We start from the raw sequence: 56,435 nt of genomic DNA, 5'->3' as shown, positions 1-56,435 counted from the left end.
GGTGGCCGACTTTATGAGCAGAGAGAATTCATCACCAAGGCTATCCAAGATATTCCAGGGCTTTCAGCTGTCAAGCCTAAGGCAGGTCTCTATATCTTCCCGAAAATTGACCGTGAAATGTACCGGATTGATGATGACGAGCAGTTTGTATTGGACTTCCTCAAGCAAGAAAAGGTTCTCTTGGTCCATGGTCGTGGATTTAACTGGAAGGACCCAGACCACTTCCGTATTGTCTACCTTCCACGTGTAGACGAGCTAGCAGAAATCCAAGAAAAAATGACCCGCTTCTTGGCCCAATATCGTAGATAAAAAATAAGCTCAAACCGTTTAGGTGAGAGCTTATTTTTGTGGGATGATGTGAGAGGGATTAGGTAGAATCCTTGCGGCGACTAAAATAAATTTGATTTATACACTACCTGTTTCATTTGTATGTCCAGTATGGAACTGAAAAAATTCTTATTTACCCTCAAAAAATGCTGTGTAAAGTGCCTGTAGGGCCTGCTCTTTTTGTTCCGTTTTGACAACAAACATGACAGAAACTTCGCTGGCACCTTGTGAAATCATGGCCAGGTTGACATTCTGGTTAGATAGGGCAGTCGTTGCCGTGGCTGTTACACCGACATGGCTCTTCATGTTCTCACCAACAATCATGATGGTGGATAGGCCACGCTCGATTTCAGCCTTATCAACCTCCAGCTGCGTTTTGAGCTGGCGAAGGATTTCAGCTTCCTTGATAGGGGTCAATTCGCGGCCACGGAGTACGATGGACAGGTCGTCGATACCAGTCGGCATGTGCTCGAAGCGAATATTCAAGTCTTCTAAAATTTGTAGGACCTTGCGACCAAAACCAACTTCACGGTTCATCAGGTACTTGGAAATGTTGATACTTGTGAAATCATCATCTGCTGCAATTCCGACAACAGGCAGGGTCTGGTCAGTATGCTCCAGGACGATTTGGGTGCCTGGGTGGCTAGGGTTATTCGTGTTTTTGATAACCAAAGGAATGCGTCCACGGTAGGCAGGTAGGAGGGCTTCGTCATGAAGGACGGAGAAGCCTGCATAGGCCAATTCACGCATCTCACGGTAAGTTAATTCCTTGATAGAATGTGGATTTTTGATGATACCAGGATGGGCAGCAAAAATGCCGTCAACATCGGTAAAGTTCTCGTAGAGGTCGGCTTTGACACCGGCCGCTACGATAGAGCCTGTAATGTCCGAACCACCACGGGAGAAGGTACAGATTTGATTGTCGATGGTCACACCGAAAAAGCCAGGGATAATCAAGACCTCATCCGCATCGCGCAATTCTTCAATCTTATCATAGCTAGACGGTAGGATACGGGCATTTCCAGGTTCTGAGCTGACAATGATACCAGCTTTCTTAGGGTGGACATAGCGGGCAGGCAGTCCTTTTTGGGTAAAATATTCTGCAATCAGCTTGGCATTATTGTCCTCGCCGGCCGCTAGGAATGCGTCGTAAAGAAATTCATTATTTTCAATCGGCAGGGTCGCCAGGGCCTTGATGCTGTCAGCAATCTTCGCCATGCTTTTAGCTGTAAAACCAAGCTCGTCAACCATAGCCTGGTAACGATTGATAATCCATTCTTGGCTGGCTGTCACATCCTTGCCACTTGTATATTCCTTGTAGTATTTAATCAGAGCGTCTGTCACTTTCGTATCTTCGGCATTGCGTTTACCTGGTGCTGATACGACAACAAAACGGCGCTCAGGGTCCGATTGAACGATGCTAAATACTTTTTCTAATTGGCTGGCAGACGCGAGCGAGCTACCTCCAAATTTGGTTACTTTCATAAGAATCTCCTCAGATATTTCTTACTATTATAGCAGAAGATGGGGGCTTTGTCAGTATTTTCTGGGAAATTTTCAGAATTTATTGAAAATTACATCCATGAAACTTTCCGGGAATTGTGGTAAACTGGTGGAAAGAGGAGAAAGCATGGCAAAAGCAATTATTTTTGATATGGATGGAGTCCTGTTTGATACAGAGACCTTTTATTTCCAGAGACGCATCGATTTTTTAGCGACCAAGGGACTGTCGGTCGATCACCTGGACCCAAGTATTTTTGTGGGTGGTAGGGCCAGTCAAATGTGGCGTCGGATTTTGGCGAATGACTTTGACAAGTGGGATGTGCCTGCCTTGGAAAAGGAGTACCGTATATATAAGGAAAACCGGCCGACACCCTATGGTCAGCGGCTTTTTCCTGATGTCAAACAAGTCTTGCAGGCTTTGACAGACAAGAGCTTGCCTCTGGTGTTGGCCTCCAATACGGACAGGGAAGAAATCGAACGTGCCTTGGAAGAAGCTGGAATTAGACCTTATTTTAAACAGGTCTTTTCAGCCATGGAATGCGGAGCGCCCAAGCCAGCTCCGGATGTCTACAATCTCGCAGCCCAGGCGACTGGGGTGGACAAATCAGAGATTGTGGTCTTTGAAGACAGCGCAAAAGGCATCGCGGCAGCAAAAGCAGCAGGCTTGACGGTCTGGGCCATCCGAGAACAGCATTATGGCATTGACCAGAGTCAAGCAGATCGCTTGGTGGACAATTTGAGCCAAGGATTGAGAGAATTGGACAAGATGTAAGAGGGTTGGCGAGAGCCAGCCTTTTTCCGATGTCACACTTCTTTTCTGGTAAGGACGTGACAAAATGATTTTCTGTGCTAGAATGGATAACAAGAAAGATGTGGTTTGCTTTTCAAACTATTTCATCTTCAAATGAAGTGGAGCAGGCGATGACCTATCAAACAATTACCTATGATGTTCGGGACGGAATAGCCCTTCTGACCCTCAATCGTCCAGATGTGGCCAATGGCTTTAACATTCCCATGTGTGAGGAAATTTTGGCAGCGATTGACGCAGTTGATCGAGATGCTACTGTGAAAATCCTACAAATTCAGGCTCAGGGCTCTGTTTTCTCGGTCGGTGGCGACTTGGTCGAGATGAAGCGAGCTGTGGATGAGGACGATATTCCTTCTCTTGTGCGCATCGCAGAGCTGGTCAATGACATCTCATTCGCTATCAAGAAATTGCCCAAGATTGTCATCATGGTGACCGATGGAGCTGTCGCTGGTGCGGCGGCCAACATGGCAGTGGCAGCAGATTTCGTGATTGCCTCTACTAAAACAAAATTTATCCAGGCCTTTGTCGGAGTGGGGCTGGCACCTGATGCCGGCGGGCTCTTTCTCCTCAGTCGGGCAATTGGTGCCAATCGGGCTAGCCAATTAGCCATGACAGGAGAAGGATTGACGGCTGAGAAAGCCTTGGAATACGGCATTGTATACAAACTGGTTGAGCCAGAAAAGTTGGAAAAGACTGTACAACAGGTTATCAAAAAACTCATGCGTGGCTCTATCAATTCCTACGTGGCGATCAAACAATTGGTTTGGGAGAGCCAGTTCAAAGATTGGGAATCCTATCGTCGATTGGAGTTGCAAAAACAAGAATATCTGGCCTTCAAAGAAGATTTCAAAGAAGGTGTACGTGCCCATGCAGAGCGGAGAAGACCCGTTTTCACAGGAAAATAATGAGCATTTTCTGAAAAAATGTTTGACAATCAAATTATTCTGGAGTATACTTTGATTATCAAAGTAAAGGAGGCTAGTTTTGGAAGATCCAAAAATCAATGAATATCTAACGGCAATTTTTAACAATGTCCTGGTCATTCAGGAAAACAGCCTCCGCAAAAGTCGTTTCAACGACATTTCCATTAAGGAAATGCACACCATTGATGTGATAGGAAGTAAACCGGATGCGACACCCACAGATGTCTCTCGCGCTTTGATGGTGACCTTGGGAACTGTCACAACCAGTCTGAATAATCTGGAGCGAAAGGGCTACGTGGAGCGTGTGCGTTCGACCAGAGACAGGCGGGTCATTCATCTCTACTTGACCAAAAAAGGACGCTTGGTCTATCGGCTGCATCAGCGTTTCCACAATGAAATGGTCAAGCAGATTACGGATGGCATGGATGAGACGGAATACCAGGTCATGAAGAAAGGGCTCATGAAACTCTATCACTTTTTGGAGGATTTGAAATGAGAACCCATGCTAAAATAAGTCAGGTGGCCCACTATCTTCCAAAAAAGATTGTGACCAATGACGATTTGGCTCAGATAATGGATACCACTGACGACTGGGTCCGCAGTCGGACAGGAATTGGTCAACGACATGTTGTCACAGACCAGACGACAAGTGATTTGGCCACTGCCGTGGCGCAGGACTTGCTGGAGAAGGCGCAGATTGGTGCGGAGGAGATTGATTTTATCATCCTGGCCACCATGACACCCGATTCGGTGATGCCATCCACAGCGGCTTTGGTTCAAGCTAAAATCGGAGCGACCAAGGCTTTTGCCTACGACTTGGTGGCGGCCTGTTCCGGCTTTGTCTATGCCTTGTCGACAGCAGAAAAGTTGATTGCATCAGGCCGTTACCAGAAAGGGATGGTCATCGGTGCGGAGACCTTGTCGCGCGTGGTCGATTGGTCGGACCGCTCGACAGCAGTGCTCTTTGGAGACGGTGCCGGCGGCGTCTTACTTGAAGCTTGCGTTCAGCCTAGCTTTCTGGGGGAAATTCTCCGGACTGATGGCAGTCGTGGGGCGAGTTTGACTGCAGGTATTGATCAGAAATGCACCCCATTTTCTGATGCTACTTGCTTCCAACCCTACATCCAGATGGAGGGGCGCGCGATTTTTGAATTTGCGACTCGGGATGTGACGGGAACCATAGCAGAGCTGCTCAGTCAGCAAGGTCTGCTAGCAGACCGGATTGATTTCTACCTGCTTCACCAAGCCAATAGTCGAATCTTGGATAAGATGGCTAGAAAGCTGGGTGTGGCATCGGAAAAATTCCCAGCCAATATGGACAAATATGGCAATACCAGTGCAGCCAGCCTGCCCATTCTCCTATCAGAATGCGTGGCGGACGGCCGGATAAAGCTGGACGGTAGCCAGACAGTCTTGATGGCCGGATTTGGCGGAGGTCTCACTTGGGGAGCCCTTCTACTTAAAATTTAGTTAATCCCTTGCCTTTGGCAAGATTAAAAAAATATTTATTTAAATAAAGGAGACACATATCATGGCAGTATTTGAAAAAGTACAAGAAATTATCGTTGAGGAATTGGGTAAGGATGCTGAAGAAGTAACCCTTACAACAACTTTTGAAGATTTGGACGCAGATTCGTTGGATCTTTTCCAAGTCATCTCTGAAATCGAAGATGCATTCGATATTCAAATCGATACTGAAGAAGGATTGACAACAGTAGCTGATTTGGTTGCCTACGTTGAAGAAAAAACAAAATAAATGTTGTTAGAAAGATGCGATAAGCATTTTTCTTAGAGTCAATACTTTGATATTCAAAACATTGAAGATTCAAATTAAATTTCAAGTGAGGGATTGCCCCTCGCTTGTTTAGCTAATTGTTTGATGTTCAAATGATTAGCTAAGCAAAAAAAGATTGAGGGAACTATGAAAACAAAGATTACAGAATTATTAAACATTGATTATCCGATTTTCCAAGGTGGTATGGCTTGGGTGGCTGATGGTGACTTGGCTGGTGCGGTTTCAAATGCTGGTGGTTTAGGTATTATCGGCGGAGGCAATGCTCCAAAAGAAGTCGTTAAGGCAAACATTGATAAAGTCAAGTCCATCACAGACAAACCTTTCGGTGTTAATATCATGCTTTTGTCGCCTTTTGCGGATGACATTGTTGACTTGGTCATTGAAGAAGGTGTCAAGGTGGTGACAACGGGAGCTGGGAACCCTGGAAAATACATGGAACGCTTGCACGCAGCTGGTATCATTGTGATTCCAGTAGTACCGAGTGTGGCTCTTGCTAAACGCATGGAAAAATTGGGAGTTGATGCCGTCATCGCAGAAGGGATGGAAGCAGGTGGCCATATCGGTAAATTGACAACTATGACCCTGGTTCGTCAGGTTGTGGATGCCGTATCTATTCCTGTGATTGCTGCAGGTGGTATTGCAGATGGTGCAGGTGCTGCAGCTGCCTTCATGTTGGGAGCAGAAGCAATTCAGGTGGGAACACGTTTTGTTGTTGCCAAGGAGTCAAATGCTCATCCAGCCTACAAGGAAAAGGTTCTCAAGGCTAAGGATATTGACACAACAGTATCGGCATCCGTTGTAGGTCACTCGGTGCGTGCGATTAAGAACAAGCTTTCGACAGCCTATGCGGCTGCGGAAAAAGACTTCCTTGCTGGGAAAATTTCTGCAGAATCCATTGAGGAACTGGGTGCAGGTGCCCTTCGCAATGCCGTTGTAGATGGTGATGTGGTCAATGGTTCGGTCATGGCAGGTCAGATTGCTGGCTTGGTGACTAAGGAAGAAACCTGTGAAGAAATTTTGAAAGATTTATATTTTGGAGCTGCCAAGGTGATTCGTGAAGAGGCGAATCGCTGGGCTTCCGTTGGAGAATAAGATGACGAAAACAGCCTTTCTATTTGCAGGTCAAGGAGCTCAGACACTTGGTATGGCCCGTGACCTCTATGACACCTATCCCATTGTTAAGGAAACTTACGACCAGGCTAGTCAGATACTAGGTTATGATGTGCGAGATTTGATTGATCATCAGGAAGACAAGCTCAACCAGACCCGCTTTACCCAACCTGCGATTTTGACAACCTCCCTTGCCATTTATCGTTTATTGGCAGAAAAGGGGATTAAACCCGACATGGTGGCTGGTTTGTCCTTGGGAGAATACGCTGCCTTGGTTGCCTCAGGTGCTCTGGCCTTTGAAGATGCCATTTCCTTGATTGCCAAACGGGGTGAGTTTATGGAGACTGCTGCACCAGCAGGAACTGGTAAGATGGTCGCTGTCCTCAATGCAGATGTCAGCTTGATTGAAGAGGTCTGTTCATCAGTTACCTCTGGGATTGTTTCCCCAGCCAACTACAACACACCGGCCCAAATCGTTATCGGTGGTGAGGTGGCTGCTGTGGATGAGGCAGTGGAAGCCTTGAAAGCGGCGGGTGTCAAACGCATGATTCCCCTCAATGTGTCGGGGCCTTTCCATACGGCTCTTTTGCGTCCAGCTTCGGAGCAATTGGCTCAGGCTCTGGAAGAGGTGGAGTTTGCAGACTTCCAAGTAGAGTTAGTTGGCAATACCGAAGCCAAGGTCATGAAACTAGAGGACATCAAGTCCCTCTTGACCCGTCAGGTTATGGAGCCTGTCCGTTTTTACGAGTCCATTGCAACCATGCAGGCGGCTGGTGTGACCAAGTTTATCGAAATTGGTCCAGGTAAGGTCTTAGCAGGCTTTATCAAGAAAATTGATAAGACAGCCGAGGTGGTGACAGTAGAAGATGTGGCAAGTCTAGAAGGCTTGTTGACTAGCCAATAAGGAGAAAACATGGAACTTACCAATAAAAATGTGTTTGTGACAGGTTCAAGTCGTGGAATCGGCTTGGCCATTGCCCATAAGTTTGCTAGCCTTGGTGCCAATGTGGTGCTGAATGGTCGTGGTCAGCTGGGGCAGGACTTGCTAGATAGTTTTTCAAGCTATGGTGTCAAAGTAGTGGCGATCTCAGGCGATATTTCCAGCTCGGTAGATGCCAAACGGATGGTGGCTGAGGCAGTTGAGGCACTCGGTAGCGTCGATATCTTGGTCAACAATGCAGGAATTACCAAAGACGGTATGGCCTTGCGAATGACGGAAGAGGATTTCGAGAGCGTTTTGAGTATCAATCTAACAGGGACCTTTAACATGACCCAGGCTGTTTTGAAACCGATGACCAAGGCACGTGAAGGGGCTATTATCAACCTTTCCAGTGTGGTCGGTTTGACAGGGAATGCTGGTCAGGCCAACTATGCCGCTTCTAAGGCAGGTGTTATCGGCTTTACAAAATCCATTGCTCGTGAAGTCGCTAGTCGCAATGTTCGTGTCAATGCTATCGCACCAGGCTTTATCCAGTCCGATATGACAGATGTTCTGTCTGATAAAATCAAGGATGCCATGTTGGGACAAATTCCTATGAAACGCTTCGGTTTGACGGAAGAAGTAGCCGATGTTGCTGTATTCCTTGCCAAGCAAGAATATCTGACAGGTCAGGTGATTGCGGTTGACGGCGGCTTGACCATGCAGTAAGAGAGGTTTGAAAATGACAAAATTAAATCGTGTAGTAGTAACAGGCTATGGTCTGACATCGCCAATTGGTAATACGCCAGAGGAATTCTGGGATAGCCTGGTCAATGGTAAGATTGGGATCGGAAAGATTACCAAGTTTGATACCAGTGAATACTCAGTCCATAATGCTGCGGAAATCAAGGATTTTCCATTTGACAAATACTTCGTTAAGAAAGATACCAACCGCTATGATAACTACTCCCTCTATGCTCTCTATGCAGCTCGTGAGGCAGTAGCCAATGCTAATCTTGATACAGAAGCCGTTGACAGTGACCGTTTCGGTGTTATCTTGTCAACGGGTATCGGTGGAATTTTGGAAATCGAGGAGCAGGTTGCTCGCATGAACGAAAAAGGACCAAAACGCATTCGTCCTATGGCCCTTCCAAAAGCCTTGCCAAACATGGCGGCTGGAAATATTGCCATGCAGGTCGGTGCTAATGGTGTCTGCAAGTGTGTCATCACAGCCTGTGCTTCGTCAAATGATGCCTTGGGTGAAGCCTTCCGTGAAATCAAGTTTGGCTTCCAAGATGTCATGTTGGCAGGTGGAGCAGAAGCAGCCATTACTCCATTTGCAATCGGTGGTTTCCAAGCTTTGACAGCTATGTCGACTACTGAGGATCCAGAACGTGCGTCTATTCCATTTGACAAGGACCGCAATGGTTTTGTCATGGGAGAGGGTTCCGCGGTTTTAGTATTGGAAAGTTTGGAACACGCAGAGGCGCGTGGAGCGACGATTTTGGCTGAAATCGTTGGTTATGGGAATACCTGTGATGCCCACCACATGACTTCTCCACATCCAGAAGGTCAGGGTGCTATTAAGGCCATGAAGTTGGCCATTTCAGAAGCAGGTTTAGAGCCAGCTGATATTGACTACATCAATGCCCATGGTACTTCGACACCGGCTAATGAAAAAGGGGAAAGCCAAGCTATTGTATCCGTTTTCGGCAAGAACACGCCAGTTTCTTCCACCAAGTCCTTTACAGGGCACTTGTTGGGGGCAGCGGGTGCAGTTGAGGCGGCAGCAGTCATTGAGGCTATGCGTCATTCTTACGCACCAAAGACAGCTGGTACGACAGAATTATCTGAAGATATTGAAGCAGATGTCATTTATGGACAGGGGCGTGATATGGAAATCCGCCATGCCATTTCAAATACATTTGGCTTTGGAGGTCACAACTCGGTAATTGCTTTCAAACGTTGGGAGGCTTAAGTGAATATTACAGAAATAAAGGACTTGATGAGTCAGTTTGACCAGTCAAGTTTGCGAGAATTTTCATATAGCAATGCTGGGGAAACCTTGCATTTCAGTAAAAATCAGCAGGCGACAGCGGTTCCGAGTCCAGCGGTCGAAGCTCCGCTTGTTCCAGTAGCTCCTGCAAGCCCATCCCCTGTGCCAGCAGTTGAAACCAGTGAGCCAGCTCCAGTAGAAGCAGGTGCAAGCTCTGTGGCAGAAGGTACGGTAGTGGAAAGTCCCTTGGTCGGCGTGGCTTATTTGTCACCAGCCCCTGACAAGCCAGCCTTTGTAGCAGTTGGCGATACGGTCAAAAAAGGGCAGACTCTCATGATTATCGAAGCCATGAAGGTCATGAACGAAGTGCCTGCTGACCGTGACGGTGTGGTCACAGAGATTTTGGTGGCTAACCAGGACGTTGTAGAATTTGGACAAGGATTGATACGCATCAAATGATCGATATTTTGAAAATTAAAGAGGCGCTTCCTCATCGCTACCCTATGCTCTTGGTCGATCGTGTCCTTGAAGTATCGGAAGATGAGATTGTCGCCCTCAAAAATGTGACCATTAACGAGCCCTTCTTCAACGGGCATTTCCCAGATTATCCTGTTATGCCAGGTGTTCTCATCATGGAGGCTTTGGCACAAACCGCAGGTGTCTTGGAGTTGTCCAAGGAAGAAAATAAGGGCAAGCTGGTCTTTTATGCCGGCATGGATAAGGTTAAATTTAAGAAGCAAGTTGTACCTGGTGACCAGTTGATCATGACTGCTAAATTTGTCAAACGCCGTGGAACCATTGCAGTCGTTGAGGCAAAGGCAGAGGTGGACGGAAAACTGGCTGCGTCGGGGGTGTTGACTTTTGCTATTGGAAACTAAATCAGTTCTCCATTTTATCTTTTATTGCGTCGACGAACGAGGAAACTTCGTTTCCTTATTTCCAACTTCAAATAATTTCATCATTATTTGAACTCGTTTTGCCGTACCCAAGTACTGTCTACAACAATTGATACGAATTTTATTCGTCTCATTTTCAATCTCCAAAGGTTTCCCAAACCTTTGGAGCAAGCACAAAAAGTAAAATGAAGAACTGCTGTTGATAACCATTATTTAATATTCTCACCTTGAGATTGTTATAACAATTATTCTATGTTAAAAAGGAGATAGGATTCATCATGTTTGAGAAGATTTTGATTGCCAATCGTGGTGAGATTGCGGTGCGGATTATTCGTGCGGCCAGGGAGTTGGGGATTGCGACGGTGGCTGTCTATTCAGAAGCGGACAAGGAAGCTCTCCACACCATGTTGGCAGATGAGGCTGTCTGTATCGGCCCAGCCCGTTCGACAGACTCCTATCTCAATATGCAGGCAGTCATCTCGGCGGCTGTTGTGACAGGTGCCCAGGCCATTCATCCTGGCTTTGGATTTTTGAGTGAAAACTCTAAGTTCGCCACCCTTTGTGAAGAGGTTGGTATCAAATTTATCGGGCCTTCTGGGACGGTCATGGATACCATGGGCGATAAAATCAATGCACGTGCAGAGATGATTAAGGCTCAAGTGCCTGTCATTCCAGGATCAGACGGTGAAGTTTTGACCAGCCAAGAAGCCCTTGAAATCGCTGAAAAGATTGGTTATCCAGTCATGCTCAAAGCATCGGCAGGAGGTGGCGGTAAGGGGATTCGGAAGGTTGAAAAAGCCGAAGACCTAGTACCAGCCTTCGAGTCAGCTTCTAGCGAAGCCAAGGCAGCCTTTGGCAACGGAGCCATGTATATGGAGCGTGTCGTCTATCCAGCCCGCCACATCGAAGTACAGATTTTGGCGGATCAACACGGACATGTCATCCATCTGGGAGAACGGGATTGTTCCCTTCAGCGTAACAATCAAAAGGTCTTGGAAGAAGCTCCATCCATCGCCATTGGTCAGACCATGCGGGACCGTATCGGTCAAGCAGCGGTGCGGGCAGCCCAGTCAGTCGGCTATGAAAATGCAGGAACCATTGAGTTTCTCTTGGACGAAGCCAAGGGCGAATTTTACTTCATGGAAATGAACACACGGGTGCAGGTGGAACATCCTGTTACCGAATTTGTCACCGGTGTGGATATTGTCAAGGAGCAAATCAAGATCGCGGCTGGTCAGGAACTCAGCGTCCGTCAAGAAGATGTGAAGATTACAGGTCATGCTATTGAATGCCGGATCAATGCTGAAAATCCAGCCTTCAACTTCGCCCCAAGTCCAGGTAAGATTTCCAATCTCTACCTGCCAAGTGGTGGCGTTGGTTTGCGTGTGGATTCGGCAGTTTATCCAGGCTACACCATTCCACCTTATTACGATTCCATGATTGCCAAGGTTATCGTGCATGGGGAAAATCGCTTTGAAGCCCTGATGAAGATGCAGCGAGCCCTCTACGAATTGGAAATTGACGGAGTGGTGACCAATACCGACTTTCAGCTGGACTTGATTTCCGACAAGCGAGTGGTGGCTGGTGATTACGACACCGCCTACCTCATGGAAGAATTTTTACCCCGCTATCAGGAAGAATTAAAAAAGTAAACTAGGAGAATGCTATGGCTTTGTTTCGCAAAAAGGACAAATATATCCGCATCAACCCCAATCGTTCGCGGATAGAGTCAGCACCTCAAGCAAAGCCAGAGGTGCCAGACGAACTCTTTTCCAAATGTCCAGCTTGTAAGGAAATCCTTTATAAGAAAGACCTGGGACCAGAGAAAACCTGTCAACACTGCTCCTATAATTTTCGAATTACAGCCCAGGAACGCTTGGCATTGACAGTCGATAAAGGCTCGTTCGAGGAATTGTTTACAGGGATTGAAACCAAAAATCCCTTGGACTTCCCTAATTATCTCGAAAAACTGGCAGCCACCCGTCAAAAGACAGGCTTGGACGAGGCTGTTTTGACAGGAAAGGCGACAATCGGTGGACAACCAGTTGCTTTGGGAATCATGGATTCGCACTTTATCATGGCTTCAATGGGAACGGTGGTCGGTGAGAAAATCACCCGCCTCTTTGAACTGGCTACTGAAGAGCAACTGCCAGTCGTCCTTTTTACCGCATCTGGCGGTGCTCGGATGCAGGAAGGCATTATGAGCCTGATGCAAATGGCTAAGATTTCGGCAGCTGTGAAACGCCATTCCAATGCTGGCCTCTTTTACCTGACGGTCTTGACAGACCCGACAACAGGAGGTGTGACGGCTAGTTTTGCTATGGAAGGCGATATTATCCTGGCTGAGCCACAGACTTTGGTTGGCTTTGCAGGCCGACGGGTTATTGAATCAACTGTACGTGAAAATCTGCCAGACGATTTCCAGAAGGCTGAATTTTTACAAGAACACGGCTTTGTCGATGCCATTGTCAAACGCCAGGACTTGCCAACGACCATTAGTCGCTTGTTGAGAATGCATGGAGGTGTCAGATGACCAGTGATGTAGCACGTATGATCCGTTTGGCACGTGACCAGGCTCGCCTGACGACCTTGGACTATGCCACACAGATTTTTGATGACTTTATCGAATTGCACGGCGATCGGAATTTCCGCGATGACGGAGCAGTTGTGGGTGGTATCGGCTTTCTAGCAGGTCAGCCAGTGACAGTTATCGGTATCCAAAAAGGGAAGAATCTTCAGGACAACCTTAAACGCAACTTTGGTCAGCCTCACCCAGAAGGCTACCGCAAGGCCCTTCGCCTCATGAAGCAGGCGGAGAAGTTTGGTCGCCCAGTTGTCACATTTATTAATACTGCAGGAGCTTATCCAGGCGTCGGTGCAGAGGAGCGTGGACAGGGCGAGGCCATTGCCCGCAACCTCATGGAGATGAGCGACCTCAAGGTGCCTATTATCGCCATTATCATCGGCGAGGGAGGTTCTGGTGGAGCCCTTGCCCTAGCAGTCGCAGATCAGGTCTGGATGCTGGAAAACTCCATGTACGCCGTCCTCAGCCCTGAAGGTTTCGCCTCTATCCTCTGGAAAGACGGCAGTCGGGCCATGGAAGCGGCAGAACTCATGAAGATCACTTCTTACGAGTTGGAGAAGCTCCAAGTGGTCGATCGGGTTGTTTTGGAAAATGGCAGAGCGACTAAGGAAGTCTTGGCTGACCTCAAGGAAAACCTGGTCAGCCAGTTGGCTCAATTACAAGCCTTGCCACTTGATGAGTTACTCGAAAACCGCTATCAACGCTTTAGAAAATACTAGGAAGACCTAGTACTTTTTTTAGGTTCTTATTGACAAGAGAATTGTATTGTTGTAAAATTGTTTTATTAGAATAATACATAGATGTTCTATACAATCCATGATAGGTTGGATGTATTCGATGGTCTGGAGTAGAAAAGGAGATTGATATGGAAACATTCAGTAAAGGTTTGAAATGGCTTGGTCAAAAATTTTGGATTTTGCTGAGAGTGTTTGGTTTCATGGTGCTAGCTGTTCTTCCAGATGCGATATTAGACCTATCTACTTCACAATGGGCTCAGTGGGGAGCAGCCTTGTTGTCCGTTGGCATCCTTGTCCTTATGTACTGGAGAGCTGAGAAGAATGGTATCAAGATTTGGGATAGCAATGTTTTAACTTGGAAAGGTCTTGGTTTAGTTGTCTTAACATTCGCGGTAGCTCAGCTGTTTAAACACCTTGGTTATTACATTATGGAACTTCAGGGGATTGAAGAAACCAGCAATGAGCTTGAATTGACAAAGTTATTAGAAAACATTCCATTTTGGTTAGCCTTTGTAAGAATAGCCTGTCAGGCAGCCATTACCGAGGAGATCATTGTCAGAGGTTATCTGTTCAAAAAGCTATTTGAAAAGCACAAGATTCTGGGAATTGTAGTATCTGGTTTGATTTTTGCTTTCCTGCATGGACCAACAGATTTGGGTTCATGGATTATTTATGCTAGCCCAGGTTTTTTGCTGGCTTACCTCTACTATAAAACGGATTATCTGATTTATCCTATCGCAGTGCATTTTATCAATAATGCCTGGGCGGTGGTGGCGTTCTATTATTTATAGTTACTGAATAGGATAGAAAGTAGAACGGAGGAAAAAGAGAAAAGTATGGAGCAATTCAGTCAAAAGTTAGAATGGCTTTGTCGGAAAATCTGGATTTTACTGCTGGCCTTTCTATTGTTGCTACTCGATCATATTCCAATTTCCATATTGGAACAATCAACCTCGCCAGTCGCTCAATGGACTGCAGGCCTATTTTCTATTGGAATTATGGTCTTTATGTGTTGGTTGGCAGAAAGGAAAGGACTCACCATTTGGGATAGAAAAATCTTAACTTGGAAGGGTCTGAGTATTGTTCTTTTAACCTATATTGTGGCCCAGTTATTCAAGTATCTCGGACAGTTTATCATGGACCTTCAAGGGATTGAAGAAACCAGTAATGATCTTGAATTGACAAAGTTATTAGAAAACATTCCATTTTGGTTAGCCTTTGTAAGAATAGCCTGTCAGGCAGCCATTACCGAGGAGATCATTGTCAGAGGCTATCTTTTCAAAAAGTTTTTTGAAAAGCATAAGATGTTAGGAATTTTGGTCTCTGGGTTGATTTTTGCTTTCTTACATGGACCGACAGATTTGGGTTCATGGATTATTTATGCTAGCCCAGGTTTCTTGCTGGCTTACCTCTACTATAAAACGGATTATCTGATTTATCCTATCGCTGTTCATTTTATCAATAATGCTTGGTCAGTAGTGGCATTCTATTATTTAAAATAAGGGAAGATAGAGACAAGAATCAGGGAGCAAAAGGAGAATAGTATGGAAAAATTAAGTCAAGGTTTAGAGTGGATTGGTCGGAAGATATGGATTTTATTGAGAGTTTTTGGTTTTTTAATGATTTTCGTCATCCCGGATTTGATTTTAGAAGAGTCCAAGTCGCAACCTGTTCTGCTGATAACGGGGCTTGTGACAGTGGGAATTGTGGGGTTCTTCTGGTGGCGAGCTGAGAAAAATAGCTTACCCGTTTGGGATTCCAAGATTCTTTCTTGGGATGGAATGGCTCTCGTCATTCTGAGTTTTGCCATCATGCAGTTGACGGATATGGCTGGCTCGTTTCTACTAGAGTTACAAGGAGCAGAAACAACTGTCAATGAGACCCTGATTATGGAATCCTTGAAAGGAGTTCCGTTTTGGTTGGCAATTTTAACAACGGCATTTTTACCAGCCGTTGGAGAGGAAGTTATGCTACGCGGCTACTTTTTCAAAAAATTATTTGGTCATCATGCCATTTTAGGAATCATTGCCTCAAGCCTCCTTTTTGGATTGCTTCATGGACCAACGGACATCGGTTCATGGTTGATTTATGCGGGGAGTGGTATCATTTTGTCAACTCTCTATCATAAAACAGGCTATTTGATTTACCCGATTGCAGTGCACTTGGTAAACAATCTGATTGCCACTATTTTCTATTATCTATAAAAAAGCGACTCCTAGAAGGAGTCGTCTTTTGCTATGCTTTAGTTGAGTTCAGACTTGTCTGGTAAAAGTATGGCCAGAATGATATAGGCAGTTAGAAAGGGGAGGTTGGTGACAATAGCCAAGATAATGACTACCAATCGAACGTTCTCTAATTTCCAACCGTAGTTCTCATATAGGTCAAAGTAGTCATAAAGACCTGCGATGACGCCAGCCAGTTCACCACGACTTTTGTCCTTATACCATTTCTTACTCATCTTCCTTACTCCTAAGGTTTAATCACTTCTACCCCACCCATGTATGGACGGAGAACTTCTGGAATAGTGACAGAACCGTCTTCATTTTGATAGTTTTCAAGGATGGCAGCCACTGTACGACCAACAGCTAGACCTGAACCGTTAAGGGTGTGGAGCAATTTAACCTTGCCGTCAGCAGCATCGCGGTAGCGGATTTGGGCACGGCGGGCTTGGAAATCCTCGGTATTTGAACAGCTAGAGATTTCACGGTAGGCATTTTGGGCAGGAATCCAGACTTCCAAGTCATAGGTCTTAGCAGCTGAGAAGCCCATATCTCCTGTACAGAGGGCCAAAACGCGGTAAGGCAAGCCTAGTTTTTGGAGAATATTCTCTGCGTTTGCTGTCATTTTTTCCAATTCATCATAAGATTGCTCTGGTGTGGCAAATTTGACCATTTCAACCTTGTGGAATTGGTGAAGGCGGATCAGACCACGGGTGTCACGACCAGCAGAACCAGCTTCAGAACGGAAAGAAGGACTCATAGCAGTGAAGTAAATAGGTAGATCTTTTTCTTCCAAAATCTCGTTGCGGTAGTAGTTGGTCAATGGCACTTCCGCAGTTGGAATAAGGACGAAGTTGGTATCCGCCAACTCGAAAGTATCTTCCTTGAATTTTGGATACTGACCAGTACCAAACATAGAGTCGTGGTTGACCATGTAAGGCGTGATGATTTCCTGGTAGCCTTCTGCGATATGCTCGTCCAACATGAAGTTGTAGAGGGCACGTTCTAAGCGGGCACCCAAGTTCTTGTAGAAGAGGAAGCGGGCACCGGTTACTTTTGCCCCACGTTCCCAGTCCAAAATATCCAGGTCTTCGCCCAAATCCCAGTGAGCTTTTGGCTCGAAAGTGAATTCACGAGGTGTTCCCCAACGGCGAACTTCCACGTTTTCTTCTTCGTCTGCACCAACAGGGACAGAATCGTGCGGCGTATTTGGGAGAACGGTGAGAATAGCGTTCAATTCTTCATCGATTTCCAAAAGCTGAGCGTCTAAGTTTTTCACGTCCGCAGACAGTTTCTGCATGGCAGCAATCTTGTCATCGGCGTTCTCTTTGTTGCGTTTTGCTTGAGCAATTTCGGCAGAAACAGTGTTCCGTTCTGCTTTTAATTCCTCTACAGTGACCAAGATTTCACGGCGTTTTGCATCCAATTCCTTGATGTTTGCCAAGGTTTCAGCAGCCACACCACGAGTAGCAAGTTTAGCAGCCACTCCCTCAAAATCTGTACGAATACGTTTGATATCTAGCATAGATGTCTCCTTTAGAATAAAAAAACACAGAATGAGAGATGCTGGAGCGATATTTACCGCGGTTCCATCCAGCTTCACATTCTGTGCACTTTAAGTATGTCATTTTTAGCCAACGGTAGAATTTCATATCCCTTGTTTATCTGCTCACAGCGACCGCAGACTTTCTGAAAAACGCCCGATATTACTTATCCGTTTGGTTTATTATACTTGATTTTTTATTTTTTGGCAAATAAATTTGAAAATTTTTGACCAATTGTCTGTAGAAGAGTTGGTAATTTCACAACTTTTTCGTTGCCAATATGGTCACGAGCAATTTTTAAAATCTTTCCAGAATCCTTAGAGGCGAAAAGAAATTTGCCACTGTCTGTATAAATTTCAAAATGACGGCTGATTTTCTTGCCGGATACGTTAGCTCCAATGGTTTCAATGTTTTTCCAAGGAATTTGAATATAATCTTCAACGTTTCTATCGGAATAAAATTCAATCGCCTGATCACCGAGGAGAAATTTTCCCACTGTTCCACCGGCAATGTTCAAATAGGAAACGCCTGTTGTCGAAAATTCGACTGATTTGTTTAAGGATTGTGCCATAGCTACCTCGCTTTCCTACCTATTATATCAAAAACCCCGCGATTGCGGGGTTACATTTCATTACATGATACCAGCCAAACGAGCTAGGATACCAACAGCGAAGAGTGCCACGATGATGGTGATTGGAGAAACTTTTTTCTTGAGCAACCACATGCAGAGGAAGGTCAAGAGCAAGCCAGCCAAGCCAGGAATGAGTGAGTTCAACTGAGCTTGAAGGGTGTTGGTTTTTTCAGCAGTTAAGCTCAGTCCACCTAAGGCTTGTCCCAAGATGCCTTGCAATTCAGGGCCTGCTACATTGCCTTCAGGGAATACAATGTAAGCACCTTCTGACAATTTTGTCGATGGCAAGTCGATGGTGAAGTTGATGGATACCCAACGTTGAACCAAGACAGCCAAGATGAACATACCAAGGATAGAAGCACCTTTTGTGATGTCTTGAAGGATACCGCCTGATAAGTCTTTAGTAATTTCTTTACCAGATTTGTAACCAAATTCTTGTGTGTACCAGAGGAAGCTCATACGGATAGCATTCCACAATACGAAGAAGAGGAATGGGCCCGTTATGTCACCGGATTGGGCAAGTGATGCACCAAGGGCACCAAGGATAGGGCGCACTGTAAACCAGAAAACGGGGTCACCGATACCGGCAAGAGGTCCCATCATACCGATTTTCACACCTTGGATAGCAGTGTTGTCGATTTCAGTACCGTTTGCTTTTTCTTCTTCAAGGGCAAGGGTTACACCGATGATTGGAGCAGCAACGTATGGGTGTGTGTTGAAGAATTCCATGTGGCGCTCAAGAGCAGCGGCACGGTCTTCTTTTGTTGTGTAGAGTTTTTTCAAAGCTGGGATAAGTGAGTATGCCCAACCCATGTTTTGCATCCGTTCGTAGTTCCAAGAACCTTGAAGGAAGGTTGAACGCCACCAAACTTTTTGACGGTCAGATTTTGTTAATTTTAATTGTTCAGTCATTTGTCCTACCCCTCTCTAATAGTCTTCTAAAATATCACCGATTGGGTCACCTGATGCAGCCACAGTGCCACCATTTCCACCTTTTTTAGAAAGGTTGAGGTAGATAAAGGCGATAGCTACACCAATAACCCCCATGGCAATAAGTGTTAGTTCAGAAATAGCAGCCAGAGCAAAACCGAGGGCAAAGAATGGCCATACTTCACGAGTTGCCATCATGTTGATAACCATTGCGTAACCTACAGCAACGACCATCGCACCACCGACTTGCATACCACCGCTGAGCCATTCAGGCATTTTTTCAAGTATACCTTGAACAGCTTCAGATGGGATAGCAAGAAGGAGACCAGCAGGAATAGCAATACGCAAACCTTGCATGGCAAGGGCAATCAAGTGGTAACGTTCTATTGCAGCGAAATCACCTTCTTTAGCTGCTTTGTCACCAGCGTGAACAAGGGCAGTTGACAAGGTGCGTACAATCATTGTCAAGAAGAGACCAGCCACCGCAAGTGGAATAGCTGATGAGTAAGCGAAGGTGATCCCTTTCATCGTGAAATCGCCACCTTTAACCATGATGATGGCAGCCGCAACAGAGGCCAAGGCTGCGTCTGGAGCTACGGCAGCACCGATGTTTGCCCAACCAAGAGCCAACATTTGAAGAGTACCACCAAGGATAATACCTGCTTCAAGATGGCCAGTTACAAGACCGATGAGGGTACAAGCCATCAGTGGTTGGTGGAATTGGAATTGGTCAAGGATACCTTCAAGACCAGCAAGGAAGGCAACGAAAACGACCAAAATCATAGAAATCAATGAAATATCCATAATTAATCATAATCCTTTCATGTTAGATCCCTGTTACCCTGTGGGGACAGAGACAGTTCGTATCAATTGATGCTTATTTGACGTTGGCTTTCTTAATCAACTCAAACAAGTCTTTCTTAGAATCATTTGGAACTTTACGTACGTCGAATGCAACACCCAAGTCACGCAAACGTTCGAATGTTGCAACATCGTCCTTGTCCATTGACAATACGTTATTGACCATGGTTTTCCCAGTTGAGTGAGCCATAGAACCGACGTTGAGTTCCTTGATTTCCACACCACCTTCGATAGCTTCAAGAGCTTCTTGTGGTGTTTCAAAGAGAATCAAGGCATGTGTGTTACCGAAGCGAGGATCTTTTGCAGCCTCAATCAATTTCTTGATTGGCACAACGTTGGCCTTGACATTACCTGGTGCAGCTTGCTTGATCAATTGTTTGCGAAGGTCATCTTGTGCAACAGTGTCAGACGCAACGATAATACGGTCTGCTTTGGAAGCAGGTGTCCATGCAGTAGCAACTTGTCCATGCAAGAGACGGGTATCGATACGGGCCAGGTTGATTTTCAACTTGCCGTCACCGATAACTGTACCTGGTGGGATAGCACCTTGAGGAGCAGCAGGAGCGGGAGCGGTAAGAGGTGCAACTTCAGCAGGTTGCAATTCCTCAGGGAGGACTTTCACGCCATCCTTGGCTTCCTTGATGATATTTGCGGCAACTTCTTCAACACCTGCACCAGCGTTAATCAAACGCTCTGTGTAGGCTTGAATCAGCATTGGCAAATTGAGACCGGTGATGATGGCTACTTTGCGCTCTGGATGTTCCCCAGCTAAGCGGCTCGCTTGGTTAAAAGGCGAACCACTCCAAAGGTCAGCCAGCACCAAGACTTCATCATCTGCGTCAAACGCGTCAAGGGCGTTATTGAGCTTGGCATAGAGATCATCTGGACCTTCACTTGGCATAAAAGTAACAACTTGTACTTTTTCTTGTTCGCCAAAGATCATGGAGCCAGACTGATGAATGCCAGCGGCAAATTCGCCATGACTTGCAATAATGATTCCAATACTCATTATTGTACCCCCTAAAATTTTTCTTGTTCTATGGTAGCGATTGGAAAGGGCTTTCATAGAACCAACTTACTTATTATAAATCGCTTTCATTACTTTGTCAACCAATTTTGTGACAATTTTTGCAATCTTTCTGAAAAGTTACACATTATTTCTTGCATATTATAATGATATAAAATTGATAAAACTTGCTTCATACAAGGAATAAAAGAAAAAGGATTAGAAATATAGACTTTCCAAACCTTTTTATCCTTATAAAAATAATTTTTCCAATTCTCTGGCAACACCGTCTTCAAAATTAGCGAATTCGGTCAATCGATCGGCATGGGGGCATAGTGAGTCGCTGGCATTTTTCATGGCGTAGGCTGTTCCGGCTAACTCCAGCATCTCTATGTCATTGTGTTCATCACCAAAGGCAACCAAATCTTTTGGACTGGCCTGCATCTGGTCGAGCAGATAGGTTAGGGCAGTGGCCTTGTTTACTCCCTTGGCACAGGTTTCTAGGATATTGAGCGGACCGCCCCAGGTATTGATTTCTAGTTCGTTATTGAAATGGGCTTTCATTTCCTTGGCTAGTTGATACTTGTCAGCTGCTCTGGTCTGCATGAGGATAGAGTGGGGGTCGCTGGTAATCAATTCTGGCCTAATCAGGGTTTCAGGGGTGATTTGCTCAACTCCCATTAAAGCTGGGTCAATCTTGTCCAGATGATCCTGGGTAATAAAGAATTTATTCTTGTATTCGCCTGCGATGAAGTCCGCCTCAAAGGTAGACTCTTCCTTTAAAAATTCCAATAGGTATTTTTTATCAATCAGAATATTCTTTTCCCAAGCCCATTTTTTCTCCGGAATATGGATGAGGGAACCATTGAAGTTAATCATGGGTGTATCCAGCTTGAGCTGATGGTAAAATTGGTCAGCCATACGGTAAGGGCGACCTGTTGCGATGATGACGGTATGGCCAGCTTGGCGTACTTTTTGGATGGTCGCAATGGTGTAGTCAGATAGCTGACTTTCCTTGTTTAAGAGCGTTCCATCCAAGTCCAGAGCGATGATTTTTTTGGTCATACCGGTCACTTCCTTCTAGCATAAAATAAGTACTGTTCAGTATAACAGAATCAGGAACTATTTGCAAAAATACTTATCTTTTTGACGAGACAGGCTTATATCGCTTAGAATGTTCGTTATTTACGAATGAATAACTGTGATTTTACAAAAAATAACGCTTTCAACATTAAAATTCTTGAATTGTGAATATTTTTTGTTTATAATTCAAGTATCGTTCGTAAATTAAAAGGAGAGAAACGAAAAAATGGATAAATTTTTCAAACTTAAAGATCATGGGACGACTGTTTCAACCGAAATCATGGCAGGTCTTACGACATTCTTCGCTATGTCTTATATCTTATTTGTGAACCCTAGCATCCTCAGTGTTGCAGGTATGCCTTCTCAGGCAGTTTTCTTGGCAACCATTATCGCTAGTGCGGTGTCAACTTTGGTTATGGGTCTCTTTGCCAATGTACCTTATGCCTTGGCGCCAGGTATGGGTCTCAACGCCTTCTTTACTTATACTGTTGTTATTGGACTTGGTTTCACCTGGCAGGAAGCTTTGGCAATGGTATTCCTTTGCGGTCTCTTCAACGTCTTTATCACAGTGACCAAGGTTCGTAAGAGCATCATCAAGGCTATTCCAGTTAGCTTGCAGCATGCTATCGGTGGTGGTATCGGGGTTTTCGTAGCCTACCTTGGCTTCAAAAATTCAAACCTAATTACCTTCCTGACGTCAGCTTCGGATATCATCACAGTTAATGGCGTTGCTCCTGCTGATGCGACAGCTGAAACCTTCTCAAACGGTGTCTTCTCCGTGTTTGCAGGTGGTGGCGTTGTTCCAGCCATCTCAACCTTTACAGATCCAAGCGTTCTCTTGACTGTTTTTGGTCTTCTCTTGACTGCTGTCTTGGTCATTAAAAATGTTCGTGGTGCGATTTTGATTGGTATCATTGCTACGACTCTTGCGGGGATTCCAGCTGGTGTGGTTGATATTTCTGCTATTGATTTTGCCAACAATAATATTGGTTCTGCCTTTGCTGAGCTTGGTACAACCTTCCTAGCAGCCTTTGATGGCATGGCTTCACTCTTTGCGGACTCTAGCCGTTTGCCACTAGTATTGATGACCATTTTTGCCTTTAGCTTGTCAGATACTTTTGATACCTTGGGAACCTTCATCGGTACTGGCCGTAAGACAGGCATCTTCTCTGAGGAAGATGAGAAGGCGCTTGAAAATAGTACAGGCTTTAACTCTAAAATGGACCGTGCTCTCTTTGCAGATGCTATCGGTACGTCAATTGGTGCGATTTTTGGTACGTCAAATACGACAACTTACGTGGAGTCTGCGGCTGGTATTTCTGCAGGCGGACGTACTGGTTTGACAGCTGTGACAACTGCAGTTCTCTTCCTATTATCTATCCTCATTTTGCCATTCGTTGGTATCGTGCCAGCAGCGGCAACTTCACCAGCTTTGATTATCGTCGGTGTGATGATGGTATCCAGCTTCCTTGATGTGGATTGGCAAAACTTTGAAGATGCGCTTCCTGCTTTCTTCGCTGCCTTCTTCATGGCCCTTTGCTTCTCTATCTCTTACGGTATTGCGGCAGCCTTTATCTTCTATTGCTTGGTAAAAGTTTCGACTGGTAAGGCAAATGAGATTCACCCAATCCTCTGGGGTTCAACAGCACTCTTTATCTTGAACTTCATTATCTTAGCGATTATCTAAAGCAACTTTGAAACTGGGGAGACCCAGTTTTTTTGTTGGGTAGGACCATGACAAACTAGGGGAAGCTATGCTATAATGCTAGATATGTATAGTCAAAATGAACAAGAATTACAAGCTATTGGAAGAAAACTAGGAGAATTGCTTAGGGCAGGGGATGTCCTTGTTTTATCAGGTCAGCTAGGTGCTGGGAAAACGACCTTGACCAAGGGAATTGCCCTAGGACTGAATATTGAGCAAATGATAAAAAGCCCAACCTATACCATTGTAAGAGAGTATGAGGGTCGTCTGCCACTCTATCATTTAGATGTCTATCGGATTGGTGATGATCCGGATTCCATTGACCTAGATGATTTTTTGTATGGCGATGGGGTGACCGTGATTGAATGGGGAGAGTTGTTAGATGCCGACCTCTTGGACGATGTCTTGACAGTTCGTATTGCCATCGAAAAGGACGGTCGGAGGTTGGAGTTTAATGCGTCAGGACCGCGTAGTGCCCAATTGAAAGAGTTGTTAGATGATTGTTGAGAAGGAAATTTATTTTCAGGAAGCAGAACCAGCTGATGCCCAATCCTTTATTGACTTTATGAACCAGGTCGCAGGTGAAACCGATTTTCTTGTCATGGATGAGACGGGGTTTAGGCTTGGTGTCCAAGATATCGAAGATATTTTTACGGCTTGCATAGAAAATCCTCGGGAGCTGCAGTTGCTGGCCAAGTTAGACGATGAAGTCATCGGAGTAGTGTCGGTCAAGTCCTCCAGTCAGTTTCGTATTAGCCATATCGGAACTATTTTTATTGCGGTTAAAAAAGCCTACTGGGGACAGGGACTGGGTTCCATCTTGCTGGAGGAAGTGATTCATTGGGCTGAGGAAATGGATTTGCTCAAGCGTTTAGAATTGACGGTTCAGGTCCGCAACCAAAGAGCAGTGGCTTTGTATGAAAAATTGGGCTTCAAGATTGAAGGGACTCTGGCAAGGGGAGCTAGAACAGATGAGGGAGATTGGCTAGATTTGTATTCTATGGCCAAGTTAATAGGTGAATAATGAAAATAGGAACTAAAATTTTATTGATGTTCTTGTCCATCCTAGCGTTGACAATCGGGGCAGGAGCAATCTATACCGCGACTTTTTTGAATTACTCGACCGGGGAGATTGCAAAGACTTTTCGCTCTATCGGTAACCGAGAAGATGAAGGGATTATCGAGGCTACTGAGCCCTTGACCATTCTTTTGATGGGGGTGGATACCGACCAGGCAACTCGGGGTCTGGACTGGGAAGAAGGGCGGAGTGACTCCATGATTTTGGTGACGGTCAATCCTCTAACTAAGAAAACGACCATGATGAGCTTGACGCGTGACATCATGGTAGAGATAGCCAATAAGAATGGTCGTTCTAGTGATAAGATTGAGAAGTTGAATCACTCCTATGCCTATGGTCAAGCGGCCATGTCCATTGCGACCATTGAGAAGATGATGGATATTACCATCAATCGCTATGTCGAAATCAATATGGATGGCCTGGTGGAGCTGGTTGATGCCATTGGTGGTATCAAGGTCAACAATACCTTGGGCTTCCCGATTACTATCGATGAGTATGAACCTGCCTACACAGCTGTCGTTCCACCTGGGGAGCAATTGGTCAATGGAGACCAGGCCTTGGTCTATGCCCGGATGCGTTACGATGATCCGGAGGGAGATATTGGTCGGCAGAAGCGGCAGCGCGAGGTTATCCAGGCCCTGGTGACCAAGCTCTTGCAATTGGATGGATTTACGCAGTATAAAAAGATTTTGAAAGCTGTCGCTAAGCACATGCGGACAGATATTGTGATTTCAAATTCAACCATTCCTAGTCTTCTGGGCTATAAGGATGCTCTGAACCAGGTTGAATCCTACCAATTGGGTGGTGAAGGTCACACAATTGACGAGTTGTCTTACCAGATACCGACGGCGGCCCATGTTTTGGAAATGCAAAATGTCCTCAAGGAATCCTTGGGCTTACCAAAAGTTTCTAAAATCAAGACCAACATCAAGGTTTTGGAATATCTCTTTGGACAATCCAGTCCAATCGAGGTCATCAATGCCTATACTAATGATATCGAAGTTGAAGCCAACGGTGAAACCTACGAACCGGAAACAGCGCCAACCTACGATATTGACTATAGCCAAACAGAGACCTCTAAGTCAAGAGATTCGGAGTCCAGTCAGGTCGAAACCTCTTCTAGCTCAGCAGAAGGTGGCCAGTGATAGACAATCTCGAGTTTGTACATAGAAAGAAGCCTAGGCAAAAATGTACTGACCCCAAAAAGTTGGACAAATAATTATTGAAAGGATTTAGTTCTGTATTGGACAGGACTAAGTCCTTTTAATTTTGCTTTGATTCGTTTGTTGTTGTAGTAATAAATATAATCAGTGATAGCTTTCTCCAGTTGATCCAGAGACTTGAAACTCTTTTCAAATCCGTAAAACATTTCTGTTTTCAAGACGCCAAAGAAAGACTCCATCATCCCATTATCTGGGCTATTCCCTTTTCGGGACATGGACGGACGAATGCCTTTGGTTTCCAAAAAGTAATGGTAAGACTGGTGCTGGTATTGCCAACCTTGATCGCTGTGGAGAATAGTCCCACTGTATAAATCTGCTGGAAAAGCCTTCGCAAGCATGGTTTGAACCTGTTTCAAGTCAGGTGACCGAGACAGGGTAAAATCAATAATCTCACTATTATAGCCGTCAAGAACAGGCGATAAGTAGAGTTTCCCTTCAGGCAAAGCAAACTCCGTCAGGTTCTGTTGCAAAGTTTTCTGATAAGTCTATTTTAGTGTAAAATGAATAAAAATGACAGCGAGGATATATCAATGAACTATTTTAAAGGTAAACAATTTCAAAAAGATGTGATTATTGTCGCTGTTGGTTATTATCTACGTTACAATCTAAGCTATCGTGAAATTCAAGAACTCCTTTATGATCGTGGGATTAACGTTTGTCACACAACTATTTATCGTTGGGTACAAGAATACAGTAAAGTCCTCTATCATCTCTGGAAAAAGAAAAATAGACAGTCCTTCTATTCGTGGAAAATGGATGAAACTTATATCAAAATCAAAGGTCGTTGGCATTATCTCTATCGTGCAATTGATGCGGATGGATTGACTTTAGACATCTGGCTACGCAAGAAACGGAATACTCAAGCTGCTTATGCGTTCTTGAAACGACTCCATAAACAGTTTGGTCAACCAAGAGTAATTGTCACGGATAAAGCGCCCTCTATTGGTTCTGCATTTAGAAAGTTACAGAGTAACGGTTTATATACTAAGACAGAGCATCGAACCGTGAAGTATCTCAATAACCTCATTGAGCAAGACCATCGACCAATCAAACGACGCAATAAATTTTATCGAAGTCTACGAACTGCCTCAACCACGATTAAGGGCATGGAAACAATTCGAGGAATATACAAAAAGAACCGAAGAAATGGAACGCTCTTCGGATTTTCGGTATCTACTGAGATTAAGGTCTTAATGGGAATATTAGCTTAAGAACAAGAAGGATTATAAACCTTGTATTTGATTTTTAAACTTTGCAACAGAACCTCATAAGGCTTAGATCCCTCAAACTGACGTTTAATCAGATTATCAGCCTTCTTACCCACCTCACCTTTGTAAGAAGCATACTTGCGCTTACGACGAATACGAGCCGCTAAGCCCATTACTGTCATCAAGCGCTGCACCTTTTTGTGGTTGATGAAGAAACCTCGATTTCTGAGTTCTAAATAAATCCGACGATAGCCGTAATTACCTTTATGGTCATCATAAATGGCTTGAATTTCAGCCTTAATTGCTTTGTTCTTTTCGGGTTTATCCAGTTGCTTGACTTGATAATAATAAGTTGAGCGAGGCATTTTAGCTGTCGCAAGTAGGAGGTCTAGTCGGAATCCTCCTTGGACCATATCTCTAATTGTTTCTGCTGTTCGCGCACTAGTGCTTCGTCCCTCAAGCGAAGTTCTCTCAACTTTTTTAGGAAGGCCACCTCAGTTCGAAGACGTTCATTTTCCTCTTGAAGGCGCTCTAATTCCGTCATCTCTTCCCAGGTTTTCTTGCGTTTACGTCCCATCTTGCTCGGTCTCCTTCTTGGTTTTTCAAGAATAGTATACCCGTTTTTCTTGTATTGTGCTATCCAATTGGGAAGCATTCCTCGATTTGGCAAGGCATGATCAAGGGAAACCGAGAGTTGAGAACACCCATGAATCAAGACCTTATCCATTATTTCTTGCTTTAATTCAGGTGAATAGTACCTATTTTTACCTTTTTCAACGATTTCCACGCCATATCGATCCATGAGTTTTATCATGTATGTGAGATTGGCAATAGTGACTTTGTATATCTGGCTAAGGTTGACCCACGACACGCCACTCTTTCTAAGCTCATATATTTCTAGTTTATCTTCATAACTTAATTTCATAAGAAAAACACCCCAATCGTTAGATTTTGTGTCTAACTTTTGGGGTGCAGTTCAAAAGTCTAGGCTTCTTTCTTTAGTTCGTGTCAACATATCAGCGCAGTGGTTGATTGGCCTCCAACAGTCTCACCCCAGACTATTTTTTGATACGAACAGAGTTCGCTCAATTTCCAACCTTCAAAGGTTCCCCGAACCTTTGAAGCTATGCGGGGTGGAGTTAAAGGTTCCTGTGGAGGTTTTAAGCCCGAGCCAAGAAATAGGAATGCGAGGCGGTCTGGGGATAGACCGTTTTAGGTCAACAACAAGAAATAGAGACTTGTTGACGAACTCTTCTTAGCTTTGACGAGTTCATTCCCGCTCCCAATGTTGAGAATCTTCTGTTTTGTATTTATTTGTATTTATCAGTAAATTTTTGGATTTCAGTCAGGTTGCCTGCGATACTCTGCTGGTAAACCTTTAGTTGGTACTGTAAATCCTTGCTGAGCTCCTGGACAGGCGCCTTGAATGAATTGAGCAGGGCTAACTGGTCTGTTATTTTCTGCTTATCTGCCTGGATACGTTGGACCAGTTCTTTGGTTTCTTTAGCCTCTGCAGCGATTTCCTTGCGGTGTTTTACAGCCTGGTAGGCCAAATGAGCAGCTCCGACGGCTAGCAGTAGGTGGCGAAGTTTCATGATTATTCTCCTATGTAGAGGTCTTGGGCTAGTTGGGCTAGGGCTGGGAAATCAGGTTCATTTGTTGCAAATCGGATATCCAGGCCATCTTGTCCCTCAAATCGAGGCAGTAGGTGGATATGGGTATGAAAGACCGTTTGACCAGCAACTTCCTCATTATTATTGATAATATTGAGTCCGCTTGCTCCCAGTTTGTCTTTCAAGTGGCTAGCGATAGCTGGAATGGCTGAAAATAGTTGGCTGGCTGTTTCCTGGTCCAAGTCTAAGACATTACGAAAATGTTTTTTAGGGATGACCAAGGTATGGCCTTTAGTTACCTGGGTAATGTCCAAAAAGGCAAGAATATGTTGGTCTTCATAGACCTTGGAAGAAGGGATTTCTCCTGAGACAATTTTACAAAAAATACAATCTGACATAATACAACCTCTTTCTAGGATTTTTGGTATAATAATTATATCAAATAATAGGACGAAATGTATGTTAGAAGTAAAAAATATAACAGGTGGCTATGCCAATATTCCTGTTTTACATGATGTAGATTTTAAGGTGAAGGATGGGGAGCTAGTCGGCTTGATTGGCTTGAATGGTGCCGGGAAATCGACTACTATTAAAGAAATCATCGGTCTCCTAAGCCCATACAAGGGAGAAATTCTAATTGATGGGCAGGGGATCAATGAAGACATGGCTACCTATCGAAAAAAAATTGGTTTTATACCTGAAACGCCTAGTCTCTATGAGGAACTGACCCTGAAAGAGCATATCGAGTTAGTGATGATGGCCTATGATTTGGAAGCTGAATCCGCCTGGGCGCGTGTTCAAGAACTATTGGCTATTTTTAGGCTGGAAGACCGTTTGGACTGGTTCCCTGTGAATTTTTCAAAAGGCATGAAACAAAAGGTCATGATTATTTGCGCCCTCATGGTTGAGCCGAGTTTGCTGATTGTCGATGAACCTTTCTTGGGTCTGGATCCGATTGCGATTGCGGATTTAATTAACTTGCTCAATCAAGCAAAGGCTCAGGGAAGCTCCATTTTGATGTCCACCCATGTTCTCGATTCCGCTGAAAAAATGTGTGATCGGTTCGTTATCCTACATAAGGGTCGGGTCAAGGCTACGGGCAATCTGACTGACCTACGCCAGGAATTTGCCATGCAGGATGCTAGCCTTAACGAGATTTATCTTAGTTTGACCCAAGAAGGAGGGCAGGGATGAAGACGCTCTTTGGTCAACGAAAAAATCTATTTTTAAGGCAGTGTGCAAGCTATCTTCGTTATGTACTGAATGACCACTTTGTTTTGGTTGTTTTGGTACTTTTTGGCTTTCTGGCGTTACAGTATCGGCAGTTGCTAGAAAACCTGCCCAGTCAGCCCTGGTTGCTGTACGTTATTTTGGCCCTGGTCAGCTTGCTGCTATTCTTGGCAGGCAATGTTGCCACCTATGTAGAGGAGGCTGATAAGATATTCCTGCTATCAAAAGAAGCTGAAATGCCTGAAATCTTCTTTGCTGCCAATCGCAGGGCCTTTTTGGTATGGGCTAGCCTCCAACTTGTTGGTCAATTGATTCTACTCCCGCTCTACCTCAAATTAAAACTTCCTATTCTACTTTTTATTCCATTGATTTTCATGCTAACCATTGCCAAATATTTCTATTTTCGATGGAAACTCCTGACCTTTATGGAAGAAGAAAGGGTGGACTGGGTCCGGGCTCTTCAATATGAGAGCAAGAGAAAAACGTCGATATTGAAATTTTTCTCCCTCTTTACCAATGTTAAGGGGCTGACTAGCTTTGTCAAACGTCGTTCCTATTTGGATGGGCTACTGGGTCATATCAAAAAAGAAACTGGCTTTACCTGGGACTATCTCTTCATGAGGGCCTTTTTGCGCAGTGGGGACTACCTTTCACTGGCTCTTAGACTGGTAATCTTATCCATTGTATTTTTTGTTACGGTGAGGGAATCCTGGCTCTCAGTAGGATTAGCCAGTTTATTTCATTATTTGCTCTTGTTCCAATTGCTCCCGCTCTATCACGCCTATGATTATCAACTGATGGCCGAGCTTTTGCCAGTCGGTCCAGACAAACGACTGATTAGCTTTAAACGAGTCCTGCGACAGATTTTGTATCTTTCCTTGATTTTGCAGTCTGTGCTAGGCCTATTGCTGCTGGAGGAAAAGCAATATTTGCTGGTCTTTATTGGAATCGGAATTCTTTTAAATCAGTTCTACCTGGATAGTAAAGCGAAAAAATTGATTGACTAAATGGCCTAAAACTAGTAAAATAGTAAGGAATTTTTAAAGGAGGAATGGCATGCAGATTGATACCAGCGGGCTACAGTTGCAGTCTATTGCAGGAAACAGCGGAAAAGCATACAAAGGCTTGCGACCAGATGGTACGCCTGTTTTTGTCAAGTATGAAATGCCACCGATTGTCAATGCTCTGGCTCGGGAACAAATCACTCCGCCCATCTTAAGTAGCGATAGGGATTTGGGTGTGGGAGACCGAGCTGTTCAGGAATGGTTGAATGGTCGGACTCTTAATCGTCACGATATGTCTGGGAAACAGGTTCAGCAAATTTTGGTCAGAATGCACTTTTCACGCATTCTGCTCAATCAGGCTCTCCAACTAAGTTATACCTATTTGGAGCCAGCGGAGTTGGTGAAGAAGTGGCAAAAAGAAGCGCCCAAGCAATTAGCTGGTAATTCCTACCTGCAATCTATCTGCAGAGAATTGTTGCAGACCACACCGCGTTTCAGACAGGATTTGGCAACCTTTGTCCATGGGGATCTCCACCATAAAAACTGGGTGGAGACGACAAGTGGACTGATTTATTTGACGGACTGGGAAACAGCCTGTGTGACCGATCGGATGTTAGATGTCGCCTTTATATTGACCCATTACATTCCTAGACAGGAATGGGAAGAGTGGCTCAAGGGCTATGGCTACAAGTACAACAGTACGGTTATCAGTAAGATTTATTGGTATGGCCAACTAGGCTTCCTTAACCAAATTTCTAAACAACTTGAAAGTAACAATACCGAGGCGGCGAATCTAGAAATCTATGCCCTGCGGTTATTTAGACAGAATTTTTATAAGTATCAATGAGAGTAAGAAATCGTAAAGGTGCTAGTGAGCTCCTAGCCAATAATCCCCAGTATGTTATCTCCAATCCGGAAGAGTGCAAGGGGAAGTGGGCTAAAATTTTTGGAAACAGCAACCCTATCCACATTGAGGTTGGTTCAGGGAAAGGGCGTTTCGTAACAGGCATGGCCGCTCAAAATCCGGATATCAACTATATTGGGATTGACATTCAGATGACGGTCTTGAGCTACGCCTTGGACCGTGTTATTGAGGCTGGTTTGCCCAATATTAAATTACTCCAGGTAGATGGATCTAGTTTGACTAACTATTTTGCACCAGCAGAAATTGACCAATTGTATCTGAATTTCTCAGATCCATGGCCTAAAAAACGTCATGAAAAACGTCGCTTGACCTACAAGTCCTTCTTAGATACCTATAAGGAAATACTGCCTGAAGAGGGAGAGATTCATTTTAAAACGGACAACCGTGGTTTATTTGAATATAGCTTGGCCAGTTTTTCTCAATATGGCATGACACTCAAACAGGTCTGGTTGGACCTCCATGCGGATGGTTTAGAAGGCAATGTCATGACCGAGTATGAAGAGAAATTCTCGAACAAAGGACAAGTTATCTACCGCGTAGAAGCACAGTTTTAAACAATCAAAGAGGAGGCAGTTCGTACAGGCTGCCTTTTCGCATCGTTTTTCTTGCTATTTTCTCTGGCATGTGCTAGAATGATAGGAGTAAATAAGAAGTAAAGGGGGTTGGCGCAAGTCAACCCTTTACCTGTACCTTAATATAACGAAGGAGGTGTCTATGTCATCGGTTGTTGATTTAGTCACAGAGGCGATTGCTCCTTCCATCCAGCCCCCTTATGAGCTGGTGGATGTGGAATATGGCAAGATGGGTGGAGAGTATGTCCTGTCCATTTTTGTGGATAAGGAGGGTGGCATTTCCCTGCAAGATACGGCAGACTTATCAGAGGTCATCAGCCCGCTCCTGGATGGGATTAATCCAGACCCATTTCCAGACCAATACATGTTGGAAGTGACTAGTCCTGGTTTGGAGCGTCCTTTGAAAACGGCGGCAGCTGTTGAGCAGGCGGTTGGAAAATACATCAATGTCAAGCTCTATCAGGCTATTGACAAGGTAAAAGTTTTTGAGGGGACCCTCTTGTCTTTTGATGGGACTGATTTGGTTCTAGAATACATGGACAAGACCCGTAAAAAAGAAGTAACCATTCCTTATCAGACTGTTGCCAAAGCCCGTTTGGCTGTTAAGATTTAATAGATTGATTTTTTAAGAAAGGACCTTTTGAAGTCAAAAGGAAAACAAGATGAGTAAAGAAATGCTAGAAGCCTTCCGAATTTTAGAGGAAGACATGGGGATTAACAAGGTTGATATTATCGAAGCAGTGACAGAGTCGCTTCGCTCAGCCTACAAGCGTCGCTATGGCCAATCAGAGTCAGCTGTTATTGAGTTTGACGAGAAGAAGGGCGATTTCCACGTATTTACGGTTCGTGAAGTCGTAGATGAAGTCTTTGATAGCCGTTTGGAAATCAGCCTCAAGGATGCCTTGGCGATTTCATCTGCCTACGAAATGGGCGATAAAATCAAATTCCCAGAAGATCCTGCTGAATTCGGTCGTGTGGCGGCCCAGTCAGCCAAACAGACCATCATGGAAAAAATGCGCAAGCAAAAGCGTGCTATTACCTACAATACCTACAAGGAACATGAAAATGAAATCATGTCTGGTACGGTTGAACGGTTCGACAACCGCTTCATCTATGTCAACTTGGGAACTATTGAGGCACAATTGTCCAAGCAGGACCAGATTCCTGGTGAGGTTTTCCAATCCCACGACCGCATTGAAGTTTATGTTTATAAGGTCGAGGACAATGGTCGCGGTGTCAACGTTTTTGTAAGCCGTAGTCATCCAGAAATGATCAAACGCCTGATGGAGCAGGAGATTCCTGAAGTCTACGATGGTACCGTTGAAATCATGAGCGTGTCTCGTGAGGCAGGTGACCGGACCAAGGTTGCTGTTCGTAGCCACAATCCAAACGTGGACGCTATCGGTACAATCGTTGGTCGTGGTGGTTCAAATATCAAGAAAATTACGAGCAAGTTCCACCCAGCTCGCTACGATGCTAAGAACGACCGTATGGTGCCTGTTGAGGAAAACATCGACGTTATCGAGTGGGTGCCAGATGAGGCAGAATTTATCTACAATGCTCTCGCACCAGCTGAAGTAGACCAAGTTCTCTTTGACACAGAAGATGGTAAGCACGCGACAGTCGTTGTACCAGATGATAAATTGTCACTTGCAATCGGTCGTCGTGGTCAAAACGTCCGCCTGGCGGCTCACCTGACTGGTTTCCGTATTGATATCAAGTCAGCTTCAGAGTATGAAGCTATTGAAGCAGCCCAATATGCAGCGGCAGAATTTGAAACAGAAATTGTCGAAGAAACGTCCGAAGAAGTAGAATAAGATTCAAGGAGCAACCATGGCAAAAGCTAGAAAAATACCCTTACGCAAGTCTGTGGTGTCCGGTGAAATCATCGACAAACGGGATTTGCTCCGCATTGTAAAAAATAAAGAGGGCCAGGTTTTCATTGACCCGACTGGTAAGGCAAATGGCCGTGGTGCCTACATCAAGCTGGATAATGATGAGGCGGCCCAGGCTAAGAAACGTCAGGTTTTCAACCGTTCCTTCAGCATGGAAGTGTCAGAAGAATTTTATGATGAATTGATTGCCTATGTCGACCACAAGGTCAAGAGGAGAGAGCTTGGACTCGAATAAGAAGCAAAAAATCTTAAATTTACTGGGCTTGGCCCAACGGGCAGGTCGCCTGATTTCAGGGGAAGAATTGGTCGTTGATGCCATTCGCAAGCAGCAGGCAAAATTGGTCTTTTTAGCCAATGATGCTGCCGGAAATTTAAGCAAAAAAATAACAGATAAAAGTCATACCTATCAAGTAGAAGTTGTAACCGCGTTTTCAACGCTGGAATTGAGTGCAGCTGTCGGCAAGGCTAGAAAGGTGCTTGCAGTGACAGACGCTGGATTTACAAAGAAGATGAGGTCTATTATGGAATAGAACAGGAGGACAAGGCATTGTCTAAGAAGAGATTGAATGAAATCGCCCGAGAATTGGGTGTAAGCAGTAAGGAAGTAGTGTCCAAGGCTCAAGAATTGGGTTTTGATGTCAAAAGCCATGCTTCGAGTGTTGATGAAGCAGGAGCTAAGCGAATTGCAGATAGTTTTTCAGCTAAAAAGCCGGAGGCGCCCAAACCAGCTCCCGTACAGGCTGAGAAAGTTGTAGAAAAGCCAAAGGTGGCAGAACAAAAGGTGGAGACACCGAAAGCTGAAAAACCAGTTGAAGCAAAACCTGTCAGCCAAGAGGTTAGCAAGCCAGCTCCACCGGTTCATCGTCCACAGAGCCGTAACTTCAAGGCAGAACGTGAGGCGCGTGCCAAGGAGCAAGCGGCCAAACGTGCCCAAGGTGGACAAGGGAAAGGCCGTCGTGACAACCGTCAAAGTGGCCAAGCTGGTCAAGGCAACAACCGCAACGACCGCCGTGATTTCCGTGGCAACCAAGGGGGCAATGACCGTAAGGAAAACCGCTTTGGAGACCGTCGCGACAATCGTGACAACCGCCGCCAAGACAATCGCGGAGGAAATGGTAGCTTTAATCGCAGCGACCGTCGTCAGGAGGAAGTGGTTCGTCCAGCTGCTCCTAAGATTGATTTCAAGGCCCGTGCAGCAGCTTTGAAAGCTGAGCAGAACGCAGAATACGCTAAGACAAGCGAGGAGCGTTTCTTGCAGGCTAAGGCAGCTAAAGATCAGCCTAAGAAGCCCAAGGAAATCAAATTTGAAGAGCCGGTTGTGGAAACAAAACCAATCGCTGAAACCAAACCTGCTTCAGTCCCAACTGCGGTAGCGGAAAGTACAGTCGATACGCGTCGTAAAAAACAAGCTCGACCAGATAAGAAGCGTGACTTTAATAGTGACGATGAAGATGGTCCACGTAAACAACAAAGAAATCGAAATAGTCAAAATCAAGTGAGAAATCAAAGAACAAGTAACTGGAATAACAACAAGAAAAATAAAAAAGGTAAGAACAATCAGACTGCCAAACCTGTCACAGAGCGTAAATTCCATGAATTGCCAACAGAGTTTGAGTATACAGCTGGTATGACCGTAGCAGAAATTGCGAAACGGATCAAGCGCGAGCCTGCTGAGATTGTTAAAAAGCTCTTCCTTATGGGGGTTATGGCAACTCAAAACCAATCTCTTGACGGAGATACCATCGAACTCCTCATGGTGGATTATGGTATTGAAGCCAAGGAAAAGGTTGAAGTGGACAATGCAGACATCGAGCGTTTCTTTGTAGAAGAGGGCTACCTAAATGAAGAGGAAATGGTTGAACGTCCGCCTGTTGTTACCATCATGGGTCACGTTGACCACGGTAAAACAACGCTTTTGGATACCTTGCGTAATTCTCGTGTGGCGACAGGCGAGGCTGGTGGTATCACCCAGCATATCGGTGCCTACCAGATTGAGGATGCTGGCAAGAAAATTACCTTCTTGGATACGCCAGGACACGCGGCCTTTACCTCTATGCGTGCCCGTGGTGCTTCTGTTACCGACTTGACCATCCTTGTAGTAGCGGCGGACGACGGTGTTATGCCACAGACCATCGAGGCAATCAACCACTCTAAGGCTGCCAATGTCCCAATTATTGTTGCTATCAACAAGATTGATAAACCAGGTGCCAATCCAGAGCGTGTTATCGGTGAATTGGCAGAGCATGGTGTTATCTCAACAGCTTGGGGCGGCGAGTCTGAATTTGTTGAAATCTCAGCCAAGTTCAACCAAAACATCGACGAACTCTTGGAAACGGTGCTTCTTGTAGCGGAAATCCAAGAGCTCAAGGCTGATCCCACTGTTCGTGCCATCGGTACGGTTATCGAGGCGCATTTGGATAAAGGAAAAGGTGCGGTTGCGACCCTCTTGGTTCAACAAGGTACTCTTAATGTCCAAGATCCGATCGTTGTCGGCAATACCTTCGGTCGTGTTCGTGCTATGACCAACGACCTCGGTCGTCGTGTCAAAGTTGCGGGACCATCCACACCTGTTTCGATTACTGGTCTTAATGAGGCGCCAATGGCGGGTGACCATTTCGCGGTCTATGAAGATGAAAAATCTGCGCGTGCAGCAGGTGAAGAACGTGCCAAACGTGCCCTTCTCAAACAGCGTCAAGCTACGCAACGTGTCAGTCTTGAAAACCTCTTTGATACTCTTAAAGCCGGTGAAGTCAAGTCTGTTAACGTGATTATCAAAGCAGACGTGCAAGGTTCGGTTGAGGCCTTGGCATCATCTCTTCAGAAAATCGAAGTTGAAGGTGTCCGTGTCAATATCGTTCACTCTGCAGTCGGTGCCATCAATGAGTCAGACGTGACTCTTGCAGCAGCGTCGAATGCTTTGATTGTCGGTTTCAACGTTCGTCCAACGGCAGAAGCGCGCCAGCAGGCAGAAACTGATGATGTTGAAGTGCGTCTCCACAGCATTATCTACAAGGTTATCGAGGAAATGGAAGATGCCATGAAGGGTATGCTGGATCCTGAGTACGAAGAAAAAATCATTGGTGAAGCAGTTATCCGTGAGACCTTCAAGGTATCCAAAGTTGGTACCATCGGTGGATTTATGGTTATCCGTGGTAAGGTTACCCGTGATTCAAGCGTCCGCGTTATCCGTGACGGTGTCGTTGTCTTCGACGGTAAATTGTCTAGCTTGAAACATTACAAGGACGATGTCAAGGAAGTTGGAAATGCCCAAGAGGGTGGTCTCATGATCGAAAACTTCAATGACATCAAGGTAGATGATACCATCGAAGCTTACATTATGGAAGAAATTAAGAAATAATAAGCAAGTAAGAGGTTGGAAAGGCAACCTCTTCGCTTTATAAGGAAATAGAAAGGAGTTCCTATGGCAAATCATTTTCGTACAGATCGCGTAGGGATGGAAATCAAGCGCGAAGTCAATGAGATTTTGCAAAAGAAAGTCCGTGATCCACGTGTGCAGGGCGTGACCATTACAGATGTACAGATGGTCGGTGACTTGTCCATGGCCAAGGTTTACTACACCATTATGAGTAATCTGGCTTCGGACAATCAAAAGGCTCAAACTGGTCTGCAAAAAGCGACAGGAACCATCAAACGGGAATTGGGACGTAAGTTGACCCTCTACAAGATTCCTGATTTGGTCTTCGAAAAGGACCAATCCATTGAATACGGCAACAAGATTGATGAGATGTTGCGAGCTTTGGATAAGAAAGATTAAGCTAATCCCCTGTATTCACAGTTTGGCACCTGAGCGAAGGCTAGTTTTTCTCGAAATACAGTCAGTATTCCATCTCAACCGACCTTGAGTAGGAAAAAACTATTTCTTGTCTAAAGGGACCTTACTTGTGAATACAGCTTCAAGAATCGGGTAGAAATACCTGATTTTTTCTTTTAAATGGCTATAAAAACCCAAAAAAATATATACTTTTTTAAAAATAGTAAATTTTCTGATAATTGTTGAAATTTGGCAAACAATTCGGTATAATAAATATAATTACAGTGTAAAGAGGAATTTATGGCAACATTATTAGAAAAAACACGGAATATTACGTCGATTTTAAAGCGTTCCGAAGAACAATTGGCAGAAGAACTGCCTTATAACGCGATTGCAGACCACCTGTCTGCAATTATCGACTGTAATACCTGTATTATCAATGCGGAAGGAGAAATCCTTGGCTACCACATGAACTACAAGACCAATAATGATCGTGTGGAAGAATTTTATGTCAATAAGCAATATCCGGAAGAGTATGTTAAGGCCATTGCGCAAGTTTATGACACGCAGGTCAACTTGCCGGTGGAGAGTGAATTGACAGCTATTCCGGTTGAGTCTCGTTCGACCTATCCAAATGGTTTGACGACCATTGCACCAATTCACGTGACGGGTATTCGTTTTGGTTCGTTGATTATTTGGCGCAATGATGAGCAGTTCCACGATGATGATTTGATTTTGGTGGAGATTGCGGCGACGGTGGTTGGTATCCAGTTGCTCAACTTCCAGCGGGAAGAGGATGAGAAGAATATTCGTCGTCGGGCAGCGGTCAATATGGCGGTCAATACGCTTTCTTACTCAGAAATGAAGGCTGTAGCTGCGATTTTGGGTGAGTTGGATGGCAATGAAGGTCAGTTGACGGCCTCTGTCATTGCAGACCGTATCGGTATTACTCGTTCGGTGATTGTCAATGCTCTTCGTAAGCTGGAGAGTGCTGGTATTATTGAAAGCCGTTCTTTGGGTATGAAGGGGACTTATTTGAAAGTTCTGATTCCTGCTATTTTTGATGAGATTAAAAAACGTGACTACTAAGATGACAAAAGCGCTGATTTCGATTGATTATACGGTTGATTTTGTAGCGGACGATGGCAAATTGACAGCTGGTAAGCCTGCTCAAGCTATTGCAGACCGAATTGCGCAAGTGACCCAAGAAGCCTTTGATCGTGGGGACTATATTGTCTTTGCCATTGATGGGCATGAGGTGGACGACGATTTGCATCCAGAAAGCAAGCTCTTCCCACCGCATAATATCATGGGCACCAGTGGTCGTGATTTGTATGGTCCCCTGGCGGATTTTTATGCTGAATATCAGAACCATGCGCGTGTGCGTTGGATGGACAAACGCCATTATTCAGCCTTTTCTGGAACGGATTTGGATGTTCGTTTGCGGGAAAGAAGGATTGATACGGTGGTTTTGACGGGTGTTTTATCCGATATTTGTGTGCTCCATACTGCCATTGATGCTTATAACAAAGGTTATAAGATTGAAGTCATTTCTTCAGCAATTGCGGCTTTGACGGAGGAAAAACATCAATTCGCCCTCAACCATCTGCAGCATGTGCTCGGTGCGACCATTATTGACTAGTGATTCTGACCAGCCAATCAGGCTGGTTTTTCCATGCCTAAAAGCTGACAAATGAGGTTATTTGGTTCTTTGTCCTCTTTCTAAAGTATGGTATAATGAGAAGATGAATTTCCAATAGGAGGAAGGTAAGTATGAAGATTTCTGAGACTGAGGTGCGTCACGTTGCCAAGCTGTCTAAGCTGGAATTTACAGACCAGGAAACGGCGGAATTTGCGACGACCTTGAGCAAGATTGTTGATATGGTTGAGTTGTTAAATGAGGTGGATACGACAGGTGTGCCAGTGACGACTACCATGGCAGACCGGAAAAATGTCTTGCGTGCCGATGTGGCAGAGCAGGGTGAAAGTCGTGAGGATTTGTTCAAAAATGTACCTGAAAGTAAAGATTTCTACATCAAGGTACCAGCTATTTTAGACGGGGGAGGAGATGCCTAATGACATGGAATAATAAAACAGTTGATGAATTGCACGACCTCCTGGTCAAAAAAGAGATTTCTGCGGTCGAGTTGACCAAGGCGACGATTGAAGATATTCAGAGCCGAGAAGCTGCTGTGGATGCGTTTTTGAGTATCAATGAAGACAAGGCTTTGGCACAGGCAGCTGCCCTTGATGGAAAGGGAATCGATGCGGACAATGTCATGGCCGGTATTCCTTTGGCGGTTAAGGATAATATTTCGACCAAGGGGATTTTGACAACGGCTGCGTCAAAAATGCTCTACAATTATGAGCCGATTTTTGATGCGACGGCTGTTGATCTGGCCTATGCCAAGGATATGATTGTCATCGGTAAGACCAACATGGATGAATTTGCTATGGGTGGTTCCAATGAAAATTCTGCCTTCAAGCCGACGAAAAATGCTTGGGACCAGACAAAAGTGCCGGGTGGTTCATCAGGTGGTTCTGCGGCAGCTGTTGCGGCTGGTCAAGTTCGCCTGTCCTTGGGTTCAGATACAGGTGGTTCCATTCGCCAGCCTGCAGCCTTTAATGGTATCGTTGGTATGAAACCGACCTATGGAACGGTTTCTCGTTTTGGTTTGATTGCCTTCGGTAGCTCCCTGGATCAGATTGGTCCTTTCTCTCAGACGGTCAAGGAAAATGCCCAGTTGCTCAACGTCATTGCTGGCCATGATAAGCGTGATGCGACCTCGACAGCTCATGAGATTGCTGACTTTACCAGCAAGATTGGTCAGGACATCAAGGGCATGAAAATCGCTCTTCCAAAAGAATACATGGGCGAAGGTATTGACCCGCAGGTCAAGGAAGTTATTCTTAAGGCGGCCAAGCATTTGGAAAGCTTGGGAGCTATTATCGAGGAAGTCAGTCTGCCTCACTCTAAGTATGGGGTTGCGGTTTATTACATTATCGCGTCGTCTGAGGCATCTTCAAACTTGCAACGTTTTGACGGAATCCGTTATGGTTTCCGGGCAGAAGATGCGACAAACTTGGATGAGATTTATGTGAAAACCCGTAGCCAAGGTTTTGGTGAGGAAGTTAAACGTCGTATTATGTTAGGTACATTTAGCTTGTCATCAGGTTACTATGATGCCTACTTCAAGAAGGCTGGCCAGGTGCGGACCTTGATTATTCAGGATTTTGAGAAAGTTTTTGCGGACTATGACTTGATTTTGGGGCCAACGGCACCGACGGTGGCTTATGGTCTGGGAACCCAGAGCCATGATCCGGTGGCCATGTATTTGGCGGATCTTTTGACTATTCCTGTCAACTTGGCTGGTCTGCCGGGGATTTCGATTCCTGCTGGATTTGTGGAAGGATTACCAGTTGGTTTGCAGTTGATTGGTCCAAAATATAGTGAAGAGACCGTTTATCAAGTGGCAGCGGCCTTTGAGGCGACGACGGATTACCACAAGCAACAACCAGTGATTTTTGGAGGTGACAAGTAATGAACTTTGAAACGATTATTGGTCTGGAAGTCCATGTGGAGCTCAATACCAATTCTAAAATTTTCTCACCTTCCAATGCTCATTTTGGTGAGGACGCCAATGCCAACACCAACATTATTGACTGGTCATTTCCGGGTGTTCTTCCGGTATTGAATAAGGGCGTTGTTGATGCGGGGATTAAGGCGGCCTTGGCGCTGAATATGGATATTCACAAGGATATGCACTTTGACCGCAAGAATTATTTCTATCCTGATAATCCCAAGGCCTACCAGATTTCTCAGTTTGACGAGCCAATCGGTTACAATGGTTGGATTGAGATTGAGCTAGAAGATGGTTCGACCAAGAAAATCCGGATTGAGCGGGCGCATTTAGAAGAGGATGCGGGGAAAAATACCCACGGCACCGATGGTTATTCTTATGTTGACCTCAATCGTCAGGGTGTGCCTTTGATTGAGATTGTATCTGAGGCGGATATGCGTTCGCCAGAGGAGGCTTATGCCTATCTGACAGCGCTCAAGGAAATTATCCAGTACACCGGCATTTCAGATGTGAAGATGGAAGAAGGCTCCATGCGGGTTGATGCCAATATCTCTCTTCGTCCCTATGGTCAGGAGCAGTTTGGTACCAAGACTGAGTTGAAAAACCTCAACTCCTTCAACTATGTGCGCAAGGGCTTGCAACATGAAGTAGAACGTCAGGCCAAAATATTACGTTCAGGTGGTCAAATCCAGCAGGAAACACGTCGTTATGATGAATCTACTGGGGAAACCATTCTCATGCGTGTAAAAGAAGGATCAGCTGACTACCGTTACTTCCCAGAGCCAGACCTACCGCTCTATGAGATTGATGATAGTTGGATTGAGGAAGTGCGTGCAGAATTGCCAGTCTTTCCAAAGGCTCGCCGTGCTCAGTATGTGGAGAACTTGGGCTTGACCGCCTACGATGCTGGTCAGTTGACGTCAACAAAGGCCTTGTCTGACTTCTTTGAAGCAGCAGTGGCAGCAGGTGGCGATGCTAAACAAGTTTCTAACTGGTTGCAGGGTGAAGTGGCTCAGTTCCTCAATGCTGAAGGTAAGACTGTTGAGCAAATCGCCTTAACACCTGAAAACTTGGTGGAGATGATTGCCTTGATTGCGGATGGCACTATTTCATCTAAGATTGCCAAGAAAGTCTTTGTTCACTTGGCTAAGGAAGGTGGTTCTGCTAAGGCTTACGTTGAGAAGGCTGGCTTGGTACAGATTTCAGATCCAGCTGTCCTCATTCCGATTATCCACCAAGTCTTTGCGGATAACGAAGCGGCTGTAGCTGACTTCAAGTCCGGTAAACGCAATGCGGACAAGGCCTTTACAGGTTTCCTTATGAAGGCAACAAAAGGTCAGGCCAATCCACAAGTTGCTCAACAATTACTAGCCCAAGAATTGCAGAAGTTATTGGATTAAATGAAACAATGAAGAGACTGAAACGGATGTTTTGGTCTCTTTTAATGGCGATAGATATGAAGCTTTGAATTTTTCGATGCCCATCCGTCCTTTTTGCTTGTCATTCTAATAAATGGTATAATGAAAGGAATCAGAAAAAGAGGACATTATGAAATTTACAGATATGAAACTTAAGCCGTCCATCCAGGAGGCTTTGAAAGAGATTAACTTTGTCACGCCGACAGAGGTTCAGGAAAAATTGATTCCTGTGGTGCTATCTGGTCGTGACTTGATTGGAGAATCCAAGACTGGTTCGGGCAAGACCCATACCTTTTTAATTCCGATTTTCCAAAAATTGGACGAAGAGCTGGACCAGGTACAGGCTGTTATCACAGCTCCGTCGCGTGAATTGGCGACCCAGATTTATCAAGCAGCTAAGCAGATGGCAGGGCATTTTCAACCTGAAGTCCGTGTGTCTAACTATGTCGGTGGGACGGATAAAAATCGCCAGATTGACAAATTGCAGGCTGGTCAGCCCCATATCGTTGTCGGAACGCCGGGTCGGATTTACGACTTGGTTCAATCGGGTGATTTAGCTATTCACAAGGCCAAGACCTTTGTCGTTGATGAGGCGGATATGACCTTGGACATGGGCTTTTTGGATACGGTGGATAAGATTGCTGGGAGCCTGCCGAAAGATTTGCAATTCATGGTCTTTTCCGCGACCATTCCGCAAAAGCTCCAGCCTTTCTTGAAAAAATACCTGTCCAATCCTGTCATGGAGCAAATCAAGACCCAGACAGTCATTTCGGATACCATTGAAAACTGGTTGATTTCGACAAAAGGGCGCGACCGCAATGCTCAAATTTTGGAAGCAACCAGGCTCATGCAGCCCTATTTAGCCATGATTTTTGTCAATACCAAGACTCGGGCGGATGAATTGCACAGCTACTTGCTTTCAAATGGATTGCGCGTGGCTAAAATTCACGGAGATATTCCACCTCGTGAACGCAAGCGTATCATGAACCAAGTTAAGAATTTGGATTATCAGTATATCGTAGCAACAGACTTGGCGGCTCGTGGGATTGATATTGAAGGAGTCAGCCATGTCATCAACGATGCCATTCCGCAGGACTTGTCCTTCTTTGTTCACCGGGTCGGTCGGACAGGACGCAATGGTTTGTCAGGTATTGCCATTACCCTTTATCAACCGAGCGACGATGCCGATATTCGTGAGTTGGAAAAACTCAATATCAAGTTCTTACCCAAAGAAATGAAGGACGGCGAATTTGTCGATACCTATGACCGTGATCGTCGTGTTCAACGTGAAAAGACACGTGAGAAATTGGACATCGAGATGATTGGTCTGGTCAAGAAGAAGAAAAAGAAAATCAAGCCGGGCTATAAGAAGAAAATCCAGTGGGCGGTGGACGAAAAACGTCGTAAGACCAAGCGAGTGGAAGCGCGTGCTAAGGGGCGTGCAGAACGCAAAGCTAAGCGTCAAACCTTTTAAGAGTTAGCAGAGGGAGACCGATGTTACAATCAATATTAAGTAACTATTTGCAAGGACTACTCATTGCCACAATTATTGTGGTATTGCTGAGCTTGATTTGGTTTCTAATTCGAGCTTTAAAAAATCGAGATAAGACCTATCAAGAACGCCAAGAATTTTTATATGATTTATTGCTCATTAACATTATGACCATCCCTATTTTAGCTTTTGGAATCGTGGCCATTTTGTTAATGCTGAAGGCATAGAAGGAAGAAAGAATGTACGATACAATTGTCATTGGTGCAGGTCCTGCAGGCATGACCGCCGCACTTTATGCAGGACGGAGCAATCTCAAGGTTGCCCTCCTAGAACGCGGTATTTATGGCGGCCAGATGAACAACACCGCTGAGATTGAAAACTATCCAGGCTACGGCCATATTTCTGGACCAGCCTTGGCTGAAAAAATGTTTGAGCCCCTGGAAAAATTCGGTGTGGACCATATTTTCGGGACCCTCATCCGCATTGAAGAAGATGGACCAGTTAAAAAAGTGATTACCGAAGATGGCGTTTTGGAGACCAAGACGGTTGTTCTAGCCATGGGTGCCAAACACCGTCTGCTGGGAGTTCCAGGTGAAGATACCTACAACAGCCGCGGGGTTTCCTACTGCGCGGTCTGTGACGGAGCCTTCTTCCGTCAGCAAAAACTTTTGGTTGTCGGAGGGGGAGATTCTGCCGTGGAAGAGGCGCTTTTCCTGACCCAATTTGCAGAGTCTGTGACCATCGTTCACCGCAGAGATCAGCTACGTGCCCAAAAAGTTATCCAAGACCGAGCTTTTGCCAATGAAAAAATCAACTTCATCTGGGATAGTGTCGTTGAGGAAATCAAAGGAGATGACCTGCGCGTGCAAAGCGTGGTTATCAAGAATGTCAAGACTGAAGAATTGTCAGAGCTTGAATTTGGCGGAGTCTTTGTCTATGTAGGGCTGGATCCGATGACTGAAAGCGTTGCGGATTTGGGTATTACCGATGAGGCTGGCTGGGTTGTGACCAATGAAAAAATGGAAACCAGCAAGTATGGCATCTATGCCATCGGCGACATTCGCCAAAATCAGCTCCGTCAGATTGCGACGGCTGTTGGAAATGGTGCAGTAGCTGGACAGGAAGTCTACAACTACATTACAGAACACGCTGAATAGGAGGGCTTATGTTTCACATTTACGATATTCAGAAAAATCCAGACGGTATTTCTTTTGAGAAAACACTGGATTTGACCCAGGAAGTTCAGGGGCGTTCCAGCGAGGTTTTGGACCTATCGCCTGTCCAGGTGTCTGGTCGTGTCCATTTTGAGGCGGGGATCTTTTTCCTAGATTACCAGATGACCTACGACATTACCCTGGCTTCTAGCCGTTCGCTCCAGCCAGTGGTCTTACGTCGTGAGGAGCAGGTCAACGAACTCTTTGTGGCCAATGAAGCTGCTCTCAAGGACCAGGATTTGATTGACGAAGATATGGTTTTTGTGGTGGAAGAGGACTGCATTGTCCTAGAAGAAAGTGTCGCAGACAACATTATTCTCAACATTCCTATCAAGGTTTTGACGCCAGAAGAAGAGGCTGGGCAGGATTTGCCGTCGGGCCAATCTTGGACCCTGATGACCGAGGATGATTTCCAACAGGAAGCCCAGGAAAAGAAAGAGGCTAATAGTCCATTTGCTCAATTGCAGGGCTTGTTCGATGAGTGAAAAAGCTAGTGAAAGATTCAGAAAAATGTCGGAAGGTTAAATTATCAGAAAATTCTTGCCACTAGACTCTTTTCGGTGTATAATAGAAGATAGTAATTATAGGAGTTAGTATACATGACAAAAGCAAACTTTGGTGTAGTAGGGATGGCCGTTATGGGTCGTAACCTTGCTCTTAACGTTGAATCACGTGGTTACACAGTAGCCATTTACAACCGCTCTGCTGATAAGACAGAAGATGTGGTAGCTAGCAACCCAGGCAAAAACTTGGTACCAAGCTATGATGTGGAAAGTTTTGTCGCATCTATCGAAAAACCACGCCGTATCATGCTCATGGTTCAAGCAGGGCCTGGTACAGATGCAACTATTCAATCTCTCTTGCCACACTTGGATGAAGGAGACATTTTGATTGATGGCGGAAATACCTTCTACGAAGATACCATTCGCCGTTCAAAAGAATTGGCAAATTCAGGCATCAATTTCATCGGTACAGGTGTGTCCGGTGGTGAAAAAGGTGCCCTTGAAGGTCCGTCTATCATGCCTGGTGGTCAAAAAGAAGCCTACGAATTGGTAGCGGATGTCTTGGAAGAAATTTCTGCAAAAGCTCCAGAGGACGGCGCTCCATGTGTGACTTATATCGGCCCAGATGGCGCTGGTCACTATGTAAAAATGGTCCACAACGGTATCGAGTATGGCGACATGCAGTTGATTGCTGAGTCTTATGACCTCATGCAACACTTGTTGGGCTTGTCAGTTGACGAAATGGCTGACATCTTTACTGAGTGGAACAAGGGTGAATTGGATAGCTACTTGATTGAAATCACAGCTGACATTTTGAAACGCAAGGATGACCAAGGTCAAGATGGTCCAGTTGTTGACTACATCATGGACGCAGCCGGTAACAAGGGGACTGGTAAATGGACTAGCCAGTCATCACTTGACTTGGGCGTACCATTGTCCTTGATTACAGAATCTGTATTTGCCCGTTATATCTCAACCTACAAGGATGAGCGTGTGGCAGCTAGCAAGGTCCTTCCAAAACCAGCACCATTTGCCTATGACGGCGATAAGGCTGAATTGGTGGAGAAAATCCGTCAAGCCCTTTACTTCTCAAAAATCATGTCTTATGCACAAGGTTTTGCGCAATTGCGCGTAGCGTCTAAAGAAAATAACTGGAACTTGCCATTTGGCGAAATCGCTAAAATCTGGCGTGCAGGTTGTATCATCCGTGCTCGTTTCTTGCAAAAGATTACCGATGCTTATGGACGTGATGAAGATTTGGCAAACTTGCTCTTGGATGAATACTTCCTTGACGTAACAGCTAAGTACCAACAAGCTGTCCGTGACGTTGTTGCCTTGGCAGTTCAAGCAGGTGTTCCTGTCCCAACCTTCTCAGCAGCCATTACTTACTTTGACAGCTACCGCGCTGAGAACTTGCCAGCAAACTTGATCCAAGCACAACGCGACTATTTTGGTGCCCACACTTACAACCGTAAGGACAAAGAGGGTGTCTACCACTATGACTGGTATAGCGAAAAATAAATAATAGAAGTAGGGCGTGCAAGCGCCCTTCTTTCTGACTGAAATGGTCTTGAAACTTTCGATTAGATAAGGATATTATGGCTAAGAAAATTTTGATTGCAGGTCGTGAGCGCAATCTCTCGCATTTTGTTTCCATGGAACTGCAGAAGAAGGACTATTTGGTGGACTATGCTTCTACTGGCCAGGAGGCTTTGTCCTTGGCGCATGAGACGGATTTTGATTTGATTCTCATGAGTTTTCAGCTGTCAGATATGTCCAGTAAGGAATTGTCCACGCAGTTATTAGCTATCAAACCTGCATCCGTCCTGATTGTGGCTATTGATTCGGCAGATGTGGATGAGCACGGTGAGGAAGTCTTGTCCTATGCGGTTTCCTATGTGGTCAAGCCCTTTGTCATCAGCGAATTGGTCGAGCAGATTTCAGCTATTTTCCGTGGTCGGGATTTTATTGACAATCATTGTACTCAGGTTCCCTTGCAGGCTGCTTATCGAGATTTGAAAATCGATTTTCAAAATCGCACGGTATCCCGTGGAGATGAGCTGATTAACCTGACTCGTCGAGAGTACGATCTCCTGGCGACCCTAATGAATAGTCCTGAGCCTGTCACTCGCGAACAATTGTTAGAGCGGGTTTGGAAATACGAGGCGACATCATCGGAAACCAATGTGGTAGATGTCTATATCCGCTATCTGCGTGGGAAATTGGATGTAGCTGGAAAACCGTCCTATATCAAGACAGTTCGCGGTGTTGGATATGCCATGCGTGACTAAGTAAGAAAGGCTTGTCCTTTCTTTTTTGCTGGGCTTGTGTTAGTATTGTTAGTAAGAAATCTAAGGAGTAATTATGAATTCGTCATTTAAAGAAAAGGCCTTGCTAATTTTATTGGCGGGTGCAATCCTCTTAGCTGTCCTTAATTGGTCGGCCTTGTACGCTATTATTAAGCTTGTCCTAGCAAGTATGAACTCTCTCTTCATTGGAGCAATCATTGCTTTCATCTTGAATGTACCTATGAAAAAGCTGGAAGAACAGCTTGAAAAGGTCGCTTTTTTGAAAAAGTCCAGCCGTAGTTTGGCCATTGTAGGGGTCCTCATTGCCTTTGTGATGATTGTGACAGGTTTGGTTCTGATTGTCTTGCCAACCCTGACCAAGACAGTTTCAGAGCTAGTAACCGTCAGCAGGACGGCTATTCCAAAATCGGTCACAGCCCTTACGGATTTTCTGGAGTCCAATGGTTTCTTGTCTGGCCAGATTGGTGACCAGATTGCAGGTTTTATTGAACAATTTAGGAATCTAGACTTTATTTCTAGTATTGTCACTCCGGTTCTGTCTCATCTGGTATCCAATGTTACAGGCATTTTTTCCAACACAATGACCCTGGTTATGGCCTTTTTCTTCACTTTGGCTATCCTGGGAAGCAAGGAACATCTGCAGTCCATGACGGGGAAACTCTTGCAGGCTACTCTGCCACAGAAAGCAGTTCGTCTGATCAACTACGTCGGGGAAGTTGTGATAGATACCTATGATAAATTCTTGATGAGCCAAATTGTAGAGGCCGTTATTATTGGGGTCTTGGTCTTTGTCAGCTATGGACTTTCTGGTATCCCCTATGCTAGCATGGCCGGTATTTTGGCAGGGGTCCTATCCTTCGTTCCCTATATCGGTCCATTTACAGCCTGCCTGATTAGTGCCCTCTTTGTGGCGGTACAAAATCCTTTGTTGGCTCTGTGGTCTATTGTTCTCTTCCAAATCATTCAATTGATTGAGGGGAATATCATCTATCCGCGCGTAGTTGGACAGTCGGTTGGTCTGCCAACCCTCTTCACCCTGGCTGCAGCCCTGATTGGTGGAAATTTGTTTGGCCTTCTAGGAATGGTCTTCTTCACACCAATTTTTGCGGTCATTTACCGTCTGGTCAGGGAATGGGTTCACCATCGCTTGGATGACCAGATTGAAAGTGCTTAGGAAAGCGTGCTTATCGCTTTCTTTTATTTTTGATTATTTTATGCTATACTGAAGTGATAAAAGCAAAGTAGGAGAAAGAGTATGCGTTGTCCAAAGTGTCAGAGTTTGAAGTCAAGTGTTGTTGATAGTCGCCAGGCAGAAGATGGGAATACCATCCGTCGTCGCCGTTCCTGTGACCAATGTGGTCAGCGTTTTACCACCTATGAGCGAATTGAGGAAAAAACACTAGTAGTCGTTAAAAAAGACGGCACCCGTGAGCAATTTTCGAGAGAGAAAATCTTTAATGGCATTATTCGTTCGGCTCAGAAACGTCCAGTATCAACCGGTGATATTGATCAGGTGGTCAATCGAATAGAACAAAAGGTTCGAGCCCAAAATGATAGCGAAGTAGAAAGTGACTTTATCGGCAATTTGGTCATGGAAGAATTGGTTGAACTAGATGAAATCACTTATGTACGCTTTGCCTCTGTCTATCGCTCTTTCAAAGATGTTGGTGAGTTAGAAAACTTGCTCAAGCAGATGATTTCTAAGGGATCAAAAGTGAAACCAGGTGCCAAAGATGAAACCAAATGATCCCTTTACCTATCTGAAAGCTGGGAATTTTGCACCTGATGTAATCAGTCTGAGCAAATGTTACCAGCCCATCATCGGTTTGGATGCGCTAGCGCTGTATTACTATTTATATAGTTTTGGTGACTCGGGGCAGGGGCGTTACCAATGGACTAGCATTCTAAATCACATGAATGTTGGCTTTCATCGCTTGCAGCAGGCGCTGGATATTCTGTCAGCAGTGGGTCTGTTGAAGATTTATCAGCTTGACGAGACTAGGGGCCTAGAGCTAATGCCTCCTTTAAGCGTCGGAGAATTTTTAGGCAAGCCCTTGTATAGGCATCTTCTTGAGCAAAGAATTGGCGAGGTTTCTGTGGAGAATCTCATACCCGCCAGCCCTAGCCAGGATAAGAATGTTTCCAAATCTTTCTCAGACGTTTTCGATGTGGAAGGACAGATTTCTCCTGTAGTTAAGAGTAAGAGGGACTTTGACTGGTCAGCCTTCAAGGCTATGATGGCCAAGGACCAGCTACGATTTCAGGATGAGACGGACGATGTGATTGCTCTTAGTCACATAGCAGAGCGGTCCGGCTGGACCTGGTTGGAAACCTATCGCAAGGCCAAGGAAACGGCTATCGGCCAGGTTATTTCGACCAAACGACTGTCACAGTCAGACCAAGCCTCCGCTAAACAAACGAGTGGGCTCATAGACCAGGAAAAAATCATCGTTCGTGAGGCCAAGTCCAAGTCTAGTCTGGAATTTTTGGTCTTCATTAAGGAACAAAGAAAGGCAGCAGTGAACCAGTCGGAGCGCAAGTGCCTGACAGATTTGGCTCAAATTGGTCTCTTGGATGAAGTTATCAATGTCCTTGTTCTTTATACTTTTAATAAGGTGGATTCGGCCAATCTGAATGAAAAATACGCCCTCAAGTTGGGCAATGATTTTTCCTATAAGGGGATTGGAAATGCAGAGGCAGCTGTCCTTTATCTGAGGGAATTGAAAGCAGGAAACAACAAGAAGGCAAGTGTCCTGAACAAGCAAGTGTCAGCAACTAATGTGCCGGACTGGAGCAAGGAAGAAGTTAAGCAAGAGCAAACGAGAGAAGGACAGGCCCAACTAGCCGCCCTCTATCGCGAATTGGAAGAAATGGAAACACAAGGAGGTGGCTGATGAAATCAGTGCAAGACAGGCTGTCACAAACAGCCAACTCTAGTCGCAAGTCCTATCAAGAACTCTACCAGGAGATTGTAGCGGATGCAGATGTGGCTGACTTTATAAAAGAACAAGGTTTGACACAGCAGGAAATTACCTTGTCTATTTCCAAATTTTTGGAATATATCAGCCAGCGCGACCAGTTTCTCAAGCAAGACGAAGGTTATATGGCTAAGGGCTACCAGCCTGTTCTCATCATGAATGAGGGCTATGCGGACGTGTCCTATTTGGAAACGGTAGAATTGGTCGAGTATCGTCGTCTGGAAGCTATCAAAAATCGCATTCAGCTCATCAATATGCCAGCCAGTCTGAAAAATGTGACGGTGGCGGACATTGATAAGAACGATGAAAATCGGGTGGAAGTCATGTTGGCCATTGCTGATTTTGTCAGACGCTTTGATGAAAAGCCCAAAGGACTCTATATCTACGGTCATTTTGGCATTGGCAAGTCCTATCTCATGGCTTATTTGGCTAATCTCTTGTCTAAAACGCATTTGCAGTCGACCACCATGCTCCATTATCCGACTTTTGTGGTGGATATAAAAAATGCCATCAAAGACGGTTCGGTGAAGGATAAGATTGACGAGATTAAGACCGCTCAAGTTTTGGTCTTGGATGATATTGGGGCTGAGCAACACAGTTCCTGGGTGCGAGATGACGTCTTGCAGGTTATTCTCCAGTATCGGATGCAGGAAAATCTGCCGACCTTCTTTACCTCTAATTTTTCTTTGGAAGATTTGGAAAGGCATTTTGCATCGGGTAAGGGAGGCGACGAGACCTGGCAGGCCAAACGTGTCATGGAGCGCATTCGCTATTTGGCACGAGATTTACACCTGAAAGGGATCAACCGACGATGAATGAAACCATTGATTTGATGCTGGCCCATAGTTCTGTCCGCCGTTTTACAGATGAACCGATTGAGCGGGCGGATTTAGAGGCTATTATCACAGCTGGCCGTGCTGCCTCCAGCTGGAAGAATTTCCAGTCCTACTCAATCATTGTCATCCAGTCTGAGGAGAAAAAGCAGGCCCTGTATGATTTGGTGCCCCAACCTGCTATCTTGCAGGCCAAGGCCATTCTGTTTTTTGTCGGCGACCACAATCGTGCCAGCAAGGCAGCGGAACTCCACGGAACCGATTTTGATGCCAAGGGTACGGAAAATCTCTTGATTTCCTCGGTTGATGCGTCTTTGGCTGGTCAGAATGCGCTGCTTGCAGCGGAAAGTCTAGGTTACGGCGGTGTCTTTATCGGCATGATTCGTCATCAGGCTTTGGCAATGGCAGAGCTGTTCAATTTACCAGACTATACCTATCCGATTTTTTGTATTGCACTAGGTCTTCCAGCTCAAGCTCATCCTGTCAAACCGCGTTTGGCGACAGAGGCAATTGTCTTTGAGGAAGAGTATGTCGAGCAGGATATTGAAATCATCAAATCCTACGATCAGATCCAGACAGTATACGCTGGAGACCGCCAGACTGAATTGTGGTCAGAACGGATTGTAGCCCAATTTGGCCAGGCAGAACAAGCTGAAACCAAGGTTATTTTAGAAAAAAATAAATTATCGTAAGAGAAGAGGAGGAGCTATGGCTCTACCAACTATTGCCATCGTGGGACGTCCCAACGTTGGTAAATCAACATTATTTAACCGGATTGCGGGGGAACGTATTTCTATCGTCGAGGATGTGGAAGGTGTGACACGCGACCGTATCTATGCGACTGCTGAATGGCTCAATCGCAAGTTCTCCATCATTGATACTGGAGGAATTGACGATGTAGACGCACCGTTCATGGAGCAAATCAAGCACCAGGCTGATATTGCTATGAGCGAGGCTGATGTCATTGTCTTTGTCGTGTCTGGAAAAGAGGGTGTGACCGATGCGGATGAGTATGTATCTCGCGTCCTTTACAAGACCAACAAGCCAGTCATTTTAGTTGTCAACAAGGTCGACAACCCAGAGATGCGTAATGAGATTTATGATTTTTATTCGCTTGGACTAGGTGATCCCTATCCTGTGTCATCTGTCCACGGGATTGGTACGGGGGATGTCTTGGATGCTATCATTGAAAACCTACCAAATGAAGAGATTGAAGAAAATCCAAACATTATCAAGTTCAGCTTGATTGGTCGTCCCAACGTTGGTAAGTCCAGTTTGATTAACGCCATTTTAGGTGAGGAGCGCGTGATTGCATCGCCTGTGGCTGGTACGACCCGCGATGCCATTGACACGCATTTCACGGATCCTGATGGTCAGGAATTTACCATGATTGACACCGCAGGGATGCGTAAGTCTGGTAAGGTTTATGAAAATACCGAGAAATATTCAGTCATGCGTGCCATGCGTGCCATTGAACGCTCAGATGTTATACTCATGGTCATCAATGCAGAAGAAGGCATTCGTGAGTATGACAAACGCATCGCAGGCTTTGCCCATGAAGCTGGTAAGGGGATGATTATCGTCGTTAACAAGTGGGACACGCTGGAAAAAGACAACCACACCATGAAGAAATGGGAAGACGATATCCGTGACCAATTCCAGTATCTGTCCTATGCACCGATTATCTTTGTGTCGGCCCTGACCAAGCAACGCTTGCATAAGTTGCCTGAGATGATCAAGGCCATTAGCGAAAGCCAGAATACCCGTATTCCGTCGGCTGTTCTTAACGATGTCATCATGGATGCCATTGCCATTAACCCAACACCGACCGACAAGGGCAAACGCTTGAAAATTTTCTATGCGACCCAGGTTGCGACCAAGCCACCTACCTTTGTGGTCTTTGTCAACGAAGAAGAGCTCATGCACTTCTCCTACATGCGTTTCTTGGAAAATCAAATTCGCAAAGCCTTTGTTTTTGAAGGAACGCCGATTCATCTGATCGCACGGAAACGGAAATAACACACATGAGAGGACCTCTTGGTCTTCTTTTTTGCTTAAAACCCAATTTTCCTTATTGACAATTGACTCTTTAGCTGATAGAATAATCAAGCTATCATTTGAAGCATTTGTTGATCAGGCTTTTAGAACCTAGCCGATGAAAAAAATTAAAAATTTTTGAAAAAAGCTATTGACAGTATTAGCTATAGATGATAGAATAATGAAGTTGTCTCGCGAGGGACTGTTGATGAAGGATAAACGAAAAAAAGTTTCAAAAAGTAGTTGACAGGAAATCAGGGATGTGATATACTGATATAGTTGTCGCAAGCGACGACAAGACCTTTGAAAATTAAAGAAGACGAACCAAACGTGCAGGGTGATTTATAGCAATATAAATCGTCAAAGACAAAAAAACAATAAACGGATAAGCCAGAGTGCTTAGTCGGACAAACTAATTTTAATGAGAGTTTGATCCTGGCTCAGGACGAACGCTGGCGGCGTGCCTAATACATGCAAGTAGAACGCTGAAGGAGGGAGCTTGCTTCTTCCGGATGAGTTGCGAACGGGTGAGTAACGCGTAGGTAACCTGCCTCATAGCGGGGGATAACTATTGGAAACGATAGCTAATACCGCATAACAGTATTTACCGCATGGTAGATGCTTGAAAGGAGCAACTGCTTCACTATGAGATGGACCTGCGTTGTATTAGCTAGTTGGTGGGGTAAAGGCCCACCAAGGCGACGATACATAGCCGACCTGAGAGGGTGATCGGCCACACTGGGACTGAGACACGGCCCAGACTCCTACGGGAGGCAGCAGTAGGGAATCTTCGGCAATGGGGGCAACCCTGACCGAGCAACGCCGCGTGAGTGAAGAAGGTTTTCGGATCGTAAAGCTCTGTTGTAAGAGAAGAACTGTGAGAAGAGTGGAAAGTTTCTCACTTGACGGTATCTTACCAGAAAGGGACGGCTAACTACGTGCCAGCAGCCGCGGTAATACGTAGGTCCCGAGCGTTGTCCGGATTTATTGGGCGTAAAGCGAGCGCAGGCGGTTTGATAAGTCTGAAGTAAAAGGCTGTGGCTTAACCATAGTACGCTTTGGAAACTGTCAAACTTGAGTGCAGAAGGGGAGAGTGGAATTCCATGTGTAGCGGTGAAATGCGTAGATATATGGAGGAACACCGGTGGCGAAAGCGGCTCTCTGGTCTGTAACTGACGCTGAGGCTCGAAAGCGTGGGGAGCGAACAGGATTAGATACCCTGGTAGTCCACGCCGTAAACGATGAGTGCTAGGTGTTGGGTCCTTTCCGGGACTCAGTGCCGCAGCTAACGCATTAAGCACTCCGCCTGGGGAGTACGACCGCAAGGTTGAAACTCAAAGGAATTGACGGGGGCCCGCACAAGCGGTGGAGCATGTGGTTTAATTCGAAGCAACGCGAAGAACCTTACCAGGTCTTGACATCCCTCTGACCGCCCTAGAGATAGGGTTTCTCTTCGGAGCAGAGGTGACAGGTGGTGCATGGTTGTCGTCAGCTCGTGTCGTGAGATGTTGGGTTAAGTCCCGCAACGAGCGCAACCCCTATTGTTAGTTGCCATCATTTAGTTGGGCACTCTAGCGAGACTGCCGGTAATAAACCGGAGGAAGGTGGGGATGACGTCAAATCATCATGCCCCTTATGACCTGGGCTACACACGTGCTACAATGGCTGGTACAACGAGTCGCAAGTCGGTGACGGCAAGCTAATCTCTTAAAGCCAGTCTCAGTTCGGATTGTAGGCTGCAACTCGCCTACATGAAGTCGGAATCGCTAGTAATCGCGGATCAGCACGCCGCGGTGAATACGTTCCCGGGCCTTGTACACACCGCCCGTCACACCACGAGAGTTTGTAACACCCGAAGTCGGTGAGGTAACCTTTTAGGAGCCAGCCGCCTAAGGTGGGATAGATGATTGGGGTGAAGTCGTAACAAGGTAGCCGTATCGGAAGGTGCGGCTGGATCACCTCCTTTCTAAGGA

General features: G+C 45.2%; 59 protein-coding genes, 1 rRNA gene and 3 pseudogenes (1 of these 63 running past the window's edge). 51 read left to right on the top strand and 12 right to left on the bottom strand.

Going from position 1 to position 56,435, the window contains the following annotated elements:
• Window positions 1-309 carry the final stretch of a pyridoxal phosphate-dependent aminotransferase gene (locus ACHBGV_RS04305; protein WP_125266133.1) on the top strand. 906 nt of this gene lie to the left of the window's left edge, so the window shows 309 of its 1,215 coding nt (coding positions 907-1,215); its start codon lies beyond the left edge, outside the window; the stop codon is at window positions 307-309.
• Window positions 310-456: 147 nt separating this feature from the next.
• Here ACHBGV_RS04305 and ACHBGV_RS04300 read toward each other — a convergent pair whose 3' ends face one another.
• Window positions 457-1,812 carry an aspartate kinase gene (locus tag ACHBGV_RS04300; RefSeq protein ID WP_105111566.1) on the bottom strand — a complete coding sequence of 452 codons (1,356 nt, stop codon included), beginning with the start codon at window positions 1,810-1,812 and terminating at the stop codon, window positions 457-459.
• Between the two features lie 145 nt (window positions 1,813-1,957).
• Here ACHBGV_RS04300 and ACHBGV_RS04295 point away from each other — a divergent pair, with 145 nt between their 5' ends.
• The 17 genes from ACHBGV_RS04295 (at window position 1,958) to ACHBGV_RS04215 (ending at window position 15,802) form a co-directional block, all read left to right on the top strand.
• Window positions 1,958-2,602 (top strand): HAD-IA family hydrolase, encoded by a 645-nt coding sequence (locus tag ACHBGV_RS04295; protein ID WP_172022430.1) that lies wholly within the window; start codon window positions 1,958-1,960, stop codon window positions 2,600-2,602.
• A gap of 149 nt (window positions 2,603-2,751) precedes the next feature.
• Window positions 2,752-3,543 (top strand): enoyl-CoA hydratase, encoded by a 792-nt coding sequence (locus ACHBGV_RS04290; protein ID WP_394735697.1) that lies wholly within the window; start codon window positions 2,752-2,754, stop codon window positions 3,541-3,543.
• A 79-nt stretch (window positions 3,544-3,622) separates the two neighbouring features.
• Entirely contained in the window at window positions 3,623-4,057 is a 435-nt protein-coding gene (locus ACHBGV_RS04285) for a MarR family winged helix-turn-helix transcriptional regulator (protein WP_394735696.1), read from the top strand.
• Window positions 4,054-5,031, top strand: a complete 978-nt coding sequence (locus ACHBGV_RS04280) for a beta-ketoacyl-ACP synthase III (protein WP_394735695.1) — start codon at window positions 4,054-4,056, stop codon at window positions 5,029-5,031. Before ACHBGV_RS04285 ends, ACHBGV_RS04280 begins: the two co-directional genes overlap by 4 nt.
• A 61-nt stretch (window positions 5,032-5,092) precedes the next feature.
• On the top strand, window positions 5,093-5,317 hold the full coding sequence (locus tag ACHBGV_RS04275) for an acyl carrier protein (RefSeq protein WP_105111570.1): 225 nt from the start codon (window positions 5,093-5,095) through the stop codon (window positions 5,315-5,317).
• Between the two features lie 165 nt (window positions 5,318-5,482).
• Complete coding sequence (gene fabK / locus ACHBGV_RS04270) at window positions 5,483-6,448, top strand: enoyl-[acyl-carrier-protein] reductase FabK (protein ID WP_105111571.1); 966 nt, start codon at window positions 5,483-5,485, stop codon at window positions 6,446-6,448.
• Window position 6,449: 1 nt separating this feature from the next.
• Window positions 6,450-7,370 carry an ACP S-malonyltransferase gene (gene fabD / locus ACHBGV_RS04265; RefSeq protein ID WP_105111572.1) on the top strand — a complete coding sequence of 307 codons (921 nt, stop codon included), beginning with the start codon at window positions 6,450-6,452 and terminating at the stop codon, window positions 7,368-7,370.
• Window positions 7,371-7,379: 9 nt separating this feature from the next.
• The gene (fabG, locus tag ACHBGV_RS04260) at window positions 7,380-8,114 is read left to right on the top strand and encodes a 3-oxoacyl-[acyl-carrier-protein] reductase (protein WP_394735694.1); all 735 of its coding nucleotides are present in this window, start codon (window positions 7,380-7,382) and stop codon (window positions 8,112-8,114) included.
• A gap of 13 nt (window positions 8,115-8,127) precedes the next feature.
• The gene (fabF, locus tag ACHBGV_RS04255; RefSeq protein ID WP_248027213.1) at window positions 8,128-9,363 is read left to right on the top strand and encodes a beta-ketoacyl-ACP synthase II; all 1,236 of its coding nucleotides are present in this window, start codon (window positions 8,128-8,130) and stop codon (window positions 9,361-9,363) included.
• Window positions 9,364-9,840, top strand: a complete 477-nt coding sequence (accB, locus tag ACHBGV_RS04250) for an acetyl-CoA carboxylase biotin carboxyl carrier protein (protein WP_248027211.1) — start codon at window positions 9,364-9,366, stop codon at window positions 9,838-9,840. It abuts the gene before it with no gap.
• Window positions 9,837-10,259, top strand: coding sequence for a 3-hydroxyacyl-ACP dehydratase FabZ (fabZ, locus tag ACHBGV_RS04245; protein WP_014638565.1), 423 nt, complete (start codon window positions 9,837-9,839; stop codon window positions 10,257-10,259). Before accB ends, fabZ begins: the two co-directional genes overlap by 4 nt.
• 296 nt (window positions 10,260-10,555) lie before the next feature.
• A complete protein-coding gene (locus tag ACHBGV_RS04240) occupies window positions 10,556-11,929 on the top strand; it encodes an acetyl-CoA carboxylase biotin carboxylase subunit (RefSeq protein WP_105116437.1) in 1,374 nt (457 codons plus the stop codon).
• Between the two features lie 14 nt (window positions 11,930-11,943).
• Window positions 11,944-12,810 carry an acetyl-CoA carboxylase, carboxyltransferase subunit beta gene (gene accD / locus ACHBGV_RS04235; RefSeq protein WP_394735693.1) on the top strand — a complete coding sequence of 289 codons (867 nt, stop codon included), beginning with the start codon at window positions 11,944-11,946 and terminating at the stop codon, window positions 12,808-12,810.
• Entirely contained in the window at window positions 12,807-13,580 is a 774-nt protein-coding gene (locus ACHBGV_RS04230; RefSeq protein ID WP_248027205.1) for an acetyl-CoA carboxylase carboxyl transferase subunit alpha, read from the top strand. Before accD ends, ACHBGV_RS04230 begins: the two co-directional genes overlap by 4 nt.
• A 146-nt stretch (window positions 13,581-13,726) precedes the next feature.
• Entirely contained in the window at window positions 13,727-14,389 is a 663-nt protein-coding gene (locus ACHBGV_RS04225) for a CPBP family intramembrane glutamic endopeptidase (RefSeq protein WP_125266124.1), read from the top strand.
• 45 nt (window positions 14,390-14,434) lie between these two features.
• A complete protein-coding gene (locus tag ACHBGV_RS04220) occupies window positions 14,435-15,100 on the top strand; it encodes a CPBP family intramembrane glutamic endopeptidase (RefSeq protein ID WP_394735692.1) in 666 nt (221 codons plus the stop codon).
• A 42-nt stretch (window positions 15,101-15,142) separates the two neighbouring features.
• Window positions 15,143-15,802 (top strand): CPBP family intramembrane glutamic endopeptidase, encoded by a 660-nt coding sequence (locus tag ACHBGV_RS04215; RefSeq protein ID WP_238146252.1) that lies wholly within the window; start codon window positions 15,143-15,145, stop codon window positions 15,800-15,802.
• 38 nt (window positions 15,803-15,840) lie between these two features.
• Here the strand turns inward: ACHBGV_RS04215 and ACHBGV_RS04210 are convergent, their stop codons facing one another.
• From ACHBGV_RS04210 to ACHBGV_RS04180, 7 genes are all read right to left on the bottom strand, one after another.
• On the bottom strand, window positions 15,841-16,056 hold the full coding sequence (locus tag ACHBGV_RS04210) for a PspC domain-containing protein (protein WP_105111588.1): 216 nt from the start codon (window positions 16,054-16,056) through the stop codon (window positions 15,841-15,843).
• 11 nt (window positions 16,057-16,067) lie between these two features.
• Window positions 16,068-17,342 carry a serine--tRNA ligase gene (gene serS / locus ACHBGV_RS04205; RefSeq protein WP_394735691.1) on the bottom strand — a complete coding sequence of 425 codons (1,275 nt, stop codon included), beginning with the start codon at window positions 17,340-17,342 and terminating at the stop codon, window positions 16,068-16,070.
• A 215-nt stretch (window positions 17,343-17,557) separates the two neighbouring features.
• The gene (locus tag ACHBGV_RS04200) at window positions 17,558-17,932 is read right to left on the bottom strand and encodes a DUF956 family protein (protein ID WP_394735690.1); all 375 of its coding nucleotides are present in this window, start codon (window positions 17,930-17,932) and stop codon (window positions 17,558-17,560) included.
• A 60-nt stretch (window positions 17,933-17,992) separates the two neighbouring features.
• Window positions 17,993-18,904: a PTS system mannose/fructose/sorbose family transporter subunit IID gene (locus tag ACHBGV_RS04195; RefSeq protein WP_394735689.1), complete on the bottom strand. Its 912-nt coding sequence runs from the start codon at window positions 18,902-18,904 to the stop codon at window positions 17,993-17,995.
• 15 nt (window positions 18,905-18,919) lie between these two features.
• Window positions 18,920-19,729, bottom strand: coding sequence for a PTS mannose/fructose/sorbose transporter subunit IIC (locus ACHBGV_RS04190; protein ID WP_394735698.1), 810 nt, complete (start codon window positions 19,727-19,729; stop codon window positions 18,920-18,922).
• 70 nt (window positions 19,730-19,799) lie between these two features.
• Entirely contained in the window at window positions 19,800-20,792 is a 993-nt protein-coding gene (locus tag ACHBGV_RS04185; RefSeq protein ID WP_257104850.1) for a mannose/fructose/sorbose PTS transporter subunit IIA, read from the bottom strand.
• Window positions 20,793-21,041: 249 nt separating this feature from the next.
• Window positions 21,042-21,854 carry a Cof-type HAD-IIB family hydrolase gene (locus tag ACHBGV_RS04180; protein WP_105122952.1) on the bottom strand — a complete coding sequence of 271 codons (813 nt, stop codon included), beginning with the start codon at window positions 21,852-21,854 and terminating at the stop codon, window positions 21,042-21,044.
• Between the two features lie 244 nt (window positions 21,855-22,098).
• Between ACHBGV_RS04180 and ACHBGV_RS04175 the strand changes: the two genes are divergently transcribed.
• The 4 genes from ACHBGV_RS04175 to ACHBGV_RS04160 all read left to right on the top strand — a co-directional run bounded on the left by ACHBGV_RS04175 (window position 22,099) and on the right by ACHBGV_RS04160 (window position 25,800).
• The gene (locus ACHBGV_RS04175; protein ID WP_257104848.1) at window positions 22,099-23,559 is read left to right on the top strand and encodes an NCS2 family permease; all 1,461 of its coding nucleotides are present in this window, start codon (window positions 22,099-22,101) and stop codon (window positions 23,557-23,559) included.
• Between the two features lie 84 nt (window positions 23,560-23,643).
• On the top strand, window positions 23,644-24,084 hold the full coding sequence (tsaE, locus tag ACHBGV_RS04170) for a tRNA (adenosine(37)-N6)-threonylcarbamoyltransferase complex ATPase subunit type 1 TsaE (protein ID WP_105111600.1): 441 nt from the start codon (window positions 23,644-23,646) through the stop codon (window positions 24,082-24,084).
• Window positions 24,077-24,601 carry a GNAT family N-acetyltransferase gene (locus tag ACHBGV_RS04165; RefSeq protein WP_105111601.1) on the top strand — a complete coding sequence of 175 codons (525 nt, stop codon included), beginning with the start codon at window positions 24,077-24,079 and terminating at the stop codon, window positions 24,599-24,601. The genes tsaE and ACHBGV_RS04165 overlap by 8 nt, the downstream gene beginning before the upstream one ends.
• Window positions 24,601-25,800, top strand: coding sequence for an LCP family protein (locus ACHBGV_RS04160; protein ID WP_394735688.1), 1,200 nt, complete (start codon window positions 24,601-24,603; stop codon window positions 25,798-25,800). The genes ACHBGV_RS04165 and ACHBGV_RS04160 overlap by 1 nt, the downstream gene beginning before the upstream one ends.
• Window positions 25,801-25,874: 74 nt before the next feature.
• On the opposite strand, the pseudogene ACHBGV_RS04155 reads toward ACHBGV_RS04160, so the two are convergent.
• A pseudogene (locus ACHBGV_RS04155) lies at window positions 25,875-26,339 on the bottom strand (IS3 family transposase); the annotation flags it as partial.
• A gap of 69 nt (window positions 26,340-26,408) precedes the next feature.
• On the opposite strand from ACHBGV_RS04155, the gene ACHBGV_RS04150 reads away from it, so the two are divergent.
• Entirely contained in the window at window positions 26,409-27,089 is a 681-nt protein-coding gene (locus ACHBGV_RS04150; protein ID WP_015063485.1) for an IS6-like element ISS1S family transposase, read from the top strand.
• A 53-nt stretch (window positions 27,090-27,142) separates the two neighbouring features.
• On the opposite strand, the pseudogene ACHBGV_RS04145 reads toward ACHBGV_RS04150, so the two are convergent.
• From ACHBGV_RS04145 to ACHBGV_RS04135, 3 genes and pseudogenes are all read right to left on the bottom strand, one after another.
• A pseudogene (locus ACHBGV_RS04145) lies at window positions 27,143-28,011 on the bottom strand (IS3 family transposase); the annotation flags it as partial.
• 385 nt (window positions 28,012-28,396) lie between these two features.
• Window positions 28,397-28,681 (bottom strand): chemotaxis protein, encoded by a 285-nt coding sequence (locus ACHBGV_RS04140; protein WP_172079623.1) that lies wholly within the window; start codon window positions 28,679-28,681, stop codon window positions 28,397-28,399.
• Between the two features lie 2 nt (window positions 28,682-28,683).
• Complete coding sequence (locus tag ACHBGV_RS04135) at window positions 28,684-29,097, bottom strand: HIT family protein (protein WP_105122956.1); 414 nt, start codon at window positions 29,095-29,097, stop codon at window positions 28,684-28,686.
• A gap of 61 nt (window positions 29,098-29,158) precedes the next feature.
• On the opposite strand from ACHBGV_RS04135, the gene ACHBGV_RS04130 reads away from it, so the two are divergent.
• The 28 genes and pseudogenes from ACHBGV_RS04130 (at window position 29,159) to ACHBGV_RS03995 (ending at window position 56,428) form a co-directional block, all read left to right on the top strand.
• Window positions 29,159-29,893 (top strand): ABC transporter ATP-binding protein, encoded by a 735-nt coding sequence (locus ACHBGV_RS04130; protein ID WP_105137617.1) that lies wholly within the window; start codon window positions 29,159-29,161, stop codon window positions 29,891-29,893.
• Window positions 29,890-30,936 (top strand): ABC transporter permease, encoded by a 1,047-nt coding sequence (locus ACHBGV_RS04125; RefSeq protein ID WP_394735687.1) that lies wholly within the window; start codon window positions 29,890-29,892, stop codon window positions 30,934-30,936. Before ACHBGV_RS04130 ends, ACHBGV_RS04125 begins: the two co-directional genes overlap by 4 nt.
• A 49-nt stretch (window positions 30,937-30,985) precedes the next feature.
• A complete protein-coding gene (locus tag ACHBGV_RS04120; RefSeq protein WP_105111607.1) occupies window positions 30,986-31,780 on the top strand; it encodes a phosphotransferase family protein in 795 nt (264 codons plus the stop codon).
• Window positions 31,777-32,412 carry a tRNA (guanosine(46)-N7)-methyltransferase TrmB gene (gene trmB, locus ACHBGV_RS04115; RefSeq protein WP_394735686.1) on the top strand — a complete coding sequence of 212 codons (636 nt, stop codon included), beginning with the start codon at window positions 31,777-31,779 and terminating at the stop codon, window positions 32,410-32,412. Before ACHBGV_RS04120 ends, trmB begins: the two co-directional genes overlap by 4 nt.
• 160 nt (window positions 32,413-32,572) lie before the next feature.
• Entirely contained in the window at window positions 32,573-33,043 is a 471-nt protein-coding gene (gene rimP, locus ACHBGV_RS04110) for a ribosome maturation factor RimP (RefSeq protein WP_172062314.1), read from the top strand.
• 49 nt (window positions 33,044-33,092) lie between these two features.
• On the top strand, window positions 33,093-34,247 hold the full coding sequence (gene nusA, locus ACHBGV_RS04105) for a transcription termination factor NusA (protein WP_105122962.1): 1,155 nt from the start codon (window positions 33,093-33,095) through the stop codon (window positions 34,245-34,247).
• Window positions 34,248-34,263: 16 nt separating this feature from the next.
• On the top strand, window positions 34,264-34,560 hold the full coding sequence (gene rnpM, locus ACHBGV_RS04100; RefSeq protein WP_105111611.1) for an RNase P modulator RnpM: 297 nt from the start codon (window positions 34,264-34,266) through the stop codon (window positions 34,558-34,560).
• On the top strand, window positions 34,547-34,855 hold the full coding sequence (locus ACHBGV_RS04095; RefSeq protein WP_394735685.1) for a YlxQ-related RNA-binding protein: 309 nt from the start codon (window positions 34,547-34,549) through the stop codon (window positions 34,853-34,855). Before rnpM ends, ACHBGV_RS04095 begins: the two co-directional genes overlap by 14 nt.
• A gap of 629 nt (window positions 34,856-35,484) precedes the next feature.
• Window positions 35,485-37,683, top strand: a pseudogene (gene infB, locus ACHBGV_RS04090) (translation initiation factor IF-2); the annotation flags it as partial.
• A gap of 63 nt (window positions 37,684-37,746) precedes the next feature.
• Window positions 37,747-38,100: a 30S ribosome-binding factor RbfA gene (rbfA, locus tag ACHBGV_RS04085; protein ID WP_105111614.1), complete on the top strand. Its 354-nt coding sequence runs from the start codon at window positions 37,747-37,749 to the stop codon at window positions 38,098-38,100.
• Window positions 38,101-38,397: 297 nt separating this feature from the next.
• Window positions 38,398-39,186 carry a GTP-sensing pleiotropic transcriptional regulator CodY gene (codY, locus tag ACHBGV_RS04080; protein WP_105111615.1) on the top strand — a complete coding sequence of 263 codons (789 nt, stop codon included), beginning with the start codon at window positions 38,398-38,400 and terminating at the stop codon, window positions 39,184-39,186.
• A gap of 1 nt (window position 39,187) precedes the next feature.
• On the top strand, window positions 39,188-39,739 hold the full coding sequence (locus ACHBGV_RS04075) for a cysteine hydrolase family protein (RefSeq protein WP_394731673.1): 552 nt from the start codon (window positions 39,188-39,190) through the stop codon (window positions 39,737-39,739).
• 131 nt (window positions 39,740-39,870) lie between these two features.
• Window positions 39,871-40,173 (top strand): Asp-tRNA(Asn)/Glu-tRNA(Gln) amidotransferase subunit GatC, encoded by a 303-nt coding sequence (gene gatC, locus ACHBGV_RS04070; RefSeq protein ID WP_394735684.1) that lies wholly within the window; start codon window positions 39,871-39,873, stop codon window positions 40,171-40,173.
• On the top strand, window positions 40,173-41,639 hold the full coding sequence (gene gatA / locus ACHBGV_RS04065) for an Asp-tRNA(Asn)/Glu-tRNA(Gln) amidotransferase subunit GatA (RefSeq protein WP_394735683.1): 1,467 nt from the start codon (window positions 40,173-40,175) through the stop codon (window positions 41,637-41,639). The genes gatC and gatA overlap by 1 nt, the downstream gene beginning before the upstream one ends.
• Window positions 41,639-43,078 carry an Asp-tRNA(Asn)/Glu-tRNA(Gln) amidotransferase subunit GatB gene (gene gatB / locus ACHBGV_RS04060; protein ID WP_394735682.1) on the top strand — a complete coding sequence of 480 codons (1,440 nt, stop codon included), beginning with the start codon at window positions 41,639-41,641 and terminating at the stop codon, window positions 43,076-43,078. Before gatA ends, gatB begins: the two co-directional genes overlap by 1 nt.
• Window positions 43,079-43,226: 148 nt before the next feature.
• Window positions 43,227-44,570 carry a DEAD/DEAH box helicase gene (locus tag ACHBGV_RS04055; protein ID WP_394735681.1) on the top strand — a complete coding sequence of 448 codons (1,344 nt, stop codon included), beginning with the start codon at window positions 43,227-43,229 and terminating at the stop codon, window positions 44,568-44,570.
• Between the two features lie 20 nt (window positions 44,571-44,590).
• Window positions 44,591-44,815: a DUF4059 family protein gene (locus ACHBGV_RS04050; RefSeq protein ID WP_105122970.1), complete on the top strand. Its 225-nt coding sequence runs from the start codon at window positions 44,591-44,593 to the stop codon at window positions 44,813-44,815.
• A gap of 12 nt (window positions 44,816-44,827) precedes the next feature.
• Entirely contained in the window at window positions 44,828-45,745 is a 918-nt protein-coding gene (trxB, locus tag ACHBGV_RS04045) for a thioredoxin-disulfide reductase (RefSeq protein WP_172079613.1), read from the top strand.
• 8 nt (window positions 45,746-45,753) lie between these two features.
• Window positions 45,754-46,287: a YceD family protein gene (locus ACHBGV_RS04040; protein WP_170242371.1), complete on the top strand. Its 534-nt coding sequence runs from the start codon at window positions 45,754-45,756 to the stop codon at window positions 46,285-46,287.
• Between the two features lie 114 nt (window positions 46,288-46,401).
• Window positions 46,402-47,826 carry an NADP-dependent phosphogluconate dehydrogenase gene (gene gndA / locus ACHBGV_RS04035; RefSeq protein WP_394735680.1) on the top strand — a complete coding sequence of 475 codons (1,425 nt, stop codon included), beginning with the start codon at window positions 46,402-46,404 and terminating at the stop codon, window positions 47,824-47,826.
• 77 nt (window positions 47,827-47,903) lie between these two features.
• Complete coding sequence (locus tag ACHBGV_RS04030; RefSeq protein ID WP_105111625.1) at window positions 47,904-48,596, top strand: DNA-binding response regulator; 693 nt, start codon at window positions 47,904-47,906, stop codon at window positions 48,594-48,596.
• A 73-nt stretch (window positions 48,597-48,669) separates the two neighbouring features.
• Window positions 48,670-49,788 (top strand): AI-2E family transporter, encoded by a 1,119-nt coding sequence (locus ACHBGV_RS04025; RefSeq protein ID WP_172079609.1) that lies wholly within the window; start codon window positions 48,670-48,672, stop codon window positions 49,786-49,788.
• A gap of 81 nt (window positions 49,789-49,869) precedes the next feature.
• Complete coding sequence (gene nrdR / locus ACHBGV_RS04020; protein ID WP_105110283.1) at window positions 49,870-50,361, top strand: transcriptional regulator NrdR; 492 nt, start codon at window positions 49,870-49,872, stop codon at window positions 50,359-50,361.
• Window positions 50,348-51,508 carry a replication initiation/membrane attachment protein gene (locus ACHBGV_RS04015; protein WP_394735679.1) on the top strand — a complete coding sequence of 387 codons (1,161 nt, stop codon included), beginning with the start codon at window positions 50,348-50,350 and terminating at the stop codon, window positions 51,506-51,508. Before nrdR ends, ACHBGV_RS04015 begins: the two co-directional genes overlap by 14 nt.
• On the top strand, window positions 51,508-52,407 hold the full coding sequence (gene dnaI / locus ACHBGV_RS04010) for a primosomal protein DnaI (protein ID WP_394735678.1): 900 nt from the start codon (window positions 51,508-51,510) through the stop codon (window positions 52,405-52,407). Before ACHBGV_RS04015 ends, dnaI begins: the two co-directional genes overlap by 1 nt.
• Window positions 52,404-53,117 (top strand): nitroreductase family protein, encoded by a 714-nt coding sequence (locus tag ACHBGV_RS04005; protein WP_394735677.1) that lies wholly within the window; start codon window positions 52,404-52,406, stop codon window positions 53,115-53,117. The genes dnaI and ACHBGV_RS04005 overlap by 4 nt, the downstream gene beginning before the upstream one ends.
• 16 nt (window positions 53,118-53,133) lie before the next feature.
• The gene (gene der, locus ACHBGV_RS04000) at window positions 53,134-54,444 is read left to right on the top strand and encodes a ribosome biogenesis GTPase Der (protein WP_105110280.1); all 1,311 of its coding nucleotides are present in this window, start codon (window positions 53,134-53,136) and stop codon (window positions 54,442-54,444) included.
• A 435-nt stretch (window positions 54,445-54,879) separates the two neighbouring features.
• Window positions 54,880-56,428, top strand: a 16S ribosomal RNA gene (locus ACHBGV_RS03995).
• Window positions 56,429-56,435 lie beyond the last annotated feature (7 nt).

It is taken from the genome of Streptococcus sp. A34, assembly GCF_043674115.1.
Taxonomy (GTDB): domain Bacteria; phylum Bacillota; class Bacilli; order Lactobacillales; family Streptococcaceae; genus Streptococcus; species Streptococcus suis_V.
Note: the sequence above shows the minus strand (reverse complement) of the source record. Positions and strands in the feature narration are given on the sequence as shown.

Bases quoted from the DNA above. Each gene is read 5' to 3' on its own strand.
- trxB (WP_172079613.1), top strand. From the start codon at position 44,828: ATGTACGATACAATTGTCATTGGTGCAGGTCCTGCAGGCATGACCGCC.
- gatA (WP_394735683.1), top strand. From the start codon at position 40,173: ATGACATGGAATAATAAAACAGTTGATGAATTGCACGACCTCCTGGTC.
- ACHBGV_RS04225 (WP_125266124.1), top strand. From the start codon at position 13,727: ATGGAAACATTCAGTAAAGGTTTGAAATGGCTTGGTCAAAAATTTTGG.
- ACHBGV_RS04195 (WP_394735689.1), bottom strand. From the start codon at position 18,904: ATGACTGAACAATTAAAATTAACAAAATCTGACCGTCAAAAAGTTTGG.
- accD (WP_394735693.1), top strand. From the start codon at position 11,944: ATGGCTTTGTTTCGCAAAAAGGACAAATATATCCGCATCAACCCCAAT.
- ACHBGV_RS04025 (WP_172079609.1), top strand. From the start codon at position 48,670: ATGAATTCGTCATTTAAAGAAAAGGCCTTGCTAATTTTATTGGCGGGT.
- nrdR (WP_105110283.1), top strand. From the start codon at position 49,870: ATGCGTTGTCCAAAGTGTCAGAGTTTGAAGTCAAGTGTTGTTGATAGT.
- ACHBGV_RS04130 (WP_105137617.1), top strand. From the start codon at position 29,159: ATGTTAGAAGTAAAAAATATAACAGGTGGCTATGCCAATATTCCTGTT.
- ACHBGV_RS04280 (WP_394735695.1), top strand. From the start codon at position 4,054: ATGAGAACCCATGCTAAAATAAGTCAGGTGGCCCACTATCTTCCAAAA.
- ACHBGV_RS04030 (WP_105111625.1), top strand. From the start codon at position 47,904: ATGGCTAAGAAAATTTTGATTGCAGGTCGTGAGCGCAATCTCTCGCAT.
- ACHBGV_RS04140 (WP_172079623.1), bottom strand. From the start codon at position 28,681: ATGAAACTTCGCCACCTACTGCTAGCCGTCGGAGCTGCTCATTTGGCC.
- der (WP_105110280.1), top strand. From the start codon at position 53,134: ATGGCTCTACCAACTATTGCCATCGTGGGACGTCCCAACGTTGGTAAA.
- fabD (WP_105111572.1), top strand. From the start codon at position 6,450: ATGACGAAAACAGCCTTTCTATTTGCAGGTCAAGGAGCTCAGACACTT.
- ACHBGV_RS04005 (WP_394735677.1), top strand. From the start codon at position 52,404: ATGAATGAAACCATTGATTTGATGCTGGCCCATAGTTCTGTCCGCCGT.
- ACHBGV_RS04215 (WP_238146252.1), top strand. From the start codon at position 15,143: ATGGAAAAATTAAGTCAAGGTTTAGAGTGGATTGGTCGGAAGATATGG.
- codY (WP_105111615.1), top strand. From the start codon at position 38,398: ATGGCAACATTATTAGAAAAAACACGGAATATTACGTCGATTTTAAAG.
- rbfA (WP_105111614.1), top strand. From the start codon at position 37,747: ATGGCAAATCATTTTCGTACAGATCGCGTAGGGATGGAAATCAAGCGC.
- nusA (WP_105122962.1), top strand. From the start codon at position 33,093: ATGAGTAAAGAAATGCTAGAAGCCTTCCGAATTTTAGAGGAAGACATG.
- ACHBGV_RS04200 (WP_394735690.1), bottom strand. From the start codon at position 17,932: ATGGCACAATCCTTAAACAAATCAGTCGAATTTTCGACAACAGGCGTT.
- rnpM (WP_105111611.1), top strand. From the start codon at position 34,264: ATGGCAAAAGCTAGAAAAATACCCTTACGCAAGTCTGTGGTGTCCGGT.
- fabZ (WP_014638565.1), top strand. From the start codon at position 9,837: ATGATCGATATTTTGAAAATTAAAGAGGCGCTTCCTCATCGCTACCCT.
- ACHBGV_RS04050 (WP_105122970.1), top strand. From the start codon at position 44,591: ATGTTACAATCAATATTAAGTAACTATTTGCAAGGACTACTCATTGCC.
- serS (WP_394735691.1), bottom strand. From the start codon at position 17,342: ATGCTAGATATCAAACGTATTCGTACAGATTTTGAGGGAGTGGCTGCT.
- ACHBGV_RS04230 (WP_248027205.1), top strand. From the start codon at position 12,807: ATGACCAGTGATGTAGCACGTATGATCCGTTTGGCACGTGACCAGGCT.
- rimP (WP_172062314.1), top strand. From the start codon at position 32,573: ATGTCATCGGTTGTTGATTTAGTCACAGAGGCGATTGCTCCTTCCATC.
- trmB (WP_394735686.1), top strand. From the start codon at position 31,777: ATGAGAGTAAGAAATCGTAAAGGTGCTAGTGAGCTCCTAGCCAATAAT.
- gndA (WP_394735680.1), top strand. From the start codon at position 46,402: ATGACAAAAGCAAACTTTGGTGTAGTAGGGATGGCCGTTATGGGTCGT.
- dnaI (WP_394735678.1), top strand. From the start codon at position 51,508: ATGAAATCAGTGCAAGACAGGCTGTCACAAACAGCCAACTCTAGTCGC.
- ACHBGV_RS04160 (WP_394735688.1), top strand. From the start codon at position 24,601: ATGAAAATAGGAACTAAAATTTTATTGATGTTCTTGTCCATCCTAGCG.
- ACHBGV_RS04015 (WP_394735679.1), top strand. From the start codon at position 50,348: ATGAAACCAAATGATCCCTTTACCTATCTGAAAGCTGGGAATTTTGCA.
- gatC (WP_394735684.1), top strand. From the start codon at position 39,871: ATGAAGATTTCTGAGACTGAGGTGCGTCACGTTGCCAAGCTGTCTAAG.
- ACHBGV_RS04220 (WP_394735692.1), top strand. From the start codon at position 14,435: ATGGAGCAATTCAGTCAAAAGTTAGAATGGCTTTGTCGGAAAATCTGG.
- ACHBGV_RS04210 (WP_105111588.1), bottom strand. From the start codon at position 16,056: ATGAGTAAGAAATGGTATAAGGACAAAAGTCGTGGTGAACTGGCTGGC.
- ACHBGV_RS04040 (WP_170242371.1), top strand. From the start codon at position 45,754: ATGTTTCACATTTACGATATTCAGAAAAATCCAGACGGTATTTCTTTT.
- fabK (WP_105111571.1), top strand. From the start codon at position 5,483: ATGAAAACAAAGATTACAGAATTATTAAACATTGATTATCCGATTTTC.
- fabG (WP_394735694.1), top strand. From the start codon at position 7,380: ATGGAACTTACCAATAAAAATGTGTTTGTGACAGGTTCAAGTCGTGGA.
- ACHBGV_RS04275 (WP_105111570.1), top strand. From the start codon at position 5,093: ATGGCAGTATTTGAAAAAGTACAAGAAATTATCGTTGAGGAATTGGGT.
- ACHBGV_RS04135 (WP_105122956.1), bottom strand. From the start codon at position 29,097: ATGTCAGATTGTATTTTTTGTAAAATTGTCTCAGGAGAAATCCCTTCT.
- ACHBGV_RS04125 (WP_394735687.1), top strand. From the start codon at position 29,890: ATGAAGACGCTCTTTGGTCAACGAAAAAATCTATTTTTAAGGCAGTGT.
- ACHBGV_RS04295 (WP_172022430.1), top strand. From the start codon at position 1,958: ATGGCAAAAGCAATTATTTTTGATATGGATGGAGTCCTGTTTGATACA.
- ACHBGV_RS04185 (WP_257104850.1), bottom strand. From the start codon at position 20,792: ATGAGTATTGGAATCATTATTGCAAGTCATGGCGAATTTGCCGCTGGC.
- ACHBGV_RS04300 (WP_105111566.1), bottom strand. From the start codon at position 1,812: ATGAAAGTAACCAAATTTGGAGGTAGCTCGCTCGCGTCTGCCAGCCAA.
- fabF (WP_248027213.1), top strand. From the start codon at position 8,128: ATGACAAAATTAAATCGTGTAGTAGTAACAGGCTATGGTCTGACATCG.
- ACHBGV_RS04055 (WP_394735681.1), top strand. From the start codon at position 43,227: ATGAAATTTACAGATATGAAACTTAAGCCGTCCATCCAGGAGGCTTTG.
- ACHBGV_RS04180 (WP_105122952.1), bottom strand. From the start codon at position 21,854: ATGACCAAAAAAATCATCGCTCTGGACTTGGATGGAACGCTCTTAAAC.
- ACHBGV_RS04150 (WP_015063485.1), top strand. From the start codon at position 26,409: ATGAACTATTTTAAAGGTAAACAATTTCAAAAAGATGTGATTATTGTC.
- ACHBGV_RS04240 (WP_105116437.1), top strand. From the start codon at position 10,556: ATGTTTGAGAAGATTTTGATTGCCAATCGTGGTGAGATTGCGGTGCGG.
- gatB (WP_394735682.1), top strand. From the start codon at position 41,639: ATGAACTTTGAAACGATTATTGGTCTGGAAGTCCATGTGGAGCTCAAT.
- ACHBGV_RS04120 (WP_105111607.1), top strand. From the start codon at position 30,986: ATGCAGATTGATACCAGCGGGCTACAGTTGCAGTCTATTGCAGGAAAC.
- ACHBGV_RS04290 (WP_394735697.1), top strand. From the start codon at position 2,752: ATGACCTATCAAACAATTACCTATGATGTTCGGGACGGAATAGCCCTT.
- tsaE (WP_105111600.1), top strand. From the start codon at position 23,644: ATGTATAGTCAAAATGAACAAGAATTACAAGCTATTGGAAGAAAACTA.
- ACHBGV_RS04075 (WP_394731673.1), top strand. From the start codon at position 39,188: ATGACAAAAGCGCTGATTTCGATTGATTATACGGTTGATTTTGTAGCG.
- ACHBGV_RS04175 (WP_257104848.1), top strand. From the start codon at position 22,099: ATGGATAAATTTTTCAAACTTAAAGATCATGGGACGACTGTTTCAACC.